Origin of the sequence: Bacillus sp. YC2 (genome assembly GCF_019891195.1) — a bacterium.
GTDB lineage: Bacteria > Bacillota > Bacilli > Bacillales > Bacillaceae > Bacillus.
The window spans coordinates 230687-288357 of sequence record NZ_JAHXDO010000003.1 but is presented as its reverse complement, the minus strand read 5'-3'; the positions used below and the strand labels follow the sequence as shown (position 1 = coordinate 288357).

59 protein-coding genes, 1 tRNA gene and 1 pseudogene (2 of these 61 running past the window's edge) are annotated in these 57671 nt (G+C 46.3%); 48 read left to right on the top strand and 13 right to left on the bottom strand.

Annotation, left to right across the window (positions count from 1 at the left end; genetic code table 11):
• The 5 genes from KY305_RS08160 to KY305_RS08140 form a co-directional block, all read left to right on the top strand.
• A protein-coding gene (locus tag KY305_RS08160) for an ABC transporter substrate-binding protein (RefSeq protein WP_223062113.1) crosses the window boundary here: on the top strand, positions 1–322 show its 3' end. Its footprint begins 1409 nt before the window's first position; only the last 322 of its 1731 coding nucleotides appear in the window; its start codon lies off the left edge, out of view; it ends in the stop codon at positions 320–322.
• A 64-nt stretch (positions 323–386) separates the two neighbouring features.
• Complete coding sequence (locus tag KY305_RS08155; protein ID WP_223062112.1) at positions 387–1343, top strand: ABC transporter permease; 957 nt, start codon at positions 387–389, stop codon at positions 1341–1343.
• 12 nt (positions 1344–1355) lie between these two features.
• Positions 1356–2261, top strand: coding sequence for an oligopeptide ABC transporter permease (gene opp4C, locus KY305_RS08150; RefSeq protein WP_223062111.1), 906 nt, complete (start codon positions 1356–1358; stop codon positions 2259–2261).
• Positions 2258–3244, top strand: a complete 987-nt coding sequence (locus KY305_RS08145) for an ABC transporter ATP-binding protein (RefSeq protein WP_223062110.1) — start codon at positions 2258–2260, stop codon at positions 3242–3244. The genes opp4C and KY305_RS08145 overlap by 4 nt, the downstream gene beginning before the upstream one ends.
• Entirely contained in the window at positions 3237–4202 is a 966-nt protein-coding gene (locus KY305_RS08140) for an ABC transporter ATP-binding protein (RefSeq protein ID WP_223062109.1), read from the top strand. The genes KY305_RS08145 and KY305_RS08140 overlap by 8 nt, the downstream gene beginning before the upstream one ends.
• Positions 4203–4274: 72 nt before the next feature.
• Here KY305_RS08140 and katA read toward each other — a convergent pair whose 3' ends face one another.
• Positions 4275–5729, bottom strand: a complete 1455-nt coding sequence (gene katA / locus KY305_RS08135) for a catalase KatA (RefSeq protein WP_223062108.1) — start codon at positions 5727–5729, stop codon at positions 4275–4277.
• Between the two features lie 253 nt (positions 5730–5982).
• Here katA and KY305_RS08130 point away from each other — a divergent pair, with 253 nt between their 5' ends.
• The 7 genes from KY305_RS08130 (at position 5983) to rpsN (ending at position 11944) form a co-directional block, all read left to right on the top strand.
• On the top strand, positions 5983–6918 hold the full coding sequence (locus tag KY305_RS08130) for an amidohydrolase family protein (protein WP_223062107.1): 936 nt from the start codon (positions 5983–5985) through the stop codon (positions 6916–6918).
• A gap of 248 nt (positions 6919–7166) precedes the next feature.
• Positions 7167–7934 carry an ABC transporter ATP-binding protein gene (locus tag KY305_RS08125; protein WP_223062106.1) on the top strand — a complete coding sequence of 256 codons (768 nt, stop codon included), beginning with the start codon at positions 7167–7169 and terminating at the stop codon, positions 7932–7934.
• A gap of 16 nt (positions 7935–7950) precedes the next feature.
• Entirely contained in the window at positions 7951–8943 is a 993-nt protein-coding gene (locus tag KY305_RS08120) for an aliphatic sulfonate ABC transporter substrate-binding protein (RefSeq protein ID WP_223062105.1), read from the top strand.
• Positions 8940–9773 (top strand): ABC transporter permease, encoded by an 834-nt coding sequence (locus KY305_RS08115; RefSeq protein ID WP_223062104.1) that lies wholly within the window; start codon positions 8940–8942, stop codon positions 9771–9773. Before KY305_RS08120 ends, KY305_RS08115 begins: the two co-directional genes overlap by 4 nt.
• Before the next feature lie 22 nt (positions 9774–9795).
• On the top strand, positions 9796–10932 hold the full coding sequence (gene ssuD, locus KY305_RS08110; protein ID WP_223062103.1) for an FMNH2-dependent alkanesulfonate monooxygenase: 1137 nt from the start codon (positions 9796–9798) through the stop codon (positions 10930–10932).
• A gap of 8 nt (positions 10933–10940) precedes the next feature.
• On the top strand, positions 10941–11573 hold the full coding sequence (locus tag KY305_RS08105) for a sulfur oxidation protein (RefSeq protein ID WP_223062102.1): 633 nt from the start codon (positions 10941–10943) through the stop codon (positions 11571–11573).
• 101 nt (positions 11574–11674) lie between these two features.
• A complete protein-coding gene (gene rpsN / locus KY305_RS08100) occupies positions 11675–11944 on the top strand; it encodes a 30S ribosomal protein S14 (RefSeq protein ID WP_214801974.1) in 270 nt (89 codons plus the stop codon).
• A gap of 21 nt (positions 11945–11965) precedes the next feature.
• On the opposite strand, the gene KY305_RS08095 is transcribed toward rpsN, so the two are convergent.
• Together KY305_RS08095 and KY305_RS08090 are read right to left on the bottom strand one after the other, a co-directional pair.
• Positions 11966–12433, bottom strand: coding sequence for a hypothetical protein (locus tag KY305_RS08095; protein ID WP_223062101.1), 468 nt, complete (start codon positions 12431–12433; stop codon positions 11966–11968).
• Positions 12430–12633 (bottom strand): helix-turn-helix transcriptional regulator, encoded by a 204-nt coding sequence (locus KY305_RS08090; RefSeq protein WP_223062138.1) that lies wholly within the window; start codon positions 12631–12633, stop codon positions 12430–12432. Before KY305_RS08090 ends, KY305_RS08095 begins: the two co-directional genes overlap by 4 nt.
• Positions 12634–12824: 191 nt before the next feature.
• On the opposite strand from KY305_RS08090, the gene KY305_RS08085 reads away from it, so the two are divergent.
• A tRNA-Gly gene (locus KY305_RS08085) sits at positions 12825–12898 on the top strand.
• A gap of 89 nt (positions 12899–12987) precedes the next feature.
• Here the strand turns inward: KY305_RS08085 and KY305_RS08080 are convergent.
• Positions 12988–13611, bottom strand: a complete 624-nt coding sequence (locus KY305_RS08080; protein WP_223062100.1) for a hypothetical protein — start codon at positions 13609–13611, stop codon at positions 12988–12990.
• A gap of 84 nt (positions 13612–13695) precedes the next feature.
• Between KY305_RS08080 and queG the strand changes: the two genes are divergently transcribed.
• From queG to trmL, 3 genes are all read left to right on the top strand, one after another.
• Positions 13696–14856 carry a tRNA epoxyqueuosine(34) reductase QueG gene (queG, locus tag KY305_RS08075; protein WP_223062099.1) on the top strand — a complete coding sequence of 387 codons (1161 nt, stop codon included), beginning with the start codon at positions 13696–13698 and terminating at the stop codon, positions 14854–14856.
• 85 nt (positions 14857–14941) lie between these two features.
• Positions 14942–15853 (top strand): amidase domain-containing protein, encoded by a 912-nt coding sequence (locus KY305_RS08070; RefSeq protein WP_223062098.1) that lies wholly within the window; start codon positions 14942–14944, stop codon positions 15851–15853.
• Between the two features lie 36 nt (positions 15854–15889).
• Positions 15890–16372, top strand: a complete 483-nt coding sequence (gene trmL, locus KY305_RS08065; protein WP_223062097.1) for a tRNA (uridine(34)/cytosine(34)/5-carboxymethylaminomethyluridine(34)-2'-O)-methyltransferase TrmL — start codon at positions 15890–15892, stop codon at positions 16370–16372.
• Between the two features lie 34 nt (positions 16373–16406).
• Here the strand turns inward: trmL and KY305_RS08060 are convergent, their stop codons facing one another.
• Entirely contained in the window at positions 16407–17267 is an 861-nt protein-coding gene (locus KY305_RS08060; RefSeq protein ID WP_223062096.1) for a DMT family transporter, read from the bottom strand.
• Between the two features lie 149 nt (positions 17268–17416).
• On the opposite strand from KY305_RS08060, the gene KY305_RS08055 reads away from it, so the two are divergent.
• From KY305_RS08055 to KY305_RS08000, 12 genes and pseudogenes are all read left to right on the top strand, one after another.
• Positions 17417–18061: a YhbD family protein gene (locus tag KY305_RS08055; RefSeq protein WP_223062095.1), complete on the top strand. Its 645-nt coding sequence runs from the start codon at positions 17417–17419 to the stop codon at positions 18059–18061.
• Positions 18052–18765 carry a polymer-forming cytoskeletal protein gene (locus KY305_RS08050; RefSeq protein WP_223062094.1) on the top strand — a complete coding sequence of 238 codons (714 nt, stop codon included), beginning with the start codon at positions 18052–18054 and terminating at the stop codon, positions 18763–18765. The genes KY305_RS08055 and KY305_RS08050 overlap by 10 nt, the downstream gene beginning before the upstream one ends.
• 10 nt (positions 18766–18775) lie before the next feature.
• Entirely contained in the window at positions 18776–19486 is a 711-nt protein-coding gene (locus tag KY305_RS08045; protein WP_223062093.1) for a hypothetical protein, read from the top strand.
• A gap of 356 nt (positions 19487–19842) precedes the next feature.
• Complete coding sequence (prkA, locus tag KY305_RS08040) at positions 19843–21738, top strand: serine/threonine protein kinase PrkA (protein WP_223062092.1); 1896 nt, start codon at positions 19843–19845, stop codon at positions 21736–21738.
• A gap of 188 nt (positions 21739–21926) precedes the next feature.
• Positions 21927–23096, top strand: coding sequence for a sporulation protein YhbH (gene yhbH / locus KY305_RS08035; RefSeq protein ID WP_223062091.1), 1170 nt, complete (start codon positions 21927–21929; stop codon positions 23094–23096).
• Between the two features lie 183 nt (positions 23097–23279).
• Positions 23280–23744 (top strand): MarR family transcriptional regulator, encoded by a 465-nt coding sequence (locus KY305_RS08030; protein WP_223062090.1) that lies wholly within the window; start codon positions 23280–23282, stop codon positions 23742–23744.
• Between the two features lie 36 nt (positions 23745–23780).
• A complete protein-coding gene (locus KY305_RS08025) occupies positions 23781–24446 on the top strand; it encodes an HlyD family secretion protein (RefSeq protein WP_223062089.1) in 666 nt (221 codons plus the stop codon).
• Positions 24447–24540: 94 nt separating this feature from the next.
• On the top strand, positions 24541–26082 hold the full coding sequence (locus KY305_RS08020; protein WP_223062137.1) for a DHA2 family efflux MFS transporter permease subunit: 1542 nt from the start codon (positions 24541–24543) through the stop codon (positions 26080–26082).
• 24 nt (positions 26083–26106) lie between these two features.
• Complete coding sequence (locus KY305_RS08015; RefSeq protein WP_214802006.1) at positions 26107–26637, top strand: NAD(P)H-dependent oxidoreductase; 531 nt, start codon at positions 26107–26109, stop codon at positions 26635–26637.
• A 12-nt stretch (positions 26638–26649) separates the two neighbouring features.
• Positions 26650–27021, top strand: coding sequence for a hypothetical protein (locus tag KY305_RS08010; protein WP_223062088.1), 372 nt, complete (start codon positions 26650–26652; stop codon positions 27019–27021).
• A 46-nt stretch (positions 27022–27067) separates the two neighbouring features.
• Positions 27068–27772, top strand: a pseudogene (locus tag KY305_RS08005) (ABC transporter ATP-binding protein); the annotation flags it as partial.
• Positions 27765–28712: an ABC transporter permease gene (locus tag KY305_RS08000; protein ID WP_223062087.1), complete on the top strand. Its 948-nt coding sequence runs from the start codon at positions 27765–27767 to the stop codon at positions 28710–28712. The pseudogene KY305_RS08005 and the gene KY305_RS08000, both read left to right, overlap by 8 nt.
• Positions 28713–28797: 85 nt before the next feature.
• Here KY305_RS08000 and cspB read toward each other — a convergent pair whose 3' ends face one another.
• Entirely contained in the window at positions 28798–28998 is a 201-nt protein-coding gene (gene cspB, locus KY305_RS07995) for a cold shock-like protein CspB (RefSeq protein WP_004430034.1), read from the bottom strand.
• Between the two features lie 339 nt (positions 28999–29337).
• Here cspB and KY305_RS07990 point away from each other — a divergent pair, with 339 nt between their 5' ends.
• Entirely contained in the window at positions 29338–30177 is an 840-nt protein-coding gene (locus KY305_RS07990; protein WP_396021513.1) for a MetQ/NlpA family ABC transporter substrate-binding protein, read from the top strand.
• A gap of 15 nt (positions 30178–30192) precedes the next feature.
• Here the strand turns inward: KY305_RS07990 and KY305_RS07985 are convergent, their stop codons facing one another.
• Complete coding sequence (locus KY305_RS07985) at positions 30193–31269, bottom strand: diguanylate cyclase (RefSeq protein WP_223062085.1); 1077 nt, start codon at positions 31267–31269, stop codon at positions 30193–30195.
• Positions 31270–31419: 150 nt separating this feature from the next.
• Here KY305_RS07985 and KY305_RS07980 point away from each other — a divergent pair, with 150 nt between their 5' ends.
• Positions 31420–32811, top strand: a complete 1392-nt coding sequence (locus tag KY305_RS07980) for an L-cystine transporter (RefSeq protein WP_223062084.1) — start codon at positions 31420–31422, stop codon at positions 32809–32811.
• 34 nt (positions 32812–32845) lie between these two features.
• Here KY305_RS07980 and KY305_RS07975 read toward each other — a convergent pair whose 3' ends face one another.
• Complete coding sequence (locus KY305_RS07975) at positions 32846–33382, bottom strand: hypothetical protein (protein WP_223062083.1); 537 nt, start codon at positions 33380–33382, stop codon at positions 32846–32848.
• 140 nt (positions 33383–33522) lie between these two features.
• Between KY305_RS07975 and KY305_RS07970 the strand changes: the two genes are divergently transcribed.
• Both KY305_RS07970 and KY305_RS07965 read left to right on the top strand, forming a co-directional pair.
• Positions 33523–34074: a YhcN/YlaJ family sporulation lipoprotein gene (locus tag KY305_RS07970; protein ID WP_223062082.1), complete on the top strand. Its 552-nt coding sequence runs from the start codon at positions 33523–33525 to the stop codon at positions 34072–34074.
• A gap of 122 nt (positions 34075–34196) precedes the next feature.
• Positions 34197–35180, top strand: a complete 984-nt coding sequence (locus tag KY305_RS07965) for a hypothetical protein (protein WP_223062081.1) — start codon at positions 34197–34199, stop codon at positions 35178–35180.
• Here the strand turns inward: KY305_RS07965 and KY305_RS07960 are convergent.
• Positions 35101–35757 (bottom strand): spore coat protein, encoded by a 657-nt coding sequence (locus KY305_RS07960; protein WP_223062080.1) that lies wholly within the window; start codon positions 35755–35757, stop codon positions 35101–35103. The genes KY305_RS07965 and KY305_RS07960 overlap by 80 nt on opposite strands.
• A 189-nt stretch (positions 35758–35946) precedes the next feature.
• Between KY305_RS07960 and KY305_RS07955 the strand changes: the two genes are divergently transcribed.
• Together KY305_RS07955 and KY305_RS07950 are read left to right on the top strand one after the other, a co-directional pair.
• Positions 35947–39444, top strand: a complete 3498-nt coding sequence (locus tag KY305_RS07955; RefSeq protein ID WP_223062079.1) for a 5'-nucleotidase C-terminal domain-containing protein — start codon at positions 35947–35949, stop codon at positions 39442–39444.
• A complete protein-coding gene (locus KY305_RS07950; RefSeq protein WP_223062078.1) occupies positions 39441–40040 on the top strand; it encodes a class D sortase in 600 nt (199 codons plus the stop codon). The genes KY305_RS07955 and KY305_RS07950 overlap by 4 nt, the downstream gene beginning before the upstream one ends.
• On the opposite strand, the gene KY305_RS07945 is transcribed toward KY305_RS07950, so the two are convergent.
• Positions 40037–40945, bottom strand: a complete 909-nt coding sequence (locus KY305_RS07945) for an RluA family pseudouridine synthase (RefSeq protein ID WP_223062077.1) — start codon at positions 40943–40945, stop codon at positions 40037–40039. The two genes, KY305_RS07950 and KY305_RS07945, sit on opposite strands and share 4 nt — an antisense overlap.
• 110 nt (positions 40946–41055) lie before the next feature.
• On the opposite strand from KY305_RS07945, the gene KY305_RS07940 reads away from it, so the two are divergent.
• The 13 genes from KY305_RS07940 to KY305_RS07880 all read left to right on the top strand — a co-directional run bounded on the left by KY305_RS07940 (position 41056) and on the right by KY305_RS07880 (position 55161).
• Entirely contained in the window at positions 41056–41445 is a 390-nt protein-coding gene (locus KY305_RS07940) for a DUF5365 family protein (protein ID WP_223062076.1), read from the top strand.
• Between the two features lie 130 nt (positions 41446–41575).
• Positions 41576–41998 (top strand): CBS domain-containing protein, encoded by a 423-nt coding sequence (locus KY305_RS07935; RefSeq protein ID WP_214800653.1) that lies wholly within the window; start codon positions 41576–41578, stop codon positions 41996–41998.
• Positions 41999–42124: 126 nt separating this feature from the next.
• Positions 42125–42787, top strand: a complete 663-nt coding sequence (locus KY305_RS07930; RefSeq protein ID WP_223062075.1) for an HAD family hydrolase — start codon at positions 42125–42127, stop codon at positions 42785–42787.
• Between the two features lie 19 nt (positions 42788–42806).
• The gene (locus tag KY305_RS07925) at positions 42807–44345 is read left to right on the top strand and encodes a bifunctional GNAT family N-acetyltransferase/carbon-nitrogen hydrolase family protein (protein WP_223062074.1); all 1539 of its coding nucleotides are present in this window, start codon (positions 42807–42809) and stop codon (positions 44343–44345) included.
• A 230-nt stretch (positions 44346–44575) separates the two neighbouring features.
• The gene (locus KY305_RS07920) at positions 44576–45922 is read left to right on the top strand and encodes an aspartate aminotransferase family protein (RefSeq protein ID WP_223062073.1); all 1347 of its coding nucleotides are present in this window, start codon (positions 44576–44578) and stop codon (positions 45920–45922) included.
• Between the two features lie 25 nt (positions 45923–45947).
• Entirely contained in the window at positions 45948–46523 is a 576-nt protein-coding gene (locus tag KY305_RS07915) for a glycerol-3-phosphate responsive antiterminator (RefSeq protein ID WP_223062072.1), read from the top strand.
• A 174-nt stretch (positions 46524–46697) separates the two neighbouring features.
• Entirely contained in the window at positions 46698–47525 is an 828-nt protein-coding gene (locus KY305_RS07910) for an MIP/aquaporin family protein (protein ID WP_214800658.1), read from the top strand.
• 16 nt (positions 47526–47541) lie between these two features.
• On the top strand, positions 47542–49032 hold the full coding sequence (gene glpK / locus KY305_RS07905) for a glycerol kinase GlpK (RefSeq protein WP_214800659.1): 1491 nt from the start codon (positions 47542–47544) through the stop codon (positions 49030–49032).
• Positions 49033–49171: 139 nt separating this feature from the next.
• Positions 49172–50839: a glycerol-3-phosphate dehydrogenase gene (gene glpD, locus KY305_RS07900; protein ID WP_223062071.1), complete on the top strand. Its 1668-nt coding sequence runs from the start codon at positions 49172–49174 to the stop codon at positions 50837–50839.
• Between the two features lie 132 nt (positions 50840–50971).
• Positions 50972–52714: a phospho-sugar mutase gene (locus KY305_RS07895; RefSeq protein WP_223062070.1), complete on the top strand. Its 1743-nt coding sequence runs from the start codon at positions 50972–50974 to the stop codon at positions 52712–52714.
• 145 nt (positions 52715–52859) lie between these two features.
• The gene (locus tag KY305_RS07890; protein ID WP_223062069.1) at positions 52860–53999 is read left to right on the top strand and encodes a GAF domain-containing sensor histidine kinase; all 1140 of its coding nucleotides are present in this window, start codon (positions 52860–52862) and stop codon (positions 53997–53999) included.
• Entirely contained in the window at positions 53996–54640 is a 645-nt protein-coding gene (locus KY305_RS07885; RefSeq protein WP_223062068.1) for a response regulator, read from the top strand. Before KY305_RS07890 ends, KY305_RS07885 begins: the two co-directional genes overlap by 4 nt.
• Complete coding sequence (locus KY305_RS07880; RefSeq protein WP_223062067.1) at positions 54637–55161, top strand: NADPH-dependent FMN reductase; 525 nt, start codon at positions 54637–54639, stop codon at positions 55159–55161. Before KY305_RS07885 ends, KY305_RS07880 begins: the two co-directional genes overlap by 4 nt.
• A gap of 14 nt (positions 55162–55175) precedes the next feature.
• On the opposite strand, the gene KY305_RS07875 is transcribed toward KY305_RS07880, so the two are convergent.
• Entirely contained in the window at positions 55176–55418 is a 243-nt protein-coding gene (locus tag KY305_RS07875; RefSeq protein ID WP_223062066.1) for a YhdB family protein, read from the bottom strand.
• A 193-nt stretch (positions 55419–55611) separates the two neighbouring features.
• Here KY305_RS07875 and KY305_RS07870 point away from each other — a divergent pair, with 193 nt between their 5' ends.
• Positions 55612–55935 carry a DUF3889 domain-containing protein gene (locus KY305_RS07870; protein ID WP_223062065.1) on the top strand — a complete coding sequence of 108 codons (324 nt, stop codon included), beginning with the start codon at positions 55612–55614 and terminating at the stop codon, positions 55933–55935.
• A gap of 43 nt (positions 55936–55978) precedes the next feature.
• Here KY305_RS07870 and lytF read toward each other — a convergent pair whose 3' ends face one another.
• Together lytF and nsrR are read right to left on the bottom strand one after the other, a co-directional pair.
• Positions 55979–57415, bottom strand: coding sequence for a peptidoglycan endopeptidase LytF (gene lytF, locus KY305_RS07865; protein WP_223062064.1), 1437 nt, complete (start codon positions 57413–57415; stop codon positions 55979–55981).
• 188 nt (positions 57416–57603) lie between these two features.
• Positions 57604–57671, bottom strand: the final stretch of a protein-coding gene (gene nsrR / locus KY305_RS07860; RefSeq protein WP_223062063.1) for a nitric oxide-sensing transcriptional repressor NsrR. The gene runs 367 nt beyond the window's last position; 68 of the gene's 435 nt are visible here — the last part of the coding sequence; the start codon falls outside the window, past its right edge; the stop codon is at positions 57604–57606.

Genomic DNA, 57671 nt, shown 5'->3' with positions numbered 1-57671 from the left:
TGATCTGGCCGCTGTTTCCACCTCGCAAATTCTTGATCCGAACGACACGGTGGAAAAGCTGGCATCCGATCATCCTAACAATGTGACGGGATATTCCAATCCGAAGGCGGATCGGTTAATAGAGAAAGGAGCCGGAACGCTCGATATCAACAAAAGAAAAGAGATTTACCGCCAGCTTTATCAGGAGCTTGGAAAAAACCCGCCTTACATTTTGGTTCATTACCGTCAAAGCGCAAGGGCGGTCAGCGGGAAAATACAGGGGCTTGAACCGGATAATTATTCGGGAATCAGTTCGAGTCTGCCAAACGTTTCAATTAAATAGATAACGTGTGCAAATACCCGGTGCAGGCTGGGTATTTTGCCTTCTGGGGGAGGAAAAGGCTTTTATGAAACGGTATGCCGTCCAAAGGTTCATTCAAATGCTTGTGATATTATTCGGTACGTCCTTTATCATTTTTTTCTTATTTGCCATGCTGCCGGGCGATTATATTGATTCAAACGTAAACCTGACTCCTGAAAGAGCCAAGGAATTAAAGGCGCTTTACGGGCTGGATCAGCCCATATGGCAGCGTTATGTGACATGGCTCGGCAATGTTCTCACCGGAGATTTGGGATTCTCTTTAAAATATCAGGAGAACGTCCTTTCATTGCTTCAGAAATATGTATGGAATTCATTTTTTGTGGCGTTTTTTTCTTTGCTGCTGACTTGGTCTGCGGCGATGGTAACGGGGGTCGTATCAGCTGTCAGAAAATATTCTTGGTTTGACGGACTCGTTACGTTTTTTGTTTTTGCTTCGATGGCATTTCCGTCTTTTTTTATCAGCCTGCTGTTCATCAAATGGTTCGGCGTTGATTTGAAGTTACTGCCTGTCGGGGGAATGATTGATACCGGAAGCACGAGTTCGGGCTTTTCGTATGTGCTTGAAGCCGTTAAGCATATGATTTTGCCGGTTGTCATTTTATCTATGCTTGGAATCGGCTCGCTGACAAGATATTTTCGCTCAGGCATGCTCGACGTCATCAGGCAGGACTATATCAGAACGGCGAGAGCAAAGGGTTTGAAAGAGCGCACCGTGATATGGAAGCATGCGTTGAAAAATGCGCTCATTCCCGCCATCACCCTTCTTGCTTTTGAACTTCCGGGCCTGTTTTCCGGGGCAATTATTATAGAACAGATTTTCAGCTGGCCGGGTGTCGGGCGTATTCAGCTGGAGTCGGTGCATTATCGGGATTATCCCGTATTGATGGCATTCACCCTGTTTTTGTCTTGTTTGACGATCGTGGGGAATTTTTTGGCCGATATCGCTTATGCCGCGGTTGATCCGCGAGTCAGGCTGAAATAGGGGGCGTTGAAGATGAAAAAACAAAAAGACATGCCGCCGTCCCTTTGGAAACAGACGTACCGCCGATTGCTGCATAATAAATTAACGGTTGTCAGTCTGCTTTTCTTATGTTTTATGTTTTTACTGTGTTTTATTGGTCCATCCTTTTCTCCATACATAACAGATCGGACCGATATTTCAAATGCCAATCAGCATCCCGGAGTTCACCATTGGCTGGGCACCGACCAATACGGGAGAGATGTGCTGACAAGGCTGATGCTGGCGGGGCAGATTTCTCTGACTGTCGGGCTTGCTTCCATGGTTTTGTCTCTTGTTGTCGGGTCTTTGCTTGGAGCGCTTGCCGGTTTTTATCGCGGCGCGGCTGATGTTATCATCATGCGTCTCGCAGATATGCTGATGTCCATTCCCGGCCTGCCCCTGCTTTTAATATTAGCCGCGGTTTTGTCGGAGTGGAAAGTTCCCTCTGAATACAGGCTGTATTTGATTATGATGATGTTAAGTTTGATCGGCTGGCCCAGTTTGGCGCGGCTTGTGCGCGGACAAATTTTATCGCTGAAAGAGCAGCCGTTTATGATGGCAGCGGAGGTTCTTGGACTAAGTGATAAACGGAAGATTCTGTATCACTTGCTTCCCAATACGCTCCCGTTATTGATGGTGGCGGCGACACTGCATGTTGCCGGCGCGATGCTGAGTGAATCAGCGCTTAGTTTTCTTGGGCTCGGCGTTGCTCCTCCTACCCCTTCTTGGGGGAATATGATGGAAGCCGCGAACAATTTTATGGACTTTACATTACGGCCTTGGTTATGGATACCGCCGGGAACGGCTATTTTTCTGACCGTCGTGGCGATCCATATGCTCGGAGACGGTTTGAGGGATGCGTTCGATCCTAAAGTGAAACGGCAGGTGAAAATGAAATGAGAAAACCGCTTTTAGAAGTAAAACATTTGAAGACGGCTTTTTATACGGATGAAGGGGCAGTAAAGGCTGTTGATGATGTCAGTTTCACCGTTCACGAGGAAGAAACGGTTTGTATTGTGGGTGAATCCGGCTGCGGAAAAAGCATGGCATCTTTGTCCATCATGCAATTGGTTCCTGAAACGGGAAAAATCGAGCGCGGGGCAGTACATTTTTCCGGGCGGAACTTATTGGAATTAAAACAAAAAGAAATGCAAAAAGTGCGCGGCTGCGAAATCGGCATGATCTTTCAGGAACCGATGACATCATTAAATCCGGTATTTACAATCGGTGAACAGCTGACAGAGCCTCTTCGGGAACATTTACTGCTGAGTAAGAAAGAGGCTTGGCAGAAGGCAGTTGAACTCATTTCGTTAGTGGAAATCCCTCATGCAGAACAGGTGATGCACCGGTATCCTCATGAGCTGAGCGGAGGCATGCTGCAGCGCATCATGACGGCCATTGCTCTCAGCTGCGATCCGAAACTGATTATTGCCGATGAGCCGACAACAGCGCTTGATGTAACCATTCAGGCGCAGATACTGGATTTATTGCGGGATGTGAAAAAACAATTTCAAACGTCCATTTTATTAATCACACATGATCTTGGTGTTGTCGCTGAAATGGCTGATTATGTGATCGTCATGTATGCGGGAAAGATCGTGGAAGAAGGACCGGTTGCGGAGCTGTTCTCCGATCCGAAGCATCCGTATACGAAAGGGCTGCTGGCAGCAAAGCCGGTCATAGGGCAGAGGAAGGACACTTTGTATACCATTCCCGGGCAAGTACCGGAATTGGCAGATTTGCCTGTATCGTCTTGTTATTTCGCTGATCGCTGCGAATACAGCACAGACATTTGCCGGAGAAAAAGCCCTCATTTTACTGAGTTTGAGACCGGACATAAGGCGGCGTGCTGGCTGTACAGAGAGGAGAAAGCAGATGAGTGATCCATTATTGGAAGTCAACGGACTGAAAAAATATTATGAAGAGCAGGCAGGAATAAGAAAGACACACACACGGCCTGTGAAAGCGGTGGACGGGGTCAGTTTTACGATAGGGAGGGGAGAAGTCTTCGGTTTGGCTGGAGAATCGGGAAGCGGCAAATCCTCAATCGGGAAAACGATTTTAAGGCTTCAGGAAAAGACCGGAGGAGACGTGTATTTTCAAGGACGTGACGTGTTCAGAATGAATCGTAGGGAGCTGAAGAAGTTCAGATCGGAAGCTCAGCTGATTTTTCAAGATCCGTTTAGTTCTTTAAACCCCCGGCGCCGTATCGGTGAAGCGATTGGCGAAGCGATGATTGAGCATCAATTGGCGTCAAAACGAGACGCGCGTGACAAAGCGGCGGAGGTCCTTGAGGCTTGCGGTCTTTCTTCTCATTATATCGACCGGTATCCGCATGAATTTTCCGGCGGACAGCGGCAGCGGATCGTTATTGCGAGGGCCATGGCGCTTGAGCCTCAATTTATCATTATGGATGAACCTGTCGCGGCGCTGGATGTCTCAATCCAAGCTCAAATGATTAATTTGTTCAGCAGTCTTCAAAAAAAACACCAGCTGTCCTATTTGTTTATTTCTCATGATTTAAGTGTAGTGGAGCATTTATGTACAAAAATCGCCATTATGTATTTAGGGACGATCGTGGAATACACATCAAAGGAGCAGCTGTTTTCACGGCCGCTTCATCCCTATACACAAGCGCTGCTATCCGCTGTACCTATTCCTGATCCCGGAGCGAAAAGGGAAAGGATAATGTTAAAGGGTGATATTCCAAGCCCTTCCGATCCGCCCTCAGGCTGTAAGTTTCGTACGAGATGCCCGGCTGCCAAGAAAATTTGCGCTGAAAAGAGTCCGATATTAATCGATAAGGGACATCAGCATTATGCCGCATGCCACTTTGTGTAATTGAGAAACGCTTGTTTTTATTGATAATAGAGCAGAAAGAAACCTGCCGAAGGAATCAGCAGGTTTTCTTTTTTATTCCTTTTCTGGTTGTAACGGCAGGCCGAGACCTTCGGCAACACGTCTGCCGTATTCCGGATCGGCTTTATAAAAATGGCCGATTTGGCGCAATTTGATTTCTTCTTTTTCTACAGGTTTCATCGCCCCGACGATATTGGCCACAAGGCGCGCGCGTTCTTCCTCGCTCATGAGGCGGTACAGGTCGCCGGCTTGTGTGTAATGATCGTTATGATCATAGCTTACACTGTCTGCGAAGCCTGATACAGGATAGGCCGCCTGCTTATCTTCAGGAGACTCTTTCGGACCGCCGAAGCTGTTGGGCTCGTAATAAACGGAGCCGCCGCCGTTATTGTCAAAACGCATTTGACCGTCGCGCTGGTAGTTTTTCACTTCATTGCGTGCACGGTTAATCGGCAGTGCCTGATGGTTTGCGCCCACACGGTAGCGATGTGCATCATGATAAGCAAATAAACGGCCTTGAAGCATTTTATCAGGTGAAACGTCGATGCCGGGGACTAAAGTTCCCGGAGAGAATGTCGCCTGTTCCACTTCTGCAAAGTAGTTTTCCGGGTTGCGGTCAAGGACCATGCGGCCGACTTCGATAAGCGGATAGTCTTTTTGAGACCATACTTTTGTGACATCAAACGGATCGAAGCGGTATGTGTTTGCATCTTCTAACGGCATAATTTGCACATATAATTTCCATGCAGGGAAATCGCCGTTTTCAATGGCATTGAACAAATCTTCTGTATGGTAATCAGGATTCTCACCTGCAAGCTTTGCAGCTGTATTGACATCAAGGTTTTTCACGCCTTGTTCTGTTTTAAAGTGGTATTTGATCCAGACGCCTTCGCCTTCAGCGTTTGTCCATTTAAAGGTGTGGCTTCCGAAACCGTGCATGTGGCGAAGGGTTGCCGGAATGCCCCGGTCTGACATCAGAATCGTTACTTGATGCAATGATTCAGGTGACAGTGACCAGAAATCCCAAACAGCCGTCGGGTTTTTTAAGTGTGTTTTCGGATCTCTTTTTTGTGTATGGATAAAGTCAGGGAACTTGATGGCATCGCGGATGAAGAACACGGGCGTATTATTTCCGACGATGTCGTAGTTTCCTTCTTCTGTATAAAATTTAACGGCAAAACCGCGCGGATCACGCACTGTGTCACTAGAGCCGAGTTCACCGGCAACTGTTGAGAAACGGATAAACAGCGGTGTGCGTTTTCCGACTTCAGACAGAAAATCAGCTTTCGTATATTTTGAAACATCATTTGTCACTTCAAAATAACCGTGTGCGCCGGCACCTTTTGCATGCACAACACGTTCCGGCACGCGTTCTCTGTTAAAGTGGGCCAATTTCTCAAGCAGATGTACGTCTTGAATTAAAGCAGGGCCGCGACCGCCTGCTGTCATTGAGTTTTGGTTATCTCCGACCGGAGCGCCCCAGCTTGTTGTCAATTTATTTGAACTCATGTGATCACCTCTTTGAATTTATAAAAATATAATATCATCTATCAGTAAAAAGTCAATATTATTTTATAATGATTATAAAATAATTATTTTTATCATAGAGTAGTGGGTATATAGTTTAAAGGGTACTTGACTGATGGGATTAATGAGGTTAATATGAAAAAAATAGTAACCGCTGACTTGGACACAAGAGGCTCTTATTCTTTCGGATAAGGGCCTTTTTTCATTGTCGGCAGTTAAGAAAGGCGGCGATCCCATGCTTTTTCGGAAACATTTTAAACCAGTCGATATTCACGGCCATTTGCCGTACACCCTTTATTTCGGGAAAAACCATAAGAAATTCTCTGATTACAATCAAGAACGGTCTGAAAGAATGAACCTTACCTGGGATTTTCCTGATCAGTTTGACACAGTCGAGGAGGATGGGGATCTTCCTTTGATGACAAGGTGGGAAAAGGAATTAGACAAATACGGCATTGATGTGCTGAATTTTTTAACGGCGGAAAGCAATGATCAAATGGCGGCTTTCATTCAGGCTAATCCTGCTAAATTTACCGGGTTTGCTTATCACCCTTTGGAGCGGGAGGATGCGTTTGAAGAGATGAAAAGAGCGGTTGAAGAGCTGGGGCTGAAAGGATATAAACTGTTTGGGCCGCTGACTGATATTGAGTTTCATGATCCGTCGCTCGAGCCGCTGTGGACGTATCTTGCCGACCGCAAGCTGCCTGTATTGATCCATTTCGGGCTTCTTGGAAGAGCGGGCGGCATTGTCAGCCACCGCAACATCAACCCGCTGTCCATCTACCGAGTCGCAAGGGAATATGCTGATATTCCGTTCATTATTCCGCATTTCGGCGCCGGATATTATCAGGAACTGCTGCAGCTTTGCTGGAGCTGCCCAAATGTATATATTGACACATCCGGTTCCAACCAGTGGATGAGATGGATGCCGTATCCGCTCGATCTGGAAACCCTGTTTCGAAAGACATCTGAATTAATCGGGGCTGAACGAATCATTTTCGGGACAGATTCAAACGGATTTCCGAGAGGATACGTATACAGATATCTTCAGGAGCAGGTCAAAATCTGCAGGGAAATCAATATGCGGGAAGAAGACATAGAAAATATTTTCGGGAACAATGCGAGAACATTATTGAAAATCGGGCACCCGAAAAAAGAGACGAATACGTGATGAATCAGGGCATTCCTCAGACAAATGCCGGTCGGAGGGTGCTTTTTTATGTGAACCGTATTTTAATTCATATAAAAAACAGTTGACAAGTCGGAATTATTTGAATTAACATGATATTCAAATTAAAAACAACGGGCTGCCGATCGGACCGCCGAAGGCTCCCATCTCTATAAGCATCAGAGATGGGGGCCTTTTTGTTTTCTGAAAAGCTGTTTTGATCGGCGCGGCAGAAAGAGGAGGGAATACAGGTGGCTGTAACCATCAGCATAAATGAAAAAGTATTTGAAAATGAAGGCCGAAAAACAGCGGTGCTGAATGATATTCGGCTGTCTATAGCACCGGGGGAATTTTTGACGGTCATCGGGCCGAGCGGATGCGGGAAAAGCACGCTTTTAAAAATAATCGCCGGACTTGATACCGATTATAGCGGAAGCATCACAATTAACGGCCGTAATGTTACGGGCCCGGGCATACAGCAAGGATTCATTTTTCAAGAGCACCGGCTGTTTCCCTGGCTGACAGTAAAGCAAAATATCGCCGCCGATCTGAATGTAAAAGATCCGGCGATTCGTAAAAAAGTGGAGGAACTCGTTGAGATTGTCAGGCTGCAGGGAGCAGAAAACGCATATCCGCGCGAATTATCCGGCGGCATGTCGCAAAGGGTGGCCATCGCCAGAGCCCTGTTGCGTGAGCCGGAAGTGCTGCTGTTAGATGAACCGTTCGGCGCGCTGGACGCTTTCACAAGAAAACATTTGCAGGATGTGCTGCTTGATATATGGCGGGAGAAAAGAACGACGATGGTTTTGGTTACACACGATATAGATGAATCCGTTTATTTAGGCGATCAGCTGGCGATTCTCAAGGCGAAGCCCGGCCGGCTGCACAGAGTGATGCCAATTCAGCTTAAGCGCCCTCGCAACCGGACGGCTGCTGATTTCCAAGCGATCAGGCAAAAGGTGCTGTCTGAGTTTGAGAAAACGGAAGACCTCCAATTTGCGGATGGATCCGGGATATAGAAGGGACGAAGCAAAGATGAAAAAAACAATCATTTTCTTATTTACAGCTGTATTAATGTTAGCCGGATGCGGTGCAAACGGAGCAGACGGCAGCGGACAGCCGGTCAAAGAAATACGGATCGGCATTCAGCAAAGCTTGAGCCCGCTTCTCATCGCCAAGGAAAAAGGCTGGTTTGAAGAAGCCTTCAAAAAAGAGGGGATTAAGGTGAAATGGGTGGAGTTCCAAAGCGGCCCGCCGCAATTTGAAGGACTTGCCGCGGATAAGCTTGATTTTTCTCAGGTCGGCAATTCACCGGTCATCTCCGGCCAGGCTGCGGGGATTGATTTTAAAGAGATCGGGCTGTCTCAGGACGGCTTAAAAGCAAACGGCATTCTCGTAAACAAAGGCAGCGGGATTCAGAACCTGAAAGACTTGAAGGGGAAAAAAATCGCCGTGGCAAAAGGCAGCAGCGGATTTGACTTTCTCTATAAAGCTTTGAACAAAGCCGGGCTTTCTGCTGATGACGTCACCGTTATTCAGCTTCAGCCGGATGAAGCGGTTTCCGCTTTTGAGAACAAATCAGTTGATGCTTGGTCCATTTGGGAGCCGTACTTGTCTATTGAAACAATGCAGCACGGCGCAAAGATTTTAGCAAACGGCGAAAGCACAGACTTATATTCACCCGGTTTCACTTTAGTCAGAACTGGATTCTCCAAAGAGCACCCGGAGGAGGTTGTCCGCTTTCTGCAAGTGTTCAACAAAGCAGTCACGTGGCAAAAGGAACATAAAGATGAGGCGGTTGCGCTGTATGCCAAAATCAAAAATCTCGATACCTCAGTCGTCAGAAACGTGCTGAACAACACAGAGCCGCTCAATGAGGCCATCACTGACGATATCGTAAAAGCCCAGCAAGAAACCGCTGATTTTCAATATAAAACTAAGGCGATCAACAAGAAAATCGATGTAAAAGAAGTTGTAGACAATTCGTTTATTAAAAAGGCGTTAAAAACGGGGGGTGAGAAGGAATGAAAGCAGAGGCATCACCGGCTGTCGGCTCATTGAACCAAACGGAAAAGAAAGCAGCGGCAAAGCTCCGGCGCTTCTCGTACCAATGGCTGAAGGGGTTTGTTCTGCCTGCTGCCGTCATCGCCATATGGCAGATCATCGGCAGCATCGGCATCGTATCGGCGACGGTGCTCCCCGCGCCTTTTGCCATTGTGCAGACTTTTAAGGAGCTGCTCGGATCAGGTGAGCTTTGGGTCCATTTGCAAATCAGCTTATTTCGGGCAGCGGCCGGCTTTCTGCTTGGTGCGGGTCTCGGACTGATTTTCGGGTTTTTGGTCGGTTTTTCTAAGCGGACGGAGGCGTATGTTGATCCGTCCCTGCAAATGCTCAGAACCGTTCCTCATCTGGCTGTGACTCCGCTGTTTATTTTGTGGTTCGGTTTTGATGAAACGTCAAAAATCCTGCTCATTGCACTGGGCGCATTTTTTCCGGTGTACATTAATACATTTCTCGGCATCCGCGGAGTGGACGCGAAGCTGTTTGATGTTGCACGGGTGCTGGAGTTTAACTGGTATCAGCAGATGAGAAAATTGATTCTTCCTGCGTCTTTGCCGAATATACTGCTCGGCATCAGGCTGTCTCTCGGCATCGCGTGGCTCGGGCTTGTGGTGGCGGAGCTGATGGGATCGAGTGAAGGCATCGGTTATATGATTATGGATGCCAGACAGTTTTCCCAGACGAATAAAGTGTTTGTCGGCATTATTATTTTCGCGGTCGTCGGCAAGCTGACAGATTCACTTGTCAGAATATTGGAACGAAAACTGTTGAAATGGCGAAACAGTTATGAAGGTTAATATATAAAAAGGAGAGATTGATATGGACATTCTTTGGTTTATTCCGACACATGGAGACGGACGTTATTTAGGAACACAAGCAGGCGGGAGAACGGCGGATCATCTTTATTTTAAGCAAGTGGCGCAGGCTGCTGACAGACTGGGATACACGGGGGTTCTTCTGCCGACGGGCAGATCATGTGAGGACCCGTGGCTGACTGCCGCGGCTTTAGCCGGAGAAACAAAAGATTTGAAATTTTTAGTGGCGGTCAGGCCCGGGCTGATGCAGCCATCTGTTGCCGCGAGAATGGCATCAACCCTGGATCGGATATCTGACGGACGTTTGCTTGTCAATGTAGTGGCGGGCGGCGACCCTTATGAATTGGCGGGAGACGGGCTGTTTATCAGCCATGATGAACGCTATAAGGCGACTGAAGAATTTTTAACCGTATGGCGCGGTCTGATGCGGGGCGAAACGGTCACATATGAAGGAAAACATATCAAAGTCGAAAACAGCAATCTTTTATTCCCTCCAAAACAATCACCGCATCCGCCTTTATATTTCGGCGGTTCTTCACAGGCGGGCATCGAGGCTGCTGTGAAGCATACAGATGTTTATTTAACGTGGGGCGAGCCGCCTGAGCAGGTGAAAGAAAAGATTGAAGCCGTCAAAAAACAGGCTGCGAAAGAAGGCAGGACGATGCGTTTTGGCATCAGGCTTCACGTGATTGTCCGGGAAACAGAGCAGGAGGCGTGGGAGGCGGCTGAACGCTTAATCAGCCATTTAGATGACGAGACAATTGCTAAAGCGCAGGCCGCGCTCCGCCGTGCAGATTCTTCAGGCCAAAAACGGATGTCCGATCTTCATAACGGAGACCGGACGAAGCTGGAAATCAGCCCGAATCTTTGGGCCGGCATCGGGCTTGTCAGAGGCGGAGCGGGCACGGCTCTTGTAGGCGATCCCCAAACCGTTGCCGATCGGATATTAGAGTATCAAAAGCTCGGCATTGACTCGTTTATTTTCTCCGGATATCCGCATTTGGAAGAGGCTTATTATCTTGCTGAGCTTGTTTTTCCGCTTCTCCCGTTTGATAACGAACGGACACGGAAGCTTGAGCGCAGACTCGGTGAAGCGGTAGGAAATAACCATTTTGCCGAAGGAAATAAAGCGACAGTATAAATAAACAAATGCCTCTTTTTTCTGATAGTGATACAATCATCAAAAAGGGGCTGTTTTTTCTGAAGGTATTCAAATGGACGGCAGCGTGCTGTCTGCTGGCAGGATTAACGGCATGCGGACATTCAAACGGCATGCAGATAAAAGAAGCTGATGTATCAAAGACAGAGAAATACAGAATGGAAATTGCCTCTTCAGAAAGCGGAGCCGCAGAAGTGACCGGCGTCACAAAAGACTTGGCGGCTGCACAGATGTATATTGAGCATTATCAAAACGGAAAACTGGCGGATAAGGCAGGGCCGCTTGAATCAGATTACGGCGGCGATGCAAATAAACCAAAAGCATTGCAATTCATCTTTTACACAGACCGAGAAGACAAAGGGAAAAAGGAAAAAGACAAGGTTCGTTTCGGTATCGCCGATGACAGCGGGAAAGTTTCGGCAGACGCCGTTTTTACCCGCAATCAGGGAGATAACAGAGCGTCCGTGTTTATCTCCTCTGCCGAGCCGGTCACGTATGGGAAACCGGTATTGATCGGCGCGAGTGTGAAGAATTCAGGGAAGCCCGTCAATATGTCACGGGATAAAAAGATGCTGATCAGCCATTCTGACGCATTGCTCTATTATGTAAAGCTGAACAAGTAGGCGGGCCAAGGCCCGTCTTTTATATGCTGCAAGCTTGCTTTATCAACATCTGGGTGGTATTATTAAATCGTAATTATTACGATTTAAAAGGAGTGCTGATATTGGCCAAAAAATCAAAAGTGGTGAAGGAGCTCAAGCGGCAGCAGCTTGTTGAACAATATGCGGACATCAGAAGAGAGTTGAAGGAAAAAGGGGACTGGGAAGCGCTGAGCAAGCTGCCGAGAGATTCAGCTCCAAGCCGGCTTCATAATCGCTGTATGGTGTCGGGCCGCCCGAGAGGCTATATGAGAAAATTCAAGCTGTCCAGAATCGCATTCAGGGAGCTGGCCCATAAAGGACAGATTCCCGGTGTGAAAAAAGCTAGCTGGTAGCGCTAAAAAACTCCGGGTTTATCAAGAACCGGAGTTTTTGCCGTGTTTATGAAATGTGAAAACATACGCCAAATGCTGAATCATCATCAAAATAAAAATCAAAACAATAGGAAAGGAGGGAAGATGCGGCTGAATGAGCGGGTAAAACAAAAGTAAAACGGCCGCAGCCGGCAATGAAAAGTAAACGGCGATATATGATGATCGGCACGCTTTTGCTGTCATCATCCGTTCTCTTTCATCCTGCTCCTCAAATTCATCCGGCACAAGGCTGTGTTTTTTCCCGTCCCGTTTTTTCTTCTCAGCATACATATACAGTGCGGCGCAAGCGGCAAACAGCAGAAATGGTGCGGCATTCAGCTCAAATGATGAACTGCCGCCGGTTTGAAAGTAATCCGCTATCTGCGGCGCCGCTTCCGTCAATGAAATGAGCGTCCAGCAGGCAAGCCCGTAGAGAACAATGTGAAAGCATGCTTTTCTTTTTAAACTCATTTTATCTCCTCCTCCAGCCAAAACACTTCCTCCATCGGCAGGGAGAAAGCCAGGCAAATATGAAGCGCCAATAACAATGACGGCACATCATCTCCTTTTTCAATCGCTGCGATGGTTTGTCTCGTGGTTCCGGCTTTTTTTCCAAGCGTTTCCTGAGAATAGCCGAATCTGGCTCTCAGCTCTTTTACTTTATTTTTCAGCATCATACGGCACCTCAGGTTTTGTACTTTCTAAAATCGTATGGTTTTATTAACAAAATGTAAACTCGATTTAACATATGGACAAAAAAAGAATTTTTTTCGACAAATTTCTTAACATTCCCTTGACGAAAAATAAATAAACATGTAATATTAGAAAAGTCAAAGCGGTGCTGCCGCAGATAATACTTGACGCGGGTGTAGTTTAGTGGTAAAACCTCAGCCTTCCAAGCTGATGTCGTGAGTTCGATTCTCATCACCCGCTCCATACATACGTTATTAACGCAGTGTTTCGTTTCTTAGATAAACGAAGTATTGCGTTTTTTTATGTAAAAAAGACACGTAAGCCGTGTCTCCTCATGCAAGCCAGTGAACGGTGTGCGTGCCTCCGTGAATTTGTTCAAACATTTTTGTTAAGGATGATAACAGTTCACCGGCCGCGTCTTCTTGATAGGAAGGCGGAAAAAAGATGAGCTGCATCATTTGTTTAGTGCCGGATGTAACGGGGCGGGCATTGATGTGTCTGGTAAAGTCGCCGAACACGCCGTTTGTCCCGGAGAAGGTCAGCACGCTTTCTTTTTCGCCGAGTGTTACGGAGACTTGCTCGTTAAGCTCGGACGCATCATACGCCATGATAGGCAGAGAATATTTCAGCGAGAAAAAAAGTATGGTATCATGGGCTGAATTCACGCTTTCGATAAATTGCTCGCGGGAGATGCCTTCAAGTATATGCTCCATCGGCGTTTTTTGTCCTTCAAAGGCGGGGCTGAGCTGTTTCAATATACGCGCCCATTCCTTCACGAAGGGCTGTTGTTCAATGCCGCCGTCAGCATAATCAAAATAAAGAGATTCCTGAAATAAACGGAGTCTGCCTTTCAGCATTTGCGGAGAAGGCCCGACTTCAATCTGGTCATATATGACGGCTGCCGCTTTGATCCCCGGCACCCGTTCAGTAATAAGCGGATCTAAACTGATGTTCAACTGTGTTCACTCCATTTCGGGATGATAAAAGTCTATTATACCCGGGCGGGAGCGTGATCACAAAGAAAGGAGGCTGTGCAAAAAATGAATATTCATAAACTGAAAGAGGAATTAATCGAATACGCCAAAAGCATCGGAGTCGACAAAATCGGTTTTACGACGGCCGATACGTTCGACAGTCTGAGGGATCGGCTGATTCTGCAGGAATCTCTCGGCTATCTGTCCGGTTTTGAAGAACCCGATATTGAAAAACGGGTCACGCCGACCTTGCTTTTGCCGAAAGCGAAATCCATCGTCGCCATCGCCCTTGCGTATCCTTCTAAAATGAAAGATGCGCCGAGGAGCACGAGGGACGCCCGGCGCGGCATTTTTTGCAGAGCTTCCTGGGGAAAGGATTATCATGATGTGCTGCGGGAAAAGCTTGATTTGCTAGAGACATTTCTCCAAAGCAAACACGAGGATATCCGCACAAAGTCAATGGTTGATACAGGTGAATTATCTGACAGAGCCGTCGCAGAGCGGGCGGGAATCGGCTTCAGCGCAAAAAACTGCATGATTACCACACCTGAATACGGGTCGTACGTCTATTTGGCGGAAATGATTACAAACCTGCCATTTGAGCCGGATGTGCCGATAGAAGATATGTGCGGCTCATGCACAAAGTGTTTGGACGCTTGCCCGACCGGCGCCCTTGTCAATCCCGGCCAGCTTAACGCCCAGCGCTGTATTTCGTTTCTCACCCAAACAAAAGGATTTTTGCCGGACGAATTCCGCACGAAAATCGGCAACCGCCTGTACGGCTGCGATACGTGCCAGACGGTATGCCCGATCAATAAGGGGAAAGACTTTCATCTCCATCCGCAAATGGAGCCTGACCCGGAAATCGCCAAACCGCTGTTAAAGCCGCTTCTGACGATCAGCAATCGTGAGTTTAAAGAAAAATTCGGACATGTGTCCGGCTCGTGGCGCGGCAAAAAACCGATTCAGCGCAATGCAATTTTAGCCTTGGCTCATTTCAAAGATACCTCGGCTCTCCCGGAGCTGACGGCGCTGATGCATCAGGACCCGCGTCCCGTCATCAGGGGAACGGCCGCCTGGGCTATCGGAAAGATCGGTGACCAGACATATACGGAGGATTTAGAAAGAGCGCTTCACAAGGAACAGGATGAAGAAGCGAAACAGGAAATCGAAAAGGGATTAGAACTGTTATCCGTATCTGATAAGACTAAACCCAGCCTGTCCTGACATATGTATAGGGAAGATGATAAAAAACACTTGCAGTCATATTCAAGTGTTTTTTCTCTATAAAAATGTATGGTGGGTGAAGCGCTTGAAGCACATTATAGAAGGATTGGCGGAGGCCCGGCTTCATTATTTGGTAAACGGAACCGACTTGAGGCAGGAAGGGCAGGCCGGCGATCTTGACGTTATGACGCGGAAAAAAGAGCTGTTTGAAAAACGGAAGGTTGAAATCGTCAAAGCGAAGGCGAAAGCGGTGATTGTATACAGCAAACTGGAAGATGACGGCACGTTATGCGTGATGTATACGATACACTTTGAATACTTGTGCAAGGAGCTGGACGGAGGCCTTTATTTAGAAGAACAGATTGAGGAGCGAACCGCTTTTCTCTATGATCAAATGCTGATCAAGGATCAGGAGGTAAAGAAAAAACCGGCCGGATTTTCTGACGGCAACAGTGTGATTGAATATGTGAGAAGTGAACGTGAGGATTTTGGCCGAGCGTTTCAATACGACCGCTTGGCTGCTGTGCAATACGCGGAAAAATTCTGGAATAAACGCAATCCAAGCTATAAAAATTTCAGCGACAATTGCACGAACTTTATTTCGCAATGCCTTCACGCGGGAAAAGCGCCAATGCGGGGCCATCCGAACAGAGGCTCAGGCTGGTGGATGAAGGAAAGCTCATGGAGCTACAGCTGGACGGTCGCGCATTCCATGAAGAGGTATTTGGCTCAATCTAAAGCCGGACTCCGTGCCGTGCAGGTATCAAGCGCCGAAGAGCTGATGCCGGGAGATGTCATTTGTTATGATTTTGAAGGGGACGGCCGCTTTAATCACACGACGATTGTCGTCGCGAAAGATAAAAGCAACATGCCGCTTGTCAACGCCCAATCATATGACAGCAGGATGAGATATTGGTCATATGAGGATTCAACTGCTTATACCCCTTCCATCAGATATGCGTTTTTTCATATTACGGATGATACGACAAAAGAGTAATTAATGATATAATGGTGGGCGGAATAAAAAACAGAGGTGAACATCGTGGCATTACATGTCGTTTTATATCAACCCGAAATCCCGGCCAACACGGGAAATATCGCACGGACTTGTGCGGCAACAGATACAACGCTTCATTTGATCCGCCCGCTCGGATTTTCAACCGATGATAAAATGCTGAAGCGCGCCGGACTCGATTATTGGGAGTTCGTCAACGTCGTTTATCATGATTCATTGGAGGAATTATTTGAGGCTTACAAAAAAGGACAGTTTTTCTTCATCACAAAATTCGGTCAAAAACCGCACACGTCGTTTGATTACACAAATACGGAGGAGGACTTTTTCTTCGTATTCGGTAGAGAAACAAGCGGATTGCCGAAAGAATTGATTGAAAACAATATGGACCGCTGCCTGCGTCTTCCGATGACGGAGCATGTGAGATCATTAAACCTGTCCAACACAGCCGCGATTCTCGTATATGAGGCGCTGCGCCAGCAAAATTACAGAGATTTGATATAAGAAAAATCCGCTCATGAAAGATGGGCGGATTTTTTTATCCAAGTGCCACGGACACTACGCCTATCACCATCACTGCTGCCGCGGCGATCCGCTGTTTGCCGAATCCTTCAGACAGGAACACCGTCCCCATGATCGTGCCGATGAGAATGCTGATTTCCCTAATCGGCGCGACGCTGCTGACAGGTGCGGAAGCCATAACGGACAGCGCCAGAATGTAAGCCAATGAATTAAAGACGCCCACACCCGCCGCCTCTTTTTTATGTGCCTTCCACTCGTACCGTACGTCGCTCCAATTTTTTATCGCAAAAGGGGTCAAGATGATGAGCCGGCCGACCGTATTGCAGAAATCCAGCAGCAGCGGAGGCACGAACCATGTGCTGACGGCGCCCTTATCTAACAGCGTATAGCCGGCGATCATGACACCCGTTGCCAGACCGTAAAGAATGGGAATGAGAGAGTCAGATGATGTCAGTTTCTTTAATCCGCCGGTAAAAAACAGCACACTGAGTACGATGAAACAAGTGCCTGCAATCGTCCAGACAGACGGTTTCTCATGAAAAAGAACAATCGCCAGAATACAGGTGAGAAATGGCCCTGTTCCTCTTGCGACGGGGTATACGAGGGACAAATCACCCTTTTTGTAACCCTTTTGCAAAAGAATAAAAAAGGTGAAATGGGCGAGGGTGCTTCCGATCATCATAACAATTTGCCATAACCCGAAATAAGGCTTTTCCGCGAGCACGATCCAAACGGCCAAAGGCAGATAAACAACAGCTGCAATTGCCGTAAACAGCCATATGAACGGCACTCCGCCGTTAGCCTTTTTCGATAAAAAGTTCCACGAAGCATGAATGAAAGCCGATAGCAGCAGCGTACAAAGGGCAAAAACCGTCATGCGGATACGCCTCCTTATGATCTGAAGCTTCATTACGTCTGTATTGTAAATGATGGAAATCAAACAGGCAATAAAAAATTTGTTGTTAATCCCTGCTTAACAACGTAACAGTGTTATGTTACAATGTTTTCATCGAAGGAGCTGGATTTATGGAAGAACAATTAATATCTAAAAAAGAACTGCTTGAAGAAACGTCAATCTCGTACGGACAGCTGTATCGCTGGAAACGGAAAAATTTAATCCCTGAAGAATGGTTTATCCGAAAATCAACATTTACCGGGCAAGAAACGTTTTTTCCAAGAGATGATATTTTAAAGCGAATCTCCAAAATACAAAAGATGAAGGAAAATCTGTCTCTGGATGAAATGAGGGATATGCTGTCTCCTAAAATGGAGGATGTCAGCATGACGGCGGAAGAGCTGCTTCAAAAAGGATTGATTTCAAAGGCTGCGCTCCATGTCTATGAATCTGGGAAAAGTGAAGCCGGCGCGGCATTCACGTCCCGTGACCTGCTGTCTTTATATGTGATTGAAGGGCTTTTGCAGTCGGGCAATATCAGTCTTGACGAGGGAAAAATGGCGGCGGATGTGCTGAAAAGATATGATGCTTCGGAAATGAAGGGTCATACAGAGCTGGTCATTTTGCGAAAGCTCGGCGTCGCCACATGTTTTGTCGCAGACACAGAACATATTCTCTTTGAACGGTCTGTCAAAGTGGTCGAACGGGTGGCGCTTGCGGCGGCATCAGAAGAATTAAAAACGAAGTTTATGCAGGAGGACCATCAATGGAAGTAACGGAAAAATTAGTCATTAACGGTTCAGGAAGCTCAAAAGGCGGCTCCTTTCAAACGGTTGAGATAAACGGCAGCGGCACGGTGTCCGGCGATTTGGAGTGTGAGACTCTTTCGTTTAACGGCAGCGGAAAAGCAGGCGGCAATGTAAGGGCTAAAACCATTACCATCAGCGGATCGGGGAAAATTCAAGGCGGCGTTGAAGCTGAATCCATCCGTATAAACGGAACGGGCGTTATTCAAGGAGATGTCAGCACTGAACGGCTGAACATCGCCGGGTTTTCGTCCTTCGGCGGTATTGTAAAAGCCGATGATATTTTCATATCCGGCAAAGCGGCCATTGAAAGTGATTGTGAGACAGAGGTATTCCGGTCAGAAGGAAAATGCAAAATCGGCGGTCTGCTGAACGCCGATCAGGTCAAGATCAAACTGACAGCCGGAGAGAGCCATGTGAGAGAAATCGGCTGCCGCCATTTGCAGGTGACAAGCCGAAAAGGAGTGCTCACACGGATGAAACTGATGCCCGCCCCGGTATTAACTGCCGATTTAATTGAGGGAGACATCATTGAACTGAGGGATACGAAAGCAAAAACAGTTCGCGGAAATACAGTCCGAATCGGTGCTGATTGCCAAATTGAGACGGTGGAATACAGCGGCGAATTTACGTGTGACCCGTCCGCTTCAGTAAAGAAAAGCGTGAAGATATAGGAGGATTACGGTGGAAACGACAAAAAAACAGAGCAATTTAAAATTGTACGGAGCCGGGCGCGCCGCAGGAGGTTCCTATCATTATGTAAATATTAAAGGCGAAGGCGTTGTCGGTGAAGGGCTCCAAAGCGAACGCTGCCGGATTTTCGGCACGGGCCGTTTCCTTGGAGATGCAGCCGTCAATCGGTTTCGTATATTCGGAGAAAGTGAGGTGGAGGGAAATCTGTCTGCCGGTGCAATCAGCGTGTTCGGTACGATGAAAATCGGCGGCTCTCTGCGATTCAGGGAGATGAAGCTGAAAGGGCTTGCTGAGATTTCCGGCTATGCAGCGGGTGATCATTGTGACGTAAAGGGCAGTCTTACGGTCAAAGGCGATTGTGAGACAGAGCGGTTCCATGCCGCCGGCTGCATAGATGTAGCGGGGCTGTTAAATGCCGGAGAAATTAAAATCAATTTGCGCCATGATGCAAGCCGTGTGAAAGAAATCGGCGGCACGTCCATTGCCGTCAAACGGAAAACAGGTTTTTTCAAACGGAACGAAGGCACGCTTTCAGCGGAACTGATTGAAGGTGACACGATTTATCTCGAAAACACACATGCCGAAATAGTCAGAGGAAAGCACGTGGAAATCGGCCCGGGCTGCAAAATCGGTAAAATCGAGTACCAAACGAGCTGCAAACGCCATGCGCAATCAAGCGTTCATGAACACATTCAAATATAAAACATTGTTATGTTGCTAAGAAAAGGGTGCTCTGTGTCAGAGCACCCTTTCAGTCGTTATTCTTTCCTGGGTTTGCTGTCATAGCCCGCCGTAAAAATGGATACTAAAAAAGTGAGAATGACCCCCAGCATGATGATCGTTTTCATCATTTCTCCTCCTCTTTGTTTTTCCATTTGATGTCCGAGTCTGGATGAAACTGTATTTCTTTTATTATGAACGGTGCGGCCGACCCTTGTCAATGACCGCTGAAACCTCTTTATTTTTAAGAAACGAAAAGCATGTGTCATCACATCACCGCATAGATTGTATCAAAGTACCTTATTTATAGCGCATTAACCATGATAGAGGAGGTTCTTATGGATATATTAAAGAAAATTGAAAAGTACAGAGAGGAAGAGCAGCGTCTCAAATGGGAAGGGACGTTCTCTGATTATTTGGAGATCATAAAAGAAAATCCATTGGTCGCGCAGTCTGCTCATTCTCGCGTATTTAATATGATAAAAGACAGCGGAATTGAGGAGGCTGACGGTAAAAAAACATACAGCTTTTTCTCACGGGAGCTGTTCGGGCTCGAGGAATCGCTGGAACGGCTCGTAGAAGAATATTTTCATCCGGCTGCCAAGCGGCTTGACGTAAGAAAACGGATTTTGCTGTTAATGGGGCCTGTCAGCGGCGGAAAATCAACGCTTGTCACCATGCTGAAAAAAGGGCTTGAAGCTTATTCCCTGACTGAAAACGGCGCTGTTTATGCCATTAAAGGCTGCCCGATGCACGAAGACCCTCTCCATCTCATCCCCCATCATCTGCGCGACGACTTCTATAGAGAATACGGGGTCAGAATCGAGGGCAGCCTTTCTCCGCTCAATGTCATGCGGCTTGAAGAAGAATACGGCGGCAGAATTGAGGATGTAAAGGTTGAACGTATTTTCTTCTCTGAGGATAAGCGGACAGGGATCGGAACCTTCAGCCCGTCCGATCCGAAATCTCAAGATATCGCCGATTTAACGGGAAGCATTGATTTTTCAACAATTGCTGAATACGGATCGGAATCAGACCCGCGCGCCTATCGGTTTGACGGCGAATTAAATAAAGCGAACCGCGGGATGATGGAGTTTCAGGAGATGCTGAAATGTGATGAAAAATTCCTGTGGCACCTGCTGTCGCTGACGCAGGAAGGAAATTTTAAAGCCGGCCGTTTCGCGCTGATCTCAGCCGACGAACTGATTGTCGCTCATACAAACGAAACGGAGTACCGGTCGTTTATTTCAAACAAGAAAAACGAAGCCCTCCACTCCAGAATCATCGTCATGCCTGTCCCATATAACTTAAAGGTGTCCGAGGAAGAGCGGATTTATGAAAAAATGATTTCTGAAAGTGATGTGTCTGACGTTCACATCGCCCCTCATACATTAAAGGTGGCTGCAATGTTTTCGATTTTAAGCCGTCTGAAGGAGCCGAAACGGTCTGATATCGATTTGGTCAAAAAAATGAGGCTGTATGACGGAGAAAGTGTTGAAGGATACAACTCCGTAGACCTTGAAGATATGAAGAAAGAATATCATGATGAAGGAATGAGCGGAATTGACCCGCGTTACGTCATTAACCGCATTTCTTCAACTATTATCAGAAAAAATATGGAGTCCATCAATTCGCTCGACGTGCTCCGTTCTTTGAAAGAAGGGCTCGACCAGCATCCTTCTATCTCAAACGAAGATAAAGAGCGTTATTTGAATTTTATTTCTGCGGCCCGCAAAGAGTACGATGACATCGCCAAAAAAGAAGTGCAAAAGGCATTCGTCTACTCATATGAAGAATCTGCAAAAACGCTGATGGACAATTATTTAGATAATGTCGAAGCATACTGCAACAAAAATAAGCTTCGGGATCCGCTGACGGGAGAAGAAATGAATCCTGATGAAAAGCTGATGAGATCCATCGAAGAGCAGATCGGCATTTCAGAAAACGCGAAAAAAGCGTTCCGCGAAGAAATTTTAATCCGCATTTCCGCTTACGCGAGAAAAGGAAAACGTTTCGACTATAATTCACACGAAAGGCTGCGAGAAGCGATTCAGAAAAAGCTGTTTGCCGATTTAAAAGATGTTGTGAAAATTACGACCTCAACCAAGACACCGGATGAGCAGCAGCTCAAAAAGGTCAATGAAGTTGTGGCCCGTTTAATAGATGAACACGGCTATAATTCAACAAGCGCAAATGAATTGCTGAAGTATGTCGGCAGCCTGCTGAACCGCTGATGCATGAGCTTCATCAGAAACCCGTCCCAAAAGGACGGGTTCTTTGTCTCTTTTTCGCAATTGTTTGTCAATCGACGGAGCAAATCGGCATAAGATAAAAATAAATCTTTTCGGCGGACTTGTTTCATAAACCAGCCCAAGCCGGAATACACATGTAAAACGACCATAACGGTTAAGGAGGGGAATTCATGTCCCACAATGACAGCGGCAATTTTTTGATTTCAGAGGAAGACTGGTCCCTCCATCGCAAAGGCTTTGACGACCAGCAGCGGCACCAAAAGAAAGTACAGGAAGCCATCAAAAATAATCTGCCAGATCTTGTGACCGAAGAAAGTATTATTATGTCCAACGGAAAAGATGTCGTAAAAATCCCGATCCGTTCGCTTGATGAATATAAGATCCGCTATAATTATGATAAAAACAAACATGTGGGCCAAGGTGAAGGTGACAGCCAGGTCGGCGATGTCGTCGCCAGAGACGGCGGGGATAAAAAGCAAGGTGCCGGAAAAGGCCAGGGTGCCGGCGACCAGGCGGGCGAGGATTATTATGAAGCGGAAATTTCATTAATGGACTTAGAGGAGGCGCTGTTTAAGGAATTAGAACTGCCGAATCTGCAGCAAAAGGAAAGGGACAATATCGTCCATACCGACATTGAATTTAATGATATCCGGAAAACCGGGTTAACAGGGAATATTGATAAGAAACGGACGATGATGTCCGCATATAAACGAAACGCCATGTCGGGAAAACCGTCGTTTTATCCGATTTATCCGGAGGATCTGAAATATAAAACATGGAATGATGTGACTAAGCCGGAGTCGAAAGCCGTCGTTTTAGCAATGATGGATACAAGCGGTTCGATGGGCGTCTGGGAAAAATATATGGCAAGAAGTTTCTTTTTTTGGATGACACGATTTTTACGGACAAAGTATGAGACCGTTGATATTGAATTTATCGCCCATCATACGGAAGCGAAAGTCGTGTCGGAAGAAGATTTCTTCTCCAAAGGGGAAAGCGGCGGAACCATCTGCTCATCCGTTTACCGAAAGTCTCTTGAATTAATTGATGAAAAATACGATCCGTCCCGCTATAATATCTATCCGTTTCATTTCTCGGACGGAGATAATTTAACGTCAGACAACGCGCGCTGTGTGAAGCTTGTCAACGACATTATGAAAAAGTCGAATTTATTCTGCTACGGCGAGGTCAATCAATATAACAGGCATTCTACGCTCATGTCTGCGTATAAAAATGTGAAGGACGATAAATTCAAATATTACATTTTAAAACAGAAATCAGACGTTTTTCAGGCGCTGAAAAACTTTTTTAAAAAAGAAGAAGTTGGAGTAAGCGGTTAATAGCGCACCCTGAAAGCCATGTAAGGAATCGTACAGCAACGGTTCTCTGCACGGCTTTTTTTAATTAAAAATAAGCCGCAAAAAAAGATCGTAAAAAATGAAACTTTTCTCTTTACAAATCTTCTTTCATTTATTAATATTTTATCTTGTGAACTATTATTAAGGGAATGAGGCGAAAATACGGTGATTGAATCAGAACGTGCTTTGCTCAGTTTTGAACAGCTGTTTGATACATCCAGATCAATTTATAAAAAGCAAAAGATGATTCTGGAGACTGTTCTTGATCCTTTTGATATTACAGTCCTTCAATATCTGCTGATGTTCAAAATACATAAGAGCGGAAGCACGGCGCTTTCAAGGCTGGCTTTGTCGCTGGATCTGAAACCGGCATCCGTAACCAGAATGACAGATATTCTGTATAAGCGCCGCTTAATGGTTCGAAGCGACTATCACGATGACCGGCGTGTTGTTATGATTCAGTTAACCGAAGAGGGGGAAGAACTTCTACAGAAAGCTGCTGTTCAGTACGCTGAAAAAGCAGCGGGTCTTTACAGGCAGCTTAATACCGCTGAACTGCAGTACCTGCGTAAGCTTGCAGAAAGTTTAACGAAGCTTGCGAACGGCTGTGCAGTGAAAAACGGAAAATAAAAAAATTCCCACATATTTTTATCATCATTCCACAAAATGATAGAGGAAGAAACGAAAGGAGAAAACAAAATGAACAGAGGACGTTTAATTCTGACCAACATTATCGGTTTGATTGTTGTTCTTGCAATTATAGGCGGAGGTGCTTACTACTATTATCAAAGCACGCACTATGTAAAAACCGATGAAGCAAAAGTAGCCGGCGACATGGCGGCAATCACAGCTCCTGCGGCTGGTAAAGTAACAGACTGGAACCTTGATGAGGGGAAAGAAGTAAGCAAAAACGACGTTGTTGCGAAAATCAAAGGCCAGCAATCAGCTGACGTTAAAGCCATCATGGATGGAACAATCGTGAAAAACGAAGTAAAAAACGGCCAAATGGTGCAAGCGGGTACAACAATTGCACAAGAAATTGACATGAAACACCTTTACATCACAGCTAACATTAAAGAAACAGACATTAAAGACATTGAAGTAGGAAACAAAGTAGACGTTGTCGTTGACGGCGATCCAAATGCAACATTTGACGGAACAGTAGAAGAAATCGGCTATGCGACAAACTCTACATTTGATATGCTGCCGTCTTCAAACTCAAGCGGCAACTACACAAAAGTAACACAAAAAGTTCCTGTTAAAATTTCACTCAGCAACCCATCTGACAAGGTGCTTCCTGGTATGAACGCATCTGTAAAAATCTCTGAATAATACAGATCAGTCATCAAACCATGAAGGGAGGTTGTCTTAGGTGGCTAAATCAGATAATCAAGTAAAAAGTCCTAAAACATTGCTTATTGTTCTTATGGCCGGGTTATTCCTGGCGATCCTGAACCAAACGCTTCTTAACGTGGCGATGCCGCACTTAATGACCGAGTTCGGTGTGAGTGCAACGACGATTCAGTGGCTGACGACCGGGTATATGCTGGTCAACGGCGTGTTGATTCCGTTATCGGCCTTCTTAATTACCCGATTCGGACAGAGAAGCCTCTTTCTCGTCGCCATGTTCTGTTTTACAGCGGGAACGTTAGTCTGCGGAATCGCGCCTAACTTCTCAACCATGCTGATCGGCCGGTTAATTCAGGCGGTCGGCGGCGGTATACTTCAGCCGCTTGTTATGACAACCATTCTGCTTATCTTCCCGCCTGAAAGCAGGGGGAAAGGAATGGGGATTTTCGGTCTTGCGATGATGTTCGCTCCTGCGGTCGGACCGACTCTTTCCGGCTGGATTATTGAGCATTACACATGGCGCATCATGTTCTACGGCCTTGTTCCGATCGGGGCAATCGTTATTATCATAGCGTTTTTCCTCTTTAAGAACTTGGTTGAGCCGCAAAAAATCAAACTCGACAGCTTGGGTGCAATCCTTTCGATTGTCGGATTTGCCTCATTGCTTTACGGAGTCAGTGAAGCGGGAAGCGACGGCTGGGGAGATCCTATCGTTCTTTCTACCGTTATTGTCGGTATCATCGCGATTGCGGCATTTGTTATTCAGCAATTGCGCTCAGAAAAACCGATGCTCGACTTCAGAGTATTTAAATACGACATTTTCTCACTGTCCAGTGTCATAAATGTCATTATTACCGTTGCGCTTTACACTGGAATGTTCCTGCTTCCGATTTACTTGCAGAACCTGGTCGGCTTTACGGCGCTTCAATCCGGTCTGCTTCTCTTACCGGGCGCGATTGTCATGTTGATCATGTCGCCGATTTCTGGAATTCTGTTTGACAAAATCGGTCCGAGACCGCTTGCGATTGTCGGGCTGGTCATTACGGTTGCGACGACATTCCAATATACAAAATTAACAATTGATACGCCTTACACGCACATTATGCTTGTTTACGCGATCCGCGCGTTCGGTATGTCATTGTTAATGATGCCTGTTATGACAGCCGGGATGAACCAGCTTCCGGCCCGCTTGAACAGCCACGGTACGGCGATGAGCAACACGCTCCGCCAAATCAGCGGTTCAATCGGAACAAGTTTAATCACAACCATTTACACGAATCGTACGACATTCCATTATGCGCAAATTGCCGATAAAACAAGCACTGCTGATCCGAGCTTTATGCAGTCGTTCCAAAACGCAGTTTCGAATTTAATGGTTAACATGAACATGTCTCTTGATACAGCTAAATCAACCGTATATTCATATCTCTACAAAACAGCTTCACTTAATTCCAACGTAATGGGAATTAATGACGCGTTTATGTGGGCGACGATTTTTGCGGTTATCGGCGTTGTCTTAAGCCTTTTCTTGCGTGACGTAAGAAAAGACAAACTAAGAGCGAAGAAAAAAGAAGAGCTGTCATTGCTTCCGGCCCCTAAAGAAGTGAAGGAATCTTAAACTTGTGATTGGGAGGTTTCCTGAATGAAAATTTACGTAGTGTACGATAGTGAAGGTGAACACACAAAACATCTTGCCGAAGCCATTGCGGAAGGTGCAAGAGAAAATGACGCCGCTGAGGTTCTGATCGACCATGTCGATCATGCCGACATCCGTAAGCTTAAGGATATGGACGCTATTATCTGGGGCTGCCCGGGACATTTCGGCACAATCAGTTCCGGATTAAAAGCGTGGATCGACAAGCTCGGCTATCTGTGGGCTGAGGGCGAACTGATCGATAAAGTCGGCGCTGTCTTCTGTACAACAGCGACAACGCACGGCGGATTAGAAATGACAATGCACAATCTGATCACTCCGATGTTTCACCAAGGCATGATTGTTGTCGGTCTGCCGGGCAATGTCCCTGAAAACGCGCTGTACGGCTCTTACTATGGCGCAGGTGTCACATGCCCGGTTGACAGTGATGTGCTGATGACAGAAGAAGGCCTTCAATTAGGCCGTGCGCTTGGCAGACGTGTCAGCCAAGTCACAGGTAATTTAACAGCCGGACAGTAAGGAGAGGGTTATATGGCCATTATTATAGCGGTTATTGCTGCTGTCATTGTGATTGCACTTCTTATCACATTCAACGTCCGTAACACTTCTGCTGGACAAAATGTAAAAAATGAAACTAGAGAAGCGATCGGCACTTCAGCCGAACAGCAGCCGGAAAAGCATGATCCGGCCGCGGAACGCTCGGCTGAACATGTTCCCGTCGTTGTAAAAGCGGATTCTCATAAGGAGAAAAAGAATACAATGGCCGATGACGTTTACCGTCAGGCGCTTCAGAAGTTTAAAACTTCTGACGGGGATCAGCCGAAAAACGATCCAACAAGCGACAAAATGCAGGATAGCAGCTATCGTGATGCGCTGCTCTCCTTAAAAAACAAAAAGAAATAACGGAAAAAAGGCAAATCTGAGTAAAACGGATTTGCCTTTTTTTTCATTTTCTCAAGCTGTAAAGCATATCGGGGCCATTGTTGAAAATCCCGAGCTTTACAAATTTCTGAGCGGCTATAAAAATTTACAGCAGTACGCAAGGATGGTAAAAGGCGTTACGAAAGAAAAAATAGATGAGGTCATTGAACTCGTCGGACTGCGAGACAGGATTCACGATAAGGTGAAAACATATTCCCTTGGAATGAGACAGCGCCTGGGCCTCGCGCAGAGCCTGCTGCATGACCCTAAGGTGCTGATTTTGGATGAACCGACTAATGGCCTTGACCCTGCCGGCATCAGAGAAATCAGAGACCATCTGAAAAAGCTGACGCGGGAAAAAGGAATGGCGGTTATCGTCTCAAGCCACCTGTTATCAGAAATGGAATTAATGTGCGATCGAATCGGCATTCTGCAAAAAGGCGAGCTTGTTGATATTCAAAATGTAAGGGATGAAGGAAAAGAGGAGAAAGATACATACTTTTTCCATACTGAACAAGGAGAAGATGCTCTTTCTGTTTTGAGTGAGTTTGACTGCGTGAAAAAGAAAAGCGGCTTGGTGATGAAACTGTCTAAACAAGAAGTGCCGGATGTGATTGCGCTGCTCGTCCGCCAGAACATTCGCTTATACGAAGTAAAAATCGTCACAAAATCTTTAGAAGATCGTTTCTTAGAAATTACCGGCGGTACGAAAGAGGAGGCGCAATATGCTTAACCTGATCTATAATGAATGGATAAAAATTTTCAGCCGCGTCGGCACGTGGGTTATGATCATTATTTTAGGGGTTTCAATGATCGGATTTGCGTTTTTATCTAATCACTTCAGTAACGATGAAGCCAATCCGAATTGGAAGCAGGAGCTTCAGGCTGAAAACAAGGAAATGAAGCAGCAGATCAAGGAATCCGGAAATAAAACGCTCACAGACAATTTGAAAGAGGAAATAGCAAAGAACGACTACCGTATTGAACACAATATCCCGGCTGATACAGGATACACGGCTTGGTCTTATGTAGCAGACTCTGCCATGATGACGACCCTGACCGGACTGTTCACGATTATCATCGCGGCGGGAATTGTGGCGAATGAGTTCAACTGGGGAACCATTAAGCTGTTGGCTATCCGGCCGCTCAGCCGTTTTCAAATTCTGCTTTCCAAATATATTACGGTGCTGCTGTTCGGCCTGTCGCTGCTGGTGATTTTATTTGCCGGCTCGGCTCTTTTGGGATTAATCTTTTTCGGAACAGGCGGGGATCCTGCCGGAAATGTACATTTGGTATACAAGGACGGCCACGTTTTTGAGCAAAATATCATCGGTTATTTAGCTAAAACATACGTATATGAATCCGTCTCGGCCTTTATGCTTGCGACGATGGCGTTTATGCTGTCCGCAGTATTCAGAAACAGCTCATTAGCAGTAGGATTCTCTATTTTTCTATTGGTTATGGGCAGCACGGCGACTGTATTTCTCGCTGCGAAATTTGAATGGGCTAAATATATCTTATTTGCCAACACGGATTTATCACAGTATATGAATGGCACCCCCTTAGTTGAGGGAATGACGATGACGTTTTCTATCGTGATGCTCATCATCTACTTCGTGATTTTTCAGCTTCTTGCATTTGGCGTCTTCTTAAAACGTGATATCGCTACCTGATATAAAAAAGCTGTTTTGCACATGCAAAACAGCTTTTTAAATCAAAAAAAACCTGTCGGCTTACGCCGGCAGGTTTTAAAACAATTTATGCTTTTGTTACGTTAGCAGCTTGTGGTCCGCGGTTTCCTTCAACGATCTCGAAAGAAACAGTTTGGCCTTCTTCTAAAGTTTTGAAGCCTTCGCCTTGAATAGCAGAGAAGTGAACGAATACATCGTCTTGACCTTCTACTTCGATGAATCCGAATCCTTTTTCAGAGTTGAACCATTTTACTTTACCTTCTAACATGCAATTTCCTCCTAAAGCGATCATAACGCTTAAATTCACTATTCTTGCTCTAAAACAAACTTCCAAGACGAAAACTCTTACAAAACTTTCTTCTTAAAGATAGTTCGAACAAAAATAATTACCTTTACTCTACCAGTAATCTCGAAAAAAAACAACTGCTAAATGTAACTTTTTTTTGAAATAACGATTTTAATGAAGAAAACGTACTTTTATGTACAGGAAAAGCTGAAACGGAACCCCCTAAATAAAATTGACAACCCTATTTTAAATCGGTAAGGTTAAAATGACAATGATTCCGAATTATGGTATAGCTTCTTTATATAAAAATAGATAGGGAGTATGGTCATCTTGAAACAGCGGCTTTTATACGGTCTGTTCTTCTTCATTCTGATCATTTCACTTACTTCATGCCATTATCCCGCCGAGAATCGCACGATAAACATTGGAATTAACGAGTCTGACCAATCTGCCTGGGATTTTGTCGCGAAAAAAGCCGAAGAGGAAGGGCTGAATCTTTCTTTCATACCGTTTTCAGATTATGCTGAGGCTGATTTGGCTCTTGCCAACGGAGAGCTTGATGCGAACGCGTTTCAAACGGTTTCCTATTTTAAGTCCCTGCCCCCGAATGTAAAAAAGGAGCTGGCACCTTTAGGAACGACATATGCGGCGTCTCTAGGGATTTATTCAAAACAGCATAAGCGCCTGCGGGATATACCGGACGGAGCGGTCATTGCCGTGCCTGATGAAGCGGCGGCCTTCGGCAGGGCGCTCGTTCTGATGCAGGAGGCTGACTTTATTACATTGAAAAAGGGATTTACCGGGACGGGGTCTGCCGATATGATTAAGGACAACCTGAAGCATGTAACGTTAAAAACGGAAATGGAAACGAACGCGTATAAAGAGGTATCACATGCTGATGCTGCCGTTCTGAGTAAACATGACGCCGAAAAAGCGGGATTCAATGCTGAAAAGGATGCGCTGATCCAATCGGGGCAAACGAAAGAAGCATATATCTATTTAATCGCGGTAAGAGCCGAAGACAAGGATAACGAGCAGTTAAAAAAAATTCTGGCGCTGTATCAATCAGATGATACCGCCGCGTTTATTGAAAAAAAATATCAAGGCAGCCTGATTCCCGTTTTTCTGACGGGCAGCGACCTAACCGAAAAGAAAGAATGAATCCTCCTTTGGTATTCATTCTTTCTTTTTAGTGCTGCACACTTTGTTGCGGCCTGATGTCTTGGCTTCGTACAGAAGGCGGTCTGCAATCAGAGGCAGGGCTTCCGGATTTTTCGTATTAGTCGGATAGTGTGCAAAGCCGAGGGAAACGGTCACGGGAATTGTGTCTCCGCTCGTTAACAGGATCGGCTCCTCATCAATTGTCTGCCTGATTTCTTCTGCCAAGTGCAGACCTTTTGAATGTGTGCAATTCGGCATAAGCACGGCAAATTCCTCACCGCCGATTCGGGCTGACGGATCAGATCTGCGGATCACCAGCTTGAGGCGTGCCCCAAGTTCTTTCAGCACCTGATCACCTTCATAATGGCCGTATTGGTCATTAATCTGTTTAAAATGATCGATATCTAAATAAATGAGCGCGAGCTGTGAAGAGGCCGAATGGGCTGCTTGATCGTAAAGGTGGTGAGAGACTTCCTCGAATTTTCTTTTATTGAAAATTCCCGTCAGGAAATCATAATTCGCTTGAAACTTATATTGCTTAAACAAAAGATGGGCATCCGCCTCGTGTTTCATTAAGTAGAGACACAGCACACCGCCCAAAGTGGAAATCAGCCAATAACAAACGAGGAGCTGGACAGGCTGTTTAGGCAGAAATAGCATCGTAATGGTAAAAATAACGTTTGATAGAAGCAGCATAACGAACGCCTTCTTGCGATCCGGTTTTTTTCCTCGGAGGACAAGCACCGAGATGAGTGCGATAACGCCGACTGCGACGGTGGAATAAATCGCGCTTATATTAAAACTGATCAGCATACGGCCTGCGACGATAATCGCAAAGGCAGCTGCCGTAGACACCCAGCCTCCGTAAAGAGCGGCGATAATAATGGGGATATTTCTCAGATCAATAATCGAATGAGAGTAAGAAAAGCCGAAAACAATCAGAAAGACCCCTAAAAGTCCGCAGGCCGCCCCTTTGAATAATTGAAAAGCCGGACGGTCTTCTTTATGCGAAAGCGTTTCTTTAAAAAGGAGGGTGAAGAGATAGTTAAATGTGACTAAAATGGTCAAATTGAGAAAAAGTTCCTTTAGCATAACAATCACCCTTATATAAGTTACTAAAGAAAGAGTGGAAAGAAAAGAGAAAAATCGAAAGAATACATATATTGTTAATTCTTACTTGACCTATCGGAATTCGTGTAATATAGTGTTAAAGGATAATCAGCAAGGGAGTGTTTACCTGTTTTGGAGAATTTATTTGTTGTATTACATGTTATCATTATGCTTTTGCTTATAGCGGGTCTGTTTGTGATGCAGAAAAAACATGTTTCTTTTTCTAAGCGTGTGTTTACGGCGCTTGGATTAGGCATTGTATTCGGATTTGCGCTTCAATTGATCTACGGGCCGGCTTCACATATTGTCATACAAACGGCTGATTGGTTTAATATTGCCGGCGGCGGTTATGTCAAATTGCTTCAGATGATCGTTATGCCGCTTGTCTTTATTTCTATTCTGGGCGCGTTTACGAAGCTGAAGCTCACTCAGAATATCGGAAAGATCAGCGGATTGATTATAGGTATTTTAATTGCCACTACAGCGGTTGCCGCGGCGGTAGGGATCGTATCCGCCCTTTCCTTTGATCTTCAGGCCGTTCATATCGACCAGGGGAGCACGGAATTATCAAGGGGCCAGGAGCTTCAGCAAAAATCTGAGGATATGACAGCGAAATCGCTTCCTCAGCAAATCGTCGAGCTTTTGCCGGGAAATCCGTTTCTTGATTTCACGGGAGCAAGACCGACTTCCACGATCGGAGTCGTCATTTTTGCCGCTTTTCTCGGAATTGCCTTTCTCGGCGTAAAGCGGAAGCAGCCGGAGCATGCTCAAACATTCAGCGGGCTTGTTGATGCGGTGTATGCCATTATTATGCGGGTTGTCACTTTGATTTTACGACTCACGCCTTACGGGGTATTGGCGATTATGACGAAAACGATTGCGACAAGCGACATTGACAGCATCGTGAAACTGGGGATGTTTGTCCTTGCTTCCTATGCCGCATTAATTGTCATGTTTATCATTCATTTGCTGTTGATTACATTCAGCGGATTAAATCCGCTCACGTATGTTAAAAAAGCGTTCCCGGTAATGGTATTTGCGTTTACGTCCCGTTCAAGCGCGGGCGCATTGCCGCTTAATATCAAAACACAAAAAAGCATGGGTGTGCCGGAAGGAATCGCAAACTTTGCGGGTTCATTCGGTTTATCGATCGGTCAAAACGGCTGCGCCGGAATTTATCCGGCGATGCTGGCGATGATGATTGCGCCGACAGTCGGTCAAAATCCGTTCGATCCCGCGTTTATCGTTTCGGTCATCGCGATAGTGGCGATCAGTTCATTCGGTGTTGCGGGTGTTGGAGGCGGGGCAACTTTCGCGGCGCTTCTCGTCTTATCCGCTTTAAACATGCCGGTTGCGCTTGCGGGCCTGTTAATTTCAATCGAGCCGTTAATTGATATGGGGCGCACAGCCTTAAATGTCAGCGGCAGTATGACCGCGGGCCTGTTAACGAGTAAATTGACAAAAGAGGCTGATACTGCGGTATATAATGATTCTTCAATTGTTATTGAAGCGGAAGAAGCTTAAAAAAAACGAGTAATCCAAAAGGATTACTCGTTTTTTAATGGGTTCCGGGTTCTAAATCTTCCAGCATATTCATCACCGTGCTGTCATTTAAAACATTTACTGCACTTTCTTCAAAGTGAATCGGCTCAGTATAATGAGATTTTGCTGACGGTTCTTTTCTGCGGTTCGCGTGTTCGTCAGAATGTCTTCCGCTGTATGACTGCTTGTTCATGTCAGCCGTCTGAGACGAATCAGCCGTTTTGTGCTGTGCTTGAGAAGCCTGCTGCTGTCCGCCTGAATCACCGCCGAATGCTTGTTTGATAAATTCGGCAGGCTGCATCGATCCGCCCTGCTTTTGTTGTGGGCGTTCTGTGTGCTGTTGGCCGCTAGTATCACCGCCGAATGCCTGTTTAATGAGTTCGGCAGGCTGCATCGATCCGTCCTTTTTATGCCCCGTTTTATTGTCCTGATGCATCTGGCCTGACATCATTCCGCTGATTTTTCGGCGGATTTCCGGAGATAGGGCGGCGATAACCAATGATGATCCGATCAGCAGCGCTGTCGGGCTGATTCCTCTTTTTTGTCTGAACAATATAATCCCTCCTTACATTTGATTGATAAGGCTATCTTTCCCTTTCTCCTGACATTTATCCAAAAGGCTTAGGCAAACGGCATGCATAAATAGAGCTGAATAGAAAAACCTATACGTAAAGTGAGAAAGGAGGAATTCACATGATAAAAAAACAAGCAGTCATATCAGCACTTCTCTTGCCAATGCTTATCACCGCAGGGTGCAGCATGGGGAATCAGGGAGAAGGCAAACGTAATCACAATCGTGCTGAGAATGTAAATTATCGCAACACGCCGAATGACGGTGCGACAAATATGAATACGACGAACCGCAACAATAATAACGTCGATCAAAATGTCAACCGCAATGATAACCGTAACCTGAGAGTTGCGGATAAAGCAGCTGATAAGGTCACAGATTTAAAAGAAGTTAAAAATGCAACTGTGATTATTTCAGGCAAAAGCGCTTATGTCGCTGTTATGCTGACAAACGGCCAAAAAGGCGCGATCAACAACCACTTAAAACAAAAGATCACCAATAAAGTGAAATCGGCCGATAAGCATGTCAGCACTGTATATGTATCAGCGAACCCTGACTTCGTGGAACGTATGCAAGGTTACGGAAAACGAATCAGAAACGGCCATCCTGTTTCCGGTTTATTTGATGAGTTCGGCCAAATGGTTCAGCGTGTATTCCCGAATCCCAATAAATAATGAATGAAAAGCCGCATCCACGTGCGGCTTTTTTTATTTGCTCTGCCGTCACGACGGCCATTTTGCGCGCATAAAGTAAAGAATGAGACTCAAAAATTGACCGGATCGGGGAGGGAGCTTGTTTGCGTGACAGCATGGCGAAACGGGCGGCATTTGCTCTGATCCTGTGCGGAGTTCTTGTCATACTGGCTGTAAGCTCAGCCGTTTCACTAAGCATGATGTATATCCTGTCAGTACAAGACAGCCACTCTGTTCCGACGAAGGAACAAGTGACAAAACATATGAAAAAAGAGATTTTCGGGCATACAGCCATTTACTATACGGCTGAGGAAAAGCCTCTACTGCCGCTGACCGAAAACACCTTGGACTACGCAAAACGTATCAATCAAATCATAGTGGGATATAAGGGGACGGCACCGCTTGACCTTGTTTTTTTTCCGAATGAATCCAAAATCGAACAATATTCGGGGCTGAAAAACGTAGTCGGGTTTTACTCGGAACAGGAGCAGATGATCGGGCTTTTGCCTGAAGAAAAAAAGCAGCTTCTCCAAAAAGATGAAATGGCCGTTTTTATGTATAAGCAATTGATCATTCATGAGTACACCCACTTTGCATTTCATCAGAAAGCGCGCCAAACGGGAACAAACACGGATGAGTTTCCGCTTTGGTTTCACGAGGGATTGAGTGAGTGGGTCGCACATTATGATTTAATCATTGACCCGATTACATTTTCTGTCGTGCCGTTTGATGAATTAACAACAGACCGGGATTGGCAGAAGTCGCGCTCTGCTTATGAAACGGATGTGTATTTACAGAGCTTCTATATGATAAAAGACTTGACGGATACGTTCGGGGAAGGAATTATTCTAAAGATTATGAAGAAGACCGCCGAGGAACAGAATTTTGAAAAAGGATTCCGGGAAGCGACGAAAGAAAGCCTGAACCAGTTTGAACATGATTTTACAAAAGCATACGGGAAAAAGAAAACGGCATTGGATAGGTCATTACCCACTGCCGTTTTCCTTTTTAATGAAGGTTCTGCTGTCCCGTGTTTCCTTTGGTCGGTGGCATTTGCGGCTGGCCTTGTGCCGGTGCAAATGAATTGAGCATCGTCTGCATATCCTGAGCATTCAGCTGAGGAACCTGATAATAGCCGTGTTTATTTTGATATAAGAAGATTTCATAAGCCATTTCAACATATTGCTGAATTTGCGCAGAGAGCACTCTTCTTGTAACCGGATTTGTCATCTCAAGCGAACTCATCGTTAACAAAGAAGCCTGCGATTTGATCAAACCGAGCATATGACCGGAAATACCAAGATCCTTTACATCAGAAAGCGATTGATTCGGTTTTTTCGGTTGTGTCGGTTTTATCCCGTAGACGGCTTGGTTGTTTTCTTTCATCATATATGTCGCTGTTTCCTGAGAAGGCTTTTGCCCTGTTTTAAAGCATTCTGCAGTGAGGTTGTATTGAGCTAGGATGAATTGATACTGGCGATCAAGTATATCGGCAAGCTCCTGATCTTGTATAAACTGTCTGAGCATCATAAATTGGTCCAATACGCCGACTGTTCCGGCAAGCACTTCATGCATGTCAAATAGCTCATGTCCCCCGTGATTGACTTGCGGTGAACCGGGTATTCCTTGATTTACTGGCGGCTGCTGCTGATTTTGCTGTTCCACTGGTCGTTTTCCTCCTTCATGTCAAATCATATTTAAGATGTGAAGAAAGCCGATTCGTTATACATTATGAATTGCAGAGTAGGGATATTTTACTATTTTGTGGAAAGCAGAAACAATCTTTACAAAAAAGAGATGTGATTTTCAAAAAAATAAGCTAACGTATTCTTTAGAAGACAAGGGGGGAAATGAATGAAAAGAAAAAGTCGTCTGATTTGCTTTCTGTTAACGGTCTGTTTAGTGATACCGAATGTCCTGCTCTATGCTGAGGCTTCGGAGGCGGTAACGGTTGAAGAATCCCTTCAAAAAAAGGAGGGGAATGCTGAGATTAAGAGCTATGCCGGACAAGCCGGCAGTCAAAACGAGATATCACCGGAAAAAGTACTCCCCGTCCATATCCCTTCCGCATACAAAGACAAGTTCAGTCCGAATGTGCACGGTAAAAAAATAACCGTACAAGGAAATCTTACAAACCATTCTCAAACAACAGAGGCAAAAGACATAAAGTCCATGTCAGTCAGTCCGTCTGTCCAAGCATTGATCCCGATAAAAGAAGCCCGCGCCGAACGGAATAAGCGTGTAACTGTCAAAGGAATCGTGACGGCGGACCAAACCGCCATCGGCGGAGGAAAGCTTTCAACATTCATACAGGATGATTCGGCCGGCATCAATATATACTCCGCATCGGCAGACAATTTTCCGGAGTTAAAAGAAGGCATGGAGGCAGAAGTGTCCGGGAAGACAGCCGTCTACCAAGGCCTTACTGAAATCATTCCTGACTCAATTCAAATTACCGGCAAACATAAACCCCTCCCGGCGCCGAAACGTCTGACATTAAAAGATTTACAAGACAAGGGCAGTATATATGAGGGACAGCTTGTCACTGTAAAAGCATATCTTTCTTCACTCCCGGGCTCTCCGGCCGGAGGAGGATATAATGCCGTGATCACAGACGAGGACAACCGTTCATTAACTCTCCGAATCATGGAAGAAACAAACATCACACAGCATCTGCAAACAGGCAGATGGTATGACATAACGGGTGTATTAGGCAAATATCAATCTCTTCAGCTTCTGCCGCGAAAGCCGGAAGACGTCAGCTTATTAGATGACCAGCCAAAGCCGCCGTCAGCAGAAGGGGAATATCGAGCGGTTGTGGACCGTATTGTTGACGGCGACACGATACATGTCCGGACACCGATCCTCGGCACGGCAAAAATCCGCCTCGTTAACATGGACACACCGGAAACTTATCATACGCCAAAAAATGAACTTGATGAAAACCAGCTGTATTTCGGAAAAAAAGCATCCGACTATGTAAAAACAATTCTAGCCCCGGGTGATCAGATCACTGTTAAAGTCGGAAGAGAAGCAAAGGATACGTACGGAAGGCTGCTGGGTCAGATCATAACGGAAAAAGGAATGAATGTGAATCTAGACCTGGTCAAAAACGGGTACGCGGCAACCTATTTCATATGGCCGATAGAAAACAATACAGAGTATGAGACATTCCAGCAGGCAGCAGCCCAAGCCATACAAGAGAAAAAAGGCATTTGGAATGAAGAAAATCCTCTGAAGGAAATGCCGTTTGAATTTCGGGCAAGAGAAACCGGAAAAGGACTGACAAGATATGTCGGAGATTCTTCTGACCGCACTTATGTTTCACCTGAAGAATGGAAAAAAGTCGCCGCCGAACACAGAATTTTCTTTTCTTCAGAAAAGGAGGCAGAAAACGCCGGATACAAAAAGCGCCAGACAGCCGATGAAGGCAATGTTCCGCTGAGGATTATCAGCATGAATGATTTACACGGCAAAATCGATCAGCAATACGAACTTGACCTAAACGGAGACGGCAAACCGGATGGCACATTCGGCCGGATGGATTACGCTGCCGCATATATAAAAAAGGCAAAGGCGGAGAAAGACCATACACTTGTGGTGCATGCCGGCGATATGATCGGCGGGAGCTCTCCCGTATCAGCCCTTTTCCAAGATGAACCGACAGTAGAAATGATGGAGGACATCGGCTTTGACGTCGGGACTGTCGGCAACCACGAGTTTGACGAGGGAACGGATGAGCTTTTGCGGATTATAAATGGAGGAGACCATCCCGGCGGAAAAGGCACAAGCGGCTATGACGGACAAAATTTTCCGCTTGTCTGCGCCAACTGTAAACTGAAATCAACAGGGAAGCCATTTCTGCCTCCCTATGAAATCAAAAACGTTTCAGGCATTCCGGTCGCTTTTATCGGGGCAGTGACCAAATCGGCAGCGGGCATGGTCATGCCGGAAGGAATTAAAGATATTACGTTTACAGACGAAGTAAAAGCTGTGAATGAAGCGGTGTCTGAGCTGAAGAAAAAAGGAATTAAAGCAATCGCGGTGCTCGCCCATATGTCTGCTGAACAAAATGGAGACGAGATCACCGGAGAATCCGCAAAGCTCGCCAATGAGACAGACTCAGAAGTTGATGTTATCTTCGCCGCGCATAATCATAAAGTCGTAAATGGACAAGTAAACGGCAAGCTGATCGTGCAGGCGTTTGAATACGGAAAGGCAATCGGAATTACCGACCTCGAACTTAATAAAGCTTCAAAGGACATAGTAAAAAAATCAGCAGAAATCAAATACATCGATCAAAGCAAAATCAAACCCGATCCGGACGCGGCGAGCATTTTAAGCAAGTATGAAGAGAAAGTAAAACCCATTGTCAGCGAAGCGGTCGGAGAAGCGGCTCATGATATAACAGGCGGCTATTCAAATGACGGGGACACGGCGCTTGGCAACCTTATAGCCGATGGCATGAAGGCAGAGATGAATTCCGATTTCGCGCTTATGAATGGCGGCGGCATCCGGGACGTCATAAAAAAAGGCCCGATCACATGGGGGGATCTTTATAATATACAGCCGTTCGGAAATGTGTTAACGAAGCTTGAAATCAAAGGGAAGGACTTGCGGGAGATTATCAACGCGCAGATTTCGCCGACCCTCGGGCCGGATTACAGCATCAGCGGATTTTCCTATACGTGGAACCCAAAAACAGCCAAAGCAGTTGATATGAAAATGGCAGACGGCACAGAAATTCAGCCTGAAACCGTTTATACGTTAACCGTCAATAACTTTATGGCGACCGCAGCGGGCGCAAAATACGGACCCATCGGAAAATTGGGGAAAAATCCGGTCACAGGGCCGGAGGATTTAGAAGCAACTTTGGCATTTGTCAAAAGCTTTAAAACGCCGATTTCTTATCAAGCGGAAGGCCGGATTCAGACAGCGGAAGACGCTGAAACACCTGATGACGGCAGCAATCCGCCCGGCAAAGGAGAAGTACCGGACGGCGGAAACCAGCCTGATAACGGTGAAAAACCGAACCGGTCAGAGCAGCCCGGCAAAGAAGAAAAACCGAACCGGCCAGAGCAGCCAAATCAAGAAGAAGAGCCAGACAACTCTAATCAGCCAAATATAAAAGGCCAGCCCGGTCATACAATGCAGTCAGGCAATAAAACCGGCCCGGCTCCCGTCAGCTATAAAGAAAACGGCGCAGAACAGACAAAAAGCGGAACACCAGATGGTCAATCGCTGCCCGATACCTCGGCGGGCTACTATCAAATCGTACTGATCGGTATCGCAATCACAGGCTCCGGCGCGTATTGGTATTTCAGAAAGAAAAGGAGAACCCGGATGCAATGAACAAAATGAAGCATATGCCTCTTCTGGTCATCATTATCGGTATCATTATCACATGTTACGGAAGCTGGAAAATCATTGACACACATATGAAAACAAAGCAATCGCTTGAGGAAGCAAAAAAAGCGGCGGCACCAGTCGGAACAGAGGAAAAAATAAAAAAAAGCGCCGTCCACAAACAGCGCAAAGCAGCGTTTCAGCCCAAGACAGGAAAAGCGAGCGGCATTTTAGAAATCCCTAAAATAGACGCTGAGCTTCCGATAGTGGAAGGGACTGACGCAGATGATTTAGCAAAAGGCGTCGGGCATTACAAGGACAGCTATTACCCGGACGAACACGGGCAAATCGTTTTATCAGGCCACAGGGATACGGTTTTTCGCCGGACGGGTGAGCTTGAAAAAGGTGATCAGCTCATTATCATCCTGTCTTACGGCACCTTTTCCTATAAAATCACCCATACAAAAATCGTCAGCCAAAACGATACGTCGGTCATTACCCTCCAGCACGAGCGGGAGGAACTGGTTCTGACGACATGCTATCCGTTCTCATATATCGGAAATGCGCCGAAGCGATATATTATTTATGCCGAACCGGTTTAGGAAAAATAAGCCTCGACAAAACGCAGCAAATCATCGGGCATCGGCGCTTCGGCGATGATTTCTTCTCCGGTCAGCGGATGAACGACTTTTACCTTTTTGGCGTGCAGCGCCTGTCTGTGAAAAAGCGCCCGGCTGCCGCCATACAGGTCATCCCCCGCTAAAGGATGACCGATGCTGGCCATATGGACACGGATTTGATGCGTTCTTCCTGTTTCCAGCTCCAGCTCCGTAAGAGAAAGCCGTGCGCCGGGATGATAGCCCTTCACTTCATAACGCGTAAGGGCCGCTTGCCCGCCCGGTGAAACGCGCCGTCTGACCGGATGTGATCTGTCGCGGCCGATCGGGGTATCAACCGTACCTTTTTTCGGCTTCACTTTTCCTTCCGCAACAGCTGCATACGTGCGTTTTAATGTTTTGTTCTCCAGCTGGCGGTCAAGGATGGCGTGAGCAAGGCGGTGCTTGGCGAACACGACCGCACCCGAAGTGTCCTGATCCAGACGGTGAACGTGGCGGACCTTCGCCTGTTCGCCGTTTATTTGAAAATGATAAGCGATGAGGTTGGCGAGAGTTCCGGTCTGTCCTTCTTCATTAGGATGAGTCGGCATTCCTGCCGGCTTATTTGCGATTAACAAATGGCTGTCCTCGTATAAAATATCCGCTTCACCGTACTCCGGGATAATGGAGGAATCTGCTTTTTCCTGAAGATCAATGAACAAGCGGTCGCCGGTTTTGAGGATGATATTGTTTTTTGGTGTTTCGCGGTTGACTTGAATGCTTTTTTGTTTCATCCATTCTGATATCACGGGTTTTGACGCCTGGAATTCTGATTTGAGGACGGAAAACAGCCATTGTCCGCCGTACTTTTCCGTAATCTGAAATTCCAGTCCGCGGCCTTTTTGTTTCATTTCGTGAAGCTCCTTTTTATGCGGAAAGCGGCTGTTTCAACAGGAAACACTTACCTTAGCTTTCGCGATTTTTTCTATGCTATTCTTGATAAAGATCGAAGGATATTCGCATGGCAAGAAAGGTGATTGATGTGAGAATTGTGAACGCAGCGACTGATGGACAAGAAAGCGCGATAAAAGAGCTTTCCTCCGAACTGTTTCAAAAAGTCTTTCCTCTTTATTTCTCCGAACTGGAAATTCAGCGCTTTAAAAAAAGGGGCGTATTGTCCTTACAAAACCAACTTTACCAAGGAACATTAAAAGAAGCGTTTCAAATTATGGCTTGTCTGCAAACGGTACATATCATTTTGTCAAAGCCAGGTGCGGCGTCCGATGTGCAGGCGCTGTTTAATAAAAACTGTGCTTTGCTGAATGAATGCGGAATGTTATTTCCATTCACCTACGCTGATTTTCAGACGGGCGGAAGATCAGCGGCTTACGGTCACAGAAAGCTGATCTGACAGTGGAAGAGCCTTTTATATAGGGCTCTTTTTTGCTTCCTTGACATGATACCACAATTTCTTTCCTCTATCTCCCTTTATATTCAGGCAAACCCCCGAGCATACTAATGTGCGAAAGGGGTGCTTTACAATGAGTTCAATTAAACAATCAATGACTACGCACGTAGCGACCGTTTCTCCAAACCAAACGATTCAGGAAGCAGCTGCATTGATGCATCAGCATAATGTCGGAGCAATTCCTGTCGTGGACGGAGGAGAATTAAAAGGAATGCTGACAGACCGTGATATCGCATTGAGAACAACGGCTCAAGGCCGCGACGGCCAAACACCTGTTTCACATGTGATGTCTTCTAAAGTAGTATCGGGAAACCCGGACATGAGTCTTGAAGAGGCGTCACAGCTGATGGCCCAACACCAAATCCGCCGCCTTCCTATTGTAGATCAAAGTCATCTAGTCGGGATCGTTGCGCTTGGAGACTTAGCGGTCGATCAGCGTTCAAACGAGTCTGCGGGAGCAGCACTCTCTAATATTTCAAGCCAGGACAATCAGTAACGGATAAAGGGAGCTTGCATTGATGCAGGCTCTTCTTTCCGTCCGCATGTTACTTTTTGAACGCATAAGCAATTCACGGTATAGTGTATACATAGTCCAGTACGTTTGCTAAAGGAGCTGTAAGCAGTGATAAAAGCGTTAATCTTTGATTTTGACGGATTAATTTTAGATACAGAAACCCATGAATATGAAGTGCTGCAAGAAATGTTTGAAGAGCACGGATCAACATTGCCCCTGTCCGTCTGGGGAAAGGTCATCGGTACGGCCGCCGGATTTAAGCCGTTTGCCTATTTAGAGGAACAGCTTGGGAGAGAGCTTGATCACGATGAACTGACGGCGATCAGGCGCCAGCGATTTGCACAGCGGATGAAAACAGAAAAAGCGCGCCCCGGTGTGGAGGCTTATTTAGCCGCGGCAAAAGAGCTGGGGCTGAGGGTCGGCCTGGCTTCAAGCTCAGACTTTAAATGGGTATCGGAACACCTGAAAGAATTAGGCTTGTTTGATGAATTTGAAGTCATTCAAACGGCTGATGACGTGGAAGAGGTGAAGCCGAATCCGGAACTTTATTTGAAAGCAGCGGAACATTTAGGTGTCGAACCGGCTGAGTGTCTTGCTTTTGAGGATTCTGTCAACGGGTCGATTGCCGCCAAGCGCGCCGGCATGAAGTGCGTCATCGTGCCGAATAAAGTGACAGGCGCTCTCTTGTTTGAAGACTACGACCACAGACTCGAATCTATGGCCGAATTGGAACTTGAATTATTATTACAGCGATTGAATCAACAAAACTAATCGGCAGGGGGAAGCAGCGTTGTCTGAAAAACTAGATCTGACCCGTTTCGAAAAGAAAATGGTCATACGGAATATGGAAGAGAAAGATATCAATAAAATTATTGAACTGCAAAAGGATTGTTTCCCGGGAATGGAGCCTTGGGAGCCTGAGCATTTAATCAGCCATCTGGCGCATTTTCCGGAAGGGCAGTTTTGCGCGGAGTATGAAGGCGAGATTATCGGCTCCTGCTCAAGCCTGATCATCAATTTCGATGAGTATGATGACCGTCATACATGGCAGGATATTACAGATGACGGATATATCACAAATCACAATCCGGACGGCTTAAATCTGTACGGCATTGAAGTGATGGTTCACCCGACGTACAGAAGGATGAAGATCGGCCACCGTTTGTATGAAGCGAGAAAAGATTTGGCGAGACGATTGAATTTAAAAAGCATCATCATCGGCGGTCGGATTCCGAATTACCACAAGTACGCTGAAGAGATGACGGCCAGAACCTATGTCGAGCAGGTGACACGCCACCAGATTTATGATCCGGTTCTCTCATTCCAGCTGATGAACGGATTTACATTAATGCGGATTAACCCGAATTATCTGCCGGATGATACGGCCTCTATTAAATATGCGACATTAATGGAATGGAATAATGTCGATTATCTGCCGCAGTCGAAACGTTATTACAAATCGGCATTTCCTGTGCGCATTTGCGCCATTCAATATGAAATGAAAAAGATTTATTCCTTTGAGGAATTTGCCAATCAAGTTGAATATTACGTCGATGTGGCCTCTGACGCGAGATCTGATTTCGCAGTTTTCCCTGAGATCTTCACGACCCAGCTCATGTCATTTCTGGAGGAACGCTCCCCGAGCCTGGCAATCCAGAGAATTACCGAATATACGGAGGACTATATCAGTCTGTTCACAGACCTTGCGGTGAAATATAACGTCAACATTATCGGCGGATCTCACTTTGTCGAAGAAGAGGGGAAAATTTATAACATCGCGTATTTATTCAGGCGGGACGGCACAATTGAAAAACAATACAAGCTCCATATTACGCCGAATGAGCGGAAATGGTGGGGCATCAGCGCCGGTGATCAAGTCCGCGTGTTTGACACGGACTGCGGAAAAATCGCCATTCAAGTTTGCTACGATATCGAATTTCCAGAGCTTGCGAGGATCGCAGCGGAACAAGGGGCGAAAATTATCTTTACGCCATTTTGCACAGAAGACCGCCAAGGCTACTTGCGCGTGAGGTATTGCTCTCAGGCGAGAGCGGTGGAAAACCAAATTTACACCGTCATCTCCGGTACCGTCGGAAACCTGCCGCAAACGGAAAACATGGATATTCAATACGCGCAATCCGCTATTTTTGCTCCGTCTGATTTTGAATTTGCCAGAGACGGAATCGTCGGTGAAACGAATCCGAATATTGAAATGGTCGTGATCGGCGACGTGGATTTGGAAATTTTAAGAAGGCAGCGGGAAAACGGAACCGTGCGCCAGCTGAAAGACAGACGCAAAGACATTTACCGAATTACGTATCTCAAATAAAACATCGCCCGCCCCGCTGAGGAGGCGGGCTGTTTTTTGCTTTTTTAGAGCTTCTGTATGACAGGTTTGGATGCTTCCGCTCGATTCGCGGCGAAAGCGTTTTTTTATTTCTCATCGGTTTATTGACTCGTCTCTGATCCGCCTTTATATTCTTAATAAGAGGAAACACCAAGATAATCGGCTTACGGGCCGGCCAGCTTTCGATACAGCGTAACGATATTGAAAGGGAGATGATCGGTGTGGAACATGTACAGCAAAATCAATCACTCAAGCAAAAGGATAAAGACTTCATTTGGCATGCCATGAAAGGGGCGGAGCCGGACGACAGTCTGATCGCCCAGAAGGGGGAAGGGGCTTGGGTTACTGATATAGACGGAAGGCGGTATTTGGATGCCATGTCAGGGCTGTGGTGCGTGAATATCGGTTACGGCAGAAAGGAACTTGCTGATGCGGCTTACGAACAATTGAAGGAGCTGCCTTATTACCCGCTGACGCAAAGCCACACGCCGGCTATCAAGCTTGCAGAAAAGCTGAATGAATGGCTTGGCGGCGATTATGTGATCTTTTTTTCCAACAGCGGTTCAGAAGCAAATGAGACCGCATTCAAAATTGCCCGCCAATACCATATTGAAAACGGGGATCACGGCCGCTACAAATTCATTTCCAGATACAGAGCCTATCACGGCAATTCGATGGGAGCGCTCGCCGCTACCGGCCAGGCGCAGAGGAAGTACAAATATGAGCCGTTAAGCCAAGGTTTTTTGCATGCTGCGCCGCCAGACCTCTATCGGAATCCCGCCGATGCTGATACATTAGAAAGCGCACGGGAAATCGACCGGATCATGACGTGGGAGTTAAGTGAAACGATTGCAGGCGTGATTATGGAGCCGATTATTACAGGCGGGGGCATTTTAATGCCGCCGGAAGGGTATATGGCTAAGGTGGAGGACATTTGCCGTCGCCACGGCGCGCTTTTGATTTGTGATGAGGTGATTTGCGGATTCGGCCGCACGGGAGAGCCTTTCGGGTTCCAGCATTATGGCGTAAAGCCTGATATCGTCACAATGGCGAAAGGCATCACGAGTGCTTATCTGCCGCTTTCGGCTACTGCGGTGAAACGGGAAATTTTTGAGGCATACAGCGGCGGGGGGCCGTATGACCGCTTCCGCCACGTGAATACATTCGGAGGAAATCCGGCTGCCTGTGCCCTCGCATTGAAAAACCTGCAAATCATGGAGGATGAAAGTCTGATCGGCCGTTCACGAGAGCTTGGCGAAAGGCTGCTAAAGGAGCTTCAGTCACTCAGAGAACACCCTGCGGTCGGGGATGTACGGGGGAAAGGCCTGCTCGTTGGAATAGAACTCGTAAAGGATAAAATCACGAAAGAGCCGGCTGATGCTGCAGCTGTTCAGCACGTCGTTTCCGCTTGTAAGGAAAAAGGGCTGATCGTCGGGAAGAATGGAGATACCGTAGCGGGATATAATAACGTAATCCAGCTTTCACCGCCTTTCTGTCTCTCGGAAGAGGAGCTTTCATTTATCATTGCGACGGTCAAGGAAAGTGTGCTGAGCATCTGATTTTTTAATATTAAAGGAGTAAAACATGAGTTTTCACAAACAGAAAATTTTACCGGCTATCCGGAATATGAAGCAGTTTGACGCGTTTTTAGAAAGTCCGTTTTTGTACGGCGTCATTTTAGATATTCACCTGGGTCAATTGAAAGGTGTCGTAAACGAAGCGAAAAAGCACGGAAAGCATCTGATGGTTCACGTTGATTTGATCCACGGCATTAAACATGATGAATACGGGGCGGAGTTTATCTGCCAGGACATCAAGCCTGCCGGCATTATTTCAACGAGATCCACCGTCATCGCCAAAGCGAAACAAAAGAAAATATACGCGATTCAGCGGCTGTTTTTACTCGATACGAGCGCTGTGGAGAAAAGCATGGAGTTTGTCGGGAAACATAAGCCGGATTTCATTGAGGTCCTCCCGGGCATCGTTCCTACCTTGATCCGGGAAATTAAAGAAATGACGGGGATACCGATTTTCGCCGGCGGCTTTATCCGAACTGAACAGGATGTTGATAATGCTCTGAAGGCCGGGGCCACGGCAGTGACTACATCAGATACCGAGCTGTGGGCTAAATATGAACATTCTATGACAAAAAAAGATTGACACCGCTTTCACCCGTTGTTACAATAGACCTAGGTTAATACTATTGTGATGGAGACCCGGAGACCCACAACAGCACTTTACGAAAGCAATCAAGCGTAAAGAGGTTTGTTGTGGGCTTTTTATTCTCTATAACTCTGTCAAACCTGCTATTATGTCATTTTAGGAGGAATTATGATGACAGCATTTTGGGGAGAAGTAATCGGTACAATGCTGCTTATTATTTTTGGCGGCGGTGTTTGTGCGGGAGTCAATTTAAAGAAATCGCTTTCATACCAATCCGGATGGATTGTTATTGTATTTGGATGGGGATTGGGTGTTGCCATGGCGGCGTATGCTGTCGGAGGAATCAGCGGTGCTCATCTTAATCCGGCTTTAACGATAGGCCTTGCGCTTGAAGGCAGTTTTCCTTGGAAAGAGGTTCCTGTTTATATCGCGGGACAAATGATCGGAGCAATCATCGGTGCGGTTCTTGTGTACCTTCACTATCTGCCGCATTGGAAGGTGACCGACGATCCTGCTGCTAAACTCGGCGTTTTCTCAACCGGGCCGAGTATTCCGCATACATTTGGGAATATGGTAAGTGAAATCATTGGTACGTTTGTGCTTGTGCTCGGCATTTTGGCAATCGGGGCGAATGAATTTACAAAAGGGCTGAACCCGCTTATTGTCGGTTTCCTCATCGTTGCCATCGGAATTTCTCTTGGAGGAACGACAGGATATGCGATCAACCCTGCACGGGATTTAGGGCCGAGAATCGCCCACGCATTTCTGCCGATTCCGAAAAAAGGACCGTCTAATTGGAAATACGCATGGATTCCCGTTATCGGTCCGATACTTGGCGGAGCATTCGGCGGTGTATTTTACAATGCTGCGTTTAAAGGAAATGTGACACCTGGCTTCTGGTTTGTAAGCGTTATATTGGTTGTGGTACTGTTAATACTTTATGTATATACGAAGAGATCTCAATCACCGAAAACCTTATCAAATTCTAAATATATTTAAAAAGGAGAGCGGCATCATGGAAACCTATATTTTATCATTAGATCAAGGCACAACAAGTTCAAGAGCGATTCTTTTTAATAAAGAAGGCAAGATCGTGCATTCCGCTCAAAAGGAATTCACGCAGTTCTTCCCGCAGCCCGGCTGGGTGGAGCACAGTGCGAATGAAATCTGGGGATCGGTGCTGGCTGTTATCGCTACAGTCATTTCTGAATCCGGAATCAGCGCTGATCAAATTGCCGGAATCGGCATCACAAACCAAAGGGAAACAACGGTCGTATGGGATAAAGATACCGGAAAACCTGTTTACAATGCCATCGTGTGGCAATCAAGGCAAACTGCCGGCATTTGTGAAGAGCTGCGTGAAAAAGGGTATAATGACACATTCAGAGAAAAAACGGGTCTTCTGATCGATCCGTATTTCTCAGGAACGAAAGTGAAATGGATTCTTGACAATGTTGAAGGCGCGCGGGAAAAAGCGGAAAATGGAAACCTTCTGTTCGGAACGATTGACTCGTGGCTCATCTGGAAAATGTCAGGCGGCGCGGCGCACGTAACGGATTATTCCAATGCGTCAAGAACGCTGATGTTTAACATTCATGATTTAAAATGGGATGATGAGCTGCTTGATATTTTAGGCGTGCCGAAATCAATGCTGCCGGAAGTGAAGCCGTCTTCACATGTGTACGCGAAAACGGTTGATTACCACTTCTTCGGTAAAAACATTCCGATAGCGGGAGCTGCCGGAGACCAGCAATCAGCATTGTTCGGCCAGGCGTGCTTTGAAGAAGGCATGGGGAAAAACACATATGGCACAGGCTGCTTTATGCTCATGAATACCGGAGAAAAAGCGATTACATCAGAGCACGGCCTGCTGACGACAATTGCCTGGGGGATTGACGGCAAAGTGGAGTATGCGCTTGAAGGAAGCATTTTTGTCGCAGGATCTGCCATCCAATGGCTCAGAGACGGGATGCGGCTGTTCCAGGATTCCGCGCAAAGCGAGACATACGCAGAGCGTGTGGATTCAACTGACGGCGTCTATGTCGTCCCTGCTTTTGTCGGCTTAGGCACACCTTATTGGGACAGTGACGTGCGCGGCTCTGTATTCGGCCTGACACGCGGAACGACGAAGGAACACTTCATCCGCGCTACGCTGGAATCTCTTGCTTATCAGGCAAAAGACGTTCTTGACGCAATGGAGGCTGATTCCGGCATCTCTTTAAAAACATTGCGCGTGGACGGCGGAGCAGTAAAAAACAATTTTCTTATGCAGTTCCAAGGCGACCTGCTGAATGTTCCCGTCGAACGTCCTGAAATAAATGAGACGACGGCGCTGGGTGCGGCGTACTTAGCCGGAATCGCGGTCGGCTATTGGAAGGACAGCTCTGAAATCGCTGATCAATGGAATTTGGATAAGCGATTTGAGCCGGAAATGGAAGAAGACAAACGCGAAGAATTGTATAATGGCTGGAAAAAAGCTGTAAAAGCAGCAATGGCTTTTAAATAAGGCGTAAGTGTGGTATACTGAAAACAAGTTAATAGGAACGGTCCTGAGATGAGGAGAGACCACAGCACCAAAGTGATGACATGCGCTTTGGCTGTTGTGGTCTCTTTTTCCTATACCGTGACAACAAGGAGGAAACGTAATGATGAATCATCAATTTTCAAGTCTTGAACGGGATAATATGCTGGAAGACATGACAAAAAAAACATATGATCTGTTTATTATAGGCGGAGGGATTACAGGTGCAGGTACTGCGCTTGACGCCGCTTCAAGAGGAATGAAAGTCGCACTGAGCGAAATGCAGGACTTTGCGGCCGGCACATCAAGCCGATCCACAAAGCTTGTCCATGGCGGATTACGGTATTTGAAACAATTTGAAGTGAAAATGGTCGCAGAAGTCGGTAAGGAACGGGCAATCGTATACGAAAACGGCCCGCACGTCACGACTCCGGAATGGATGCTGCTTCCGTTCCATAAAGGCGGCACTTTCGGTTCATTCTCAACGTCCATCGGCTTAAGAGTATATGACTTTCTGGCCGGCGTAAAAAAATCAGAACGCAGAAGCATGCTGTCTGCAAAAGAAACGCTCCAAAAAGAGCCGCTCGTTAAAAAAGACGGCTTAAAAGGCGGCGGTTACTACGTTGAGTACCGGACAGACGATGCGAGACTGACAATTGAAGTTATGAAAGAAGCCGTAAAATTCGGAGCAGAGCCGGTCAACTATTCTAAAGTGAAAGAGCTTCTGTACGAAAAAGGGAAAGTTGTCGGTGTTTTAATTGAAGATATGCTGACCGGCAAGGAATATAACATTTACGCTAAAAAAGTCGTCAATGCGACAGGTCCGTGGGTCGACCAGCTGAGAGAAAAAGACCACAGCAAAAACGGAAAGCATCTCCAGCATACAAAAGGCGTCCATCTTGTATTCGACCAATCCGTATTCCCGCTTAAACAGGCGGTGTACTTTGATACGCCTGACGGCCGGATGGTATTTGCCATTCCGCGCGAAGGAAAAACATACGTGGGTACGACAGATACGGTTTACAAGCAAGCGCTTGAGCATCCGCGCATGACGGTGCAGGATCGCGACTATGTCGTAAACTCAATCAATTATATGTTCCCTGAGCTGAATATTACAGCGGATGATATTGAATCAAGCTGGGCGGGGCTTCGACCGCTGATTCACGAGGAAGGAAAAGATCCTTCAGAGATTTCACGTAAAGACGAGATCTGGACATCTCAATCAGGTTTGATCACGATCGCCGGAGGAAAACTGACGGGATACAGAAAAATGGCTGAGCACATTGTCAACCTTGTCAGTGAGCGTTTAAAAGAAGAGGGCGGCCAGGACTTCGGCGCTTGTAAAACGAAGACGATGCCGATTTCCGGAGGGCATGTCGGCGGCTCCAAAAACTTCGAGTCATTTGTGGAAGCGAAGACAAAAGAAGGCGTGAAGATCGGTTTATCAGAACAAAATGCGAAGCAGTTAGCCATCAGATACGGTTCTAACGTAGAAAATGTATTCAGCCGGATTGAAGGCCTGACTGACGAAGCAGTAAAACGCCAGATGCCGGTTCACATTTTGGCAGAGGCTGCATACAGCATTGAAGAAGAGATGGCCGCAACACCTGCTGATTTCTTCGTCCGCAGAACGGGCAGACTTTACTTCGATATTCAATGGGTTGAAGCACATAAAACGGCTGTGATTGATTACATGAGCGACCGTTTCCAATGGGATGAAAAAACGAAAGCGAAACACACAGAGCAGTTAAACACGCTGCTGCATGATGCAGTTGTACCGCTCGAACAATAATTATCAGAGGGCTGTGCCGAAAAGGCATAAGCCCTTCTTTTACATAGAACAGCGATACAATGTTTTCAAGTGACACGGACAGCCGCTTCATATTAAAATATGGTCATAAGCTGAAATTATAGGAGGACGAACATGAGTTGGAGTAAGAGCTACGAACGCTGGAAACAGAGCGAACATTTAGATTCTGAATTGAAAAAATTATTAGCAGATGCAGAAGGAAACGAGCAGATGCTGGAAGACTTTTTCTACAAAAACCTTGAGTTCGGAACGGGAGGCATGCGCGGAGAAATCGGCCCGGGAACGAACCGGATGAATATCTATACGGTCCGCAAAGCTTCCGCCGGACTTGCTGCGTATATCGTAAAGCAGGGAGAGGAAGCGAAAAAAAGAGGCGTCGCAATCGCTTATGATTCCCGCCATAAATCGCCTGAATTTGCGATGGAAGCGGCGAAAACACTGGCCTCCCAAGGCATTCAAACGTACGTTTTTGATGAGCTCCGCCCGACGCCTGAGCTGTCTTTTGCAGTCAGAAAGCTGAACGCCTTTGCGGGTATTGTCGTGACAGCCAGCCATAATCCGCCTGAATATAACGGCTATAAAGTATACGGTGACGACGGCGGGCAGCTGCCGCCGAGCGAAGCGGACATCGTTATCAGTGAGGTGAATGCCATCGAAAACGAATTGGCCATTCACGTTGAGAACGAACAGGCGCTGAAGGAAAAAGGCTTAATTACCATGATCGGTGAAGAGATTGATAAGGCTTACACGGAAAAACTGACTTCTATTTCCGTTCATCCCGAGCTTGCCGATGAAGTGGACGTAAGCGTGGTTTTCACCCCGCTGCACGGTACGGCGAATAAACCGGTTCGCCGCGGACTCGAAGCACTCGGTTACAAACGCGTCACCGTCGTAAAAGAACAAGAGCTTCCTGATCCGAATTTCTCAACCGTCCCATCGCCTAACCCGGAGGAGCACGCGGCATTTGAATATGCAATCAAGCTTGGTGAAGAGCAGAACGCTGACATTCTGGTCGCAACAGATCCGGATGCCGACCGCCTCGGTATTGCCGTGAAAAACAATGAAGGCAAGTACACGGTCCTGACAGGCAACCAGACAGGTGCGCTTTTCATGCATTACCTTCTTTCCGAGAAGAAAAAGAAAGGAACGCTTCCTGATAACGGCGTTGTTCTTAAAACGATTGTGACCAGCGAACTCGGCCGCGCAGTCGCATCTTCTTTCGGACTGGACACAATTGATACATTAACCGGCTTTAAATTTATCGGCGAAAAAATCAAAGAATATGAAAAGTCCGGCCAGTACACGTTTCAATTCGGGTATGAAGAAAGCTATGGCTACTTAATCGGCGATTTTGCGCGTGACAAAGATGCGATTCAGGCCGCTCTGATGGCAGTTGAAGTGTGCGCCTTCTATAAAAAACAGGGAATGTCGCTTTATGACGCGCTGCAGGCAATCTTTGAGGAGTACGGATATTACCGAGAAGGCCTGAAATCTCTGACGTTAAAAGGAAAGCAGGGCGCCGAACAGATTGCCGCTATCTTAACGTCTTTCAGAAATGACCCGCCGGAACAAATGGCAGGAAAACAGATCACGCAAGCCGAGGATTATTCCGTCGGAAAACGAACTGTATTTGCTGAACAAAAAGAAGAGGACATTGACCTGCCGAAATCAAACGTCCTGAAATATTTCCTTGAAGACGGCTCTTGGTTCTGTCTTCGTCCATCAGGAACAGAGCCTAAAGTTAAATTTTATTTTGCCGTGAAAGGAACATCTTTACAAGACAGCGAACAGCGTCTGATAGCGTTATCTGAAGCCGTCATGAAAACGGTAGAAAGCATCGCGGAACAAACAAAGTAAAGCACAATCCGCCGGAATCTCAGCCGGCGGATTTTTTGTTGCGTCTCATCCAAAAGGCTGAGAAAAAATCATCCTGCAAACGAGGGAATATTTTGAAAATAACTGTTATAATGTAGATAATTCTTATGGGCCGGAGTGAGAGAGTTTGAGCAAAACATCGGTGGAGAAATTAAAAACATTAAAAGCGATCGCGGAAACTTTAAATCAAGGTCATGACCTGAAAGAAACACTTAATGAAGTGCTGCGTGAACTGCTCAGCCTGACCGGCCTTCAATCAGGCTGGATTTTTCTCATTGAGGCGGATGGACCCTATACACTGGCTGCATCCGCTTATTTGCCGCCCGCCCTCAGCCAGCGGGAAAACGTGCTGATGTGCAGCGGGGACTGCTATTGTCTCACTAAATTCAGCAACGGGGGATTAACAAAAGCGGCAAACATTATGAATTGTAAACGGATTGAATTAGCGAAACAGGCGAATTCATATGACACGGAGGGCATTACCCATCACGCGACCGTCCCGCTTGAAGACGGCGACCGGAGATTCGGTTTATTAAATGTCGCGTCCGGCGGGAAGACGTTTTTTAATGAGGAGGAGCTTCATCTCCTTGAGGCTGTCGCTTTTCAAATCGGGACGGCGATCCAGCGGATGAAACTCGCTGAATTTGAACAGCAGCATGCGCTTTTGATGGAACGCAGCCGCCTTGCGCAAGAGCTGCATGATTCCGTCAATCAGATGCTGTTTTCCGTCAGCTTAACGGCAAAAGCGGCCAAAACGTTGACGGATGACGAACGGCTACGGCAGATGATCGCTTTCATCCAAGAGCTGTCTCAGGACGCATTAGCGGAAATGAGGGCGCTGATCTGGCAGCTGCGGCCTGAAAGTCTTTCAAAAGGGCTCAGTGAGTCAATCAAAAGCTATGCCGTTCTCATCGGCTTACAAGCACACTGTGAAAGGGCCGATGTCCCGCCGATTACCGATGAACAGGAACATGCGCTGTGGAGAATTGCCCAAGAGGCGCTGAATAATTGTAAAAAGCATGCAGGAACGGAATGGGTTTCTATTTCTGTGGCGGAGGAAGCGGAATACGCAGAGCTTAAAATTGCAGATCAAGGCACAGGCTTCAGCATTGATTCGCATGCCGGGCTGCCGTCACTCGGCATTGCCGGGATGAAAGCGCGCGCTGAAGCATGCGGCGGCCGTTTTACGCTGCTGTCTGAGCTTGGCGCGGGCACCATTGTCTCCGTCAAACTTCCGCTTGACGGCAAAAGGAGGGCGAAACGATGAAAATTGTGATAGCCGATGATCATCACGTTGTCCGCAAGGGACTTCGTTTTTTCTTTGCCACACAAGAGGATATTGAAGTTGTCGGCGAGGCGTCTACCGGAGCCGAAGCTCTTCAAGCTGCTCAAGAAACAAAGCCGGACATTATCTTAATGGATTTATCAATGCCGGATATGGACGGCATTGAAGCGGCGAGGATCGCTTCAGAACGGTTTCCGGACATCAGCATTGTTGTGCTGACAAGCTATTCTGACCAGCAGCATGTCATTCCGGCTCTTAAAGCAGGCGCCAAGGCGTATCAGCTGAAAGACGCGCAGCCCGATGATTTAGTGAGAACGCTTCGCCAAGTGTATTCCGGCCGTTATCAGCTTTCGGCGGATATTATGCCCCACGTGCTGACACATATGAGGCAGGATGATCAGGATAAAGAAAAATATTATCAGCTGACGCGCCGGGAAAAAGACGTTCTGAAGGAAATAGCGGGCGGAAAAAGCAACAAGGAAATTGCTTCATCCCTGTTTATTTCTGAAAAAACAGTCAAAACTCATGTGTCCAACTTACTTTCAAAACTGGATCTGTCAGACAGGACGCAGGCTGCTTTGTTTGCTGTGAAAAATAACTTATATGGAGAGATGGAAAAATGAGTATTTTAGTGATAAGCGGCACTCCGAGAAAACAAGGCAGGACAAGAATCGCGGCTTCGTATATCAGAGACCGTTTCCATACGGATTTTATCGATCTGAGCGAAAACGGACTGCCGCTTTATAATGGCGAAGAAAAACAGGCCGAACTGCAATCGGTTAAGGAGCTCAGACAGCGCGTAAAAGAGTCGTCTGCTGTGGTTTTATTATCTCCTGAATACCATAGCGGCATGAGCGGAGCTTTAAAAAACGCGATTGATTTCCTAAGCAGTGAACAATTGAAATATAAACCCGTTGCGATACTTGCAGCAGCCGGCGGCGGAAAAGGCGGAATGAACGCATTGACAAATATGCGCACGGTTATGCGGGGCGTGTATGCAAATGTGATTCCGAAGCAGCTCATTTTAGATCCTGTACATATTGATCTTGAACATCAAACCGTTACAGAGGATATGGCGGTCAGTATTAAAGAAATGATGGAAGAATTACAAATGTTCGCAAAAGCAATAAATCCCGGCGTGTAAAGCCGGGATTTTTTTTATGTCAGGAGGGCTAATTGATCTTCATACGCCAATTCTGCCGCATGGTCAATATAGCCGAGGAGTGAATACAGTTCTTTTTCGAGCACCGCGTTATCGAGTTCAAAATGATACGCATGCAGAAAGTGCTCGATTCGTTTTGATAATAAATCATCTTTTGTGCGCACCATCAGAATTAATAAGTTATCCCATTGGGATCGATGTGTGTAATACAGAGCTTTATTATAATCAGCATGATCCATCTTTTCGCTTCTCCTTTCCGGTGAGAAGTTCGTGATTAGTTTATGCCGATCAGGCCGGGATGCGCCGGGGAAAAGTTGGTGACCGCATGAACAGCGGCATAGCAATATGAGGGAGACATAAAATAAAATGTGCATGCTTTTTGCGCTTTTGGAAACGCTAAGAAAACAAATAATGAATCAGGAGAACATACAGATGAAATCCCTTCCATTTGCGCTTGCCCTTCTGTTTTGCGGCATTTTAATCGTTTCAATCGCTGAAAAAGGACATACGGAGCACCTCAATGATTCAGTGGAAAAGTGGGAGCATCTCGCCTGGAATCAGCTTAAGCGTGAATATAAAGGCGCGAAGCTTTCGGATTATTCCTATATGGGGCGTACAAAGGTGAATCGGGAACAGACAAAAGACGTATTTCGGGTAACGGTAAAAACGAAGGCTGAAACATTTTCCTCCCGGGCCGAAGTGTATTTTCACCCGGTGACAAGACACGTCATCAGCATAAATATATTTCGTCTGTAAAAAAAGCTGCACGGCCTTATATGGCCGTACAGCTTTATAAATATCAGAAGAAACGTTTTGCGCCAAGGTAGCGCTGTTTCCAATATGAATTGTCCATGTTGGAAATAACGACTCCCGAATCATTGGCATTAATAAACTGTCCGTTTCCGAGATAAATTCCGACATGAGACGGGCCTGCTTTGTAAGTGGAATAGAAGACAAAGTCCCCGACGGCCGGCTGGCTGACAGATGACATCGTATTCCAATAGCCCGCGGCTGACAGTCTGGATACGGAAGTGACTTTATTCAGAACGTAATAAATGAACCCGCTGCAGTCAAAGCCTCTCGGTGTCGTTCCGCCCCAAACATACGGCACGCCCAATTGTGCTTTCGCGGCACTGATCATCGTGTTGATTTTAGCGCTCGTTGAGCCGGTGCCGCCGGGATTGTTTGGTGTTGAAGATGTTGACTGGCCGGTAATCGTCAGCTTTTGTCCGACTTGAAGCACATCTGTTTTCAAATTGTTTTTCTCACGGATCTGCTGGGCGGTCACATTGAATTTTTGGGCGATCACCCATAAAGAATCCCCGCTTTTCACCGTGTATGTAGTCGTTTTCCCTGTGTCTTCGGAATTGCTCGGAGTTGACGAAGAACCGGAAGAGGATGTCTTTGCCAGCTTAAGCACTTGTCCGACTTGAAGCACGTCCGATGTTAAATGATTGTTGGTTCTGATTTGCTGAACCGTCATGTTGTATGCGTTTGCGATCTTCCAGAGTGAGTCCCCGCTTTTTACCGTATAGGTTGACGTTTGCGTCTGGTTATTATTTGAATTGTTGTTGTTGGACGGCTTATTTCCTGACGAAGCCGTTCCTTTCGTTTTTAAGACCTGATTTACGTAGATAGTATCTGTTTTTAAATTGTTTAATACCTTTAATTCTGCAATGGTCATATTGACGCTGTTTGCGATTTTCCAAAGTGAATCGCCGAGTTTTACTTTGTACGTTCCTGAAGACGATGAGTTTTTTGAGCTGTTATTATTCGAACTGCTGCCGGAATTGTTTTTCGTCTGCTCTGTACTTGAGGAAACCTTTCCGGACACTTGTAATTTTTGACCGGCGCGAATTAAATCGCTTGTCAGCCCGTTCAGTTTTTTCAGCTCCTGCACGGACATTTTAAAATCGTTTGCAATCAGCCACAGCGAATCTCCGCTTTTTACCGTATAAACGCTCTTAGTCGTACTGGTTGTTTTAGAAGACGAAGAAGAGCTGCCCGTACCGGATTTGCCGTTTGGAACGGTGAGTGTCTGCCCGATGGAAAGAACGGTGGATTTCAGATGATTGGCTGATGTAATCGCATCCACGCTTGTGTTGTAGTTTTGGGCAAGCTTCCATAAAGAATCTCCGCTTTTTACTTTAATGGTCTGTGCTTCTGCCGGTGTTACAGTTAATGCAGACCCGACAATCGCAGATGCAGTCAAACCGACTGCCAATTTTTTTTTCATAGTAAATCTCCCTTTTCCTGCGATGATTTTCCTGTCTCCGTCACCCGATATCTGCTCCGCAAGGTGAAGACAACAGTAATGATAACCTTAATATCGGCTCGTGTCTGCTGATCGTTTATCGATTTGAGAGAATTAGGCCTTTTTTCTTACGTAAGGCATAAAAAAAAAGAAGGAATGCGGGCATTCCTTCAGCTTCTTAGCAGTCTCATAATCTCCTCTTTATTTTTAACCAGGTCTCTTAATGTATATTTATCTA

Bases quoted from the DNA above. Each gene is read 5' to 3' on its own strand.
- KY305_RS08155 (WP_223062112.1), top strand. From the start codon at position 387: ATGAAACGGTATGCCGTCCAAAGGTTCATTCAAATGCTTGTGATATTA.
- opp4C (WP_223062111.1), top strand. From the start codon at position 1,356: ATGAAAAAACAAAAAGACATGCCGCCGTCCCTTTGGAAACAGACGTAC.
- KY305_RS08145 (WP_223062110.1), top strand. From the start codon at position 2,258: ATGAGAAAACCGCTTTTAGAAGTAAAACATTTGAAGACGGCTTTTTAT.
- KY305_RS08140 (WP_223062109.1), top strand. From the start codon at position 3,237: ATGAGTGATCCATTATTGGAAGTCAACGGACTGAAAAAATATTATGAA.
- katA (WP_223062108.1), bottom strand. From the start codon at position 5,729: ATGAGTTCAAATAAATTGACAACAAGCTGGGGCGCTCCGGTCGGAGAT.
- KY305_RS08130 (WP_223062107.1), top strand. From the start codon at position 5,983: ATGCTTTTTCGGAAACATTTTAAACCAGTCGATATTCACGGCCATTTG.
- KY305_RS08120 (WP_223062105.1), top strand. From the start codon at position 7,951: ATGAAAAAAACAATCATTTTCTTATTTACAGCTGTATTAATGTTAGCC.
- KY305_RS08115 (WP_223062104.1), top strand. From the start codon at position 8,940: ATGAAAGCAGAGGCATCACCGGCTGTCGGCTCATTGAACCAAACGGAA.
- ssuD (WP_223062103.1), top strand. From the start codon at position 9,796: ATGGACATTCTTTGGTTTATTCCGACACATGGAGACGGACGTTATTTA.
- KY305_RS08105 (WP_223062102.1), top strand. From the start codon at position 10,941: ATGCCTCTTTTTTCTGATAGTGATACAATCATCAAAAAGGGGCTGTTT.
- KY305_RS08095 (WP_223062101.1), bottom strand. From the start codon at position 12,433: ATGAGTTTAAAAAGAAAAGCATGCTTTCACATTGTTCTCTACGGGCTT.
- queG (WP_223062099.1), top strand. From the start codon at position 13,696: ATGAATATTCATAAACTGAAAGAGGAATTAATCGAATACGCCAAAAGC.
- KY305_RS08060 (WP_223062096.1), bottom strand. From the start codon at position 17,267: ATGACGGTTTTTGCCCTTTGTACGCTGCTGCTATCGGCTTTCATTCAT.
- KY305_RS08055 (WP_223062095.1), top strand. From the start codon at position 17,417: ATGGAAGAACAATTAATATCTAAAAAAGAACTGCTTGAAGAAACGTCA.
- KY305_RS08050 (WP_223062094.1), top strand. From the start codon at position 18,052: ATGGAAGTAACGGAAAAATTAGTCATTAACGGTTCAGGAAGCTCAAAA.
- prkA (WP_223062092.1), top strand. From the start codon at position 19,843: ATGGATATATTAAAGAAAATTGAAAAGTACAGAGAGGAAGAGCAGCGT.
- yhbH (WP_223062091.1), top strand. From the start codon at position 21,927: ATGTCCCACAATGACAGCGGCAATTTTTTGATTTCAGAGGAAGACTGG.
- KY305_RS08025 (WP_223062089.1), top strand. From the start codon at position 23,781: ATGATAGAGGAAGAAACGAAAGGAGAAAACAAAATGAACAGAGGACGT.
- KY305_RS08020 (WP_223062137.1), top strand. From the start codon at position 24,541: ATGGCCGGGTTATTCCTGGCGATCCTGAACCAAACGCTTCTTAACGTG.
- KY305_RS08015 (WP_214802006.1), top strand. From the start codon at position 26,107: ATGAAAATTTACGTAGTGTACGATAGTGAAGGTGAACACACAAAACAT.
- KY305_RS08010 (WP_223062088.1), top strand. From the start codon at position 26,650: ATGGCCATTATTATAGCGGTTATTGCTGCTGTCATTGTGATTGCACTT.
- KY305_RS08000 (WP_223062087.1), top strand. From the start codon at position 27,765: ATGCTTAACCTGATCTATAATGAATGGATAAAAATTTTCAGCCGCGTC.
- cspB (WP_004430034.1), bottom strand. From the start codon at position 28,998: ATGTTAGAAGGTAAAGTAAAATGGTTCAACTCTGAAAAAGGATTCGGA.
- KY305_RS07990 (WP_396021513.1), top strand. From the start codon at position 29,338: ATGGTCATCTTGAAACAGCGGCTTTTATACGGTCTGTTCTTCTTCATT.
- KY305_RS07985 (WP_223062085.1), bottom strand. From the start codon at position 31,269: ATGCTAAAGGAACTTTTTCTCAATTTGACCATTTTAGTCACATTTAAC.
- KY305_RS07970 (WP_223062082.1), top strand. From the start codon at position 33,523: ATGATAAAAAAACAAGCAGTCATATCAGCACTTCTCTTGCCAATGCTT.
- KY305_RS07955 (WP_223062079.1), top strand. From the start codon at position 35,947: ATGAAAAGAAAAAGTCGTCTGATTTGCTTTCTGTTAACGGTCTGTTTA.
- KY305_RS07950 (WP_223062078.1), top strand. From the start codon at position 39,441: ATGAACAAAATGAAGCATATGCCTCTTCTGGTCATCATTATCGGTATC.
- KY305_RS07945 (WP_223062077.1), bottom strand. From the start codon at position 40,945: ATGAAACAAAAAGGCCGCGGACTGGAATTTCAGATTACGGAAAAGTAC.
- KY305_RS07940 (WP_223062076.1), top strand. From the start codon at position 41,056: ATGGCAAGAAAGGTGATTGATGTGAGAATTGTGAACGCAGCGACTGAT.
- KY305_RS07935 (WP_214800653.1), top strand. From the start codon at position 41,576: ATGAGTTCAATTAAACAATCAATGACTACGCACGTAGCGACCGTTTCT.
- KY305_RS07920 (WP_223062073.1), top strand. From the start codon at position 44,576: ATGATCGGTGTGGAACATGTACAGCAAAATCAATCACTCAAGCAAAAG.
- KY305_RS07915 (WP_223062072.1), top strand. From the start codon at position 45,948: ATGAGTTTTCACAAACAGAAAATTTTACCGGCTATCCGGAATATGAAG.
- KY305_RS07910 (WP_214800658.1), top strand. From the start codon at position 46,698: ATGACAGCATTTTGGGGAGAAGTAATCGGTACAATGCTGCTTATTATT.
- glpK (WP_214800659.1), top strand. From the start codon at position 47,542: ATGGAAACCTATATTTTATCATTAGATCAAGGCACAACAAGTTCAAGA.
- glpD (WP_223062071.1), top strand. From the start codon at position 49,172: ATGATGAATCATCAATTTTCAAGTCTTGAACGGGATAATATGCTGGAA.
- KY305_RS07895 (WP_223062070.1), top strand. From the start codon at position 50,972: ATGAGTTGGAGTAAGAGCTACGAACGCTGGAAACAGAGCGAACATTTA.
- KY305_RS07885 (WP_223062068.1), top strand. From the start codon at position 53,996: ATGAAAATTGTGATAGCCGATGATCATCACGTTGTCCGCAAGGGACTT.
- KY305_RS07880 (WP_223062067.1), top strand. From the start codon at position 54,637: ATGAGTATTTTAGTGATAAGCGGCACTCCGAGAAAACAAGGCAGGACA.
- KY305_RS07875 (WP_223062066.1), bottom strand. From the start codon at position 55,418: ATGGATCATGCTGATTATAATAAAGCTCTGTATTACACACATCGATCC.
- KY305_RS07870 (WP_223062065.1), top strand. From the start codon at position 55,612: ATGAAATCCCTTCCATTTGCGCTTGCCCTTCTGTTTTGCGGCATTTTA.
- lytF (WP_223062064.1), bottom strand. From the start codon at position 57,415: ATGAAAAAAAAATTGGCAGTCGGTTTGACTGCATCTGCGATTGTCGGG.